Annotated in this window: 62 protein-coding genes, 1 tRNA gene and 1 pseudogene (1 of these 64 running past the window's edge); 25 read left to right on the top strand and 39 right to left on the bottom strand. The window is 44.3% G+C overall.

Annotated elements, in window-relative coordinates; genetic code table 11:
- On the top strand, positions 1-182 hold the 3' end of the coding sequence (locus AB2J24_RS18080) for a hypothetical protein (protein WP_367386519.1). 241 nt of this gene lie to the left of the window's left edge; 182 of the gene's 423 nt are visible here — the last part of the coding sequence; the start codon falls outside the window, past its left edge; its stop codon occupies positions 180-182.
- 127 nt (positions 183-309) lie between these two features.
- On the opposite strand, the gene leuC is transcribed toward AB2J24_RS18080, so the two are convergent.
- Positions 310-1,716 carry a 3-isopropylmalate dehydratase large subunit gene (leuC, locus tag AB2J24_RS18075; protein ID WP_367386518.1) on the bottom strand — a complete coding sequence of 469 codons (1,407 nt, stop codon included), beginning with the start codon at positions 1,714-1,716 and terminating at the stop codon, positions 310-312.
- 353 nt (positions 1,717-2,069) lie between these two features.
- On the opposite strand from leuC, the gene AB2J24_RS18070 reads away from it, so the two are divergent.
- The 4 genes from AB2J24_RS18070 to AB2J24_RS18055 all read left to right on the top strand — a co-directional run bounded on the left by AB2J24_RS18070 (position 2,070) and on the right by AB2J24_RS18055 (position 7,386).
- Positions 2,070-2,774 carry a phosphoadenylyl-sulfate reductase gene (locus tag AB2J24_RS18070; RefSeq protein ID WP_367386517.1) on the top strand — a complete coding sequence of 235 codons (705 nt, stop codon included), beginning with the start codon at positions 2,070-2,072 and terminating at the stop codon, positions 2,772-2,774.
- 39 nt (positions 2,775-2,813) lie between these two features.
- Positions 2,814-3,731: a sulfate adenylyltransferase subunit CysD gene (cysD, locus tag AB2J24_RS18065; RefSeq protein ID WP_367386516.1), complete on the top strand. Its 918-nt coding sequence runs from the start codon at positions 2,814-2,816 to the stop codon at positions 3,729-3,731.
- On the top strand, positions 3,731-5,218 hold the full coding sequence (cysN, locus tag AB2J24_RS18060) for a sulfate adenylyltransferase subunit CysN (protein WP_367386515.1): 1,488 nt from the start codon (positions 3,731-3,733) through the stop codon (positions 5,216-5,218). Before cysD ends, cysN begins: the two co-directional genes overlap by 1 nt.
- Positions 5,219-5,415: 197 nt before the next feature.
- Complete coding sequence (locus AB2J24_RS18055; RefSeq protein ID WP_367386514.1) at positions 5,416-7,386, top strand: bifunctional 2',3'-cyclic-nucleotide 2'-phosphodiesterase/3'-nucleotidase; 1,971 nt, start codon at positions 5,416-5,418, stop codon at positions 7,384-7,386.
- Between the two features lie 86 nt (positions 7,387-7,472).
- Here AB2J24_RS18055 and AB2J24_RS18050 read toward each other — a convergent pair whose 3' ends face one another.
- The 3 genes from AB2J24_RS18050 to AB2J24_RS18040 are packed head-to-tail and all read right to left on the bottom strand — an operon-like array spanning position 7,473 to position 9,410.
- Positions 7,473-8,180: an HAD family hydrolase gene (locus AB2J24_RS18050; protein ID WP_367386513.1), complete on the bottom strand. Its 708-nt coding sequence runs from the start codon at positions 8,178-8,180 to the stop codon at positions 7,473-7,475.
- Positions 8,177-8,548 (bottom strand): VOC family protein, encoded by a 372-nt coding sequence (locus AB2J24_RS18045; RefSeq protein ID WP_367386512.1) that lies wholly within the window; start codon positions 8,546-8,548, stop codon positions 8,177-8,179. Before AB2J24_RS18045 ends, AB2J24_RS18050 begins: the two co-directional genes overlap by 4 nt.
- Positions 8,538-9,410, bottom strand: a complete 873-nt coding sequence (locus AB2J24_RS18040) for a LysR family transcriptional regulator (protein ID WP_367386511.1) — start codon at positions 9,408-9,410, stop codon at positions 8,538-8,540. Before AB2J24_RS18040 ends, AB2J24_RS18045 begins: the two co-directional genes overlap by 11 nt.
- A 93-nt stretch (positions 9,411-9,503) precedes the next feature.
- Between AB2J24_RS18040 and AB2J24_RS18035 the strand changes: the two genes are divergently transcribed.
- Entirely contained in the window at positions 9,504-10,268 is a 765-nt protein-coding gene (locus tag AB2J24_RS18035; RefSeq protein WP_367386510.1) for a sulfite exporter TauE/SafE family protein, read from the top strand.
- A 10-nt stretch (positions 10,269-10,278) separates the two neighbouring features.
- On the opposite strand, the gene AB2J24_RS18030 is transcribed toward AB2J24_RS18035, so the two are convergent.
- Entirely contained in the window at positions 10,279-10,452 is a 174-nt protein-coding gene (locus AB2J24_RS18030) for a hypothetical protein (protein ID WP_367386509.1), read from the bottom strand.
- 90 nt (positions 10,453-10,542) lie between these two features.
- The gene (locus AB2J24_RS18025) at positions 10,543-10,896 is read right to left on the bottom strand and encodes a VOC family protein (protein WP_367386508.1); all 354 of its coding nucleotides are present in this window, start codon (positions 10,894-10,896) and stop codon (positions 10,543-10,545) included.
- Between the two features lie 104 nt (positions 10,897-11,000).
- Between AB2J24_RS18025 and AB2J24_RS18020 the strand changes: the two genes are divergently transcribed.
- A complete protein-coding gene (locus tag AB2J24_RS18020) occupies positions 11,001-11,510 on the top strand; it encodes a GNAT family N-acetyltransferase (RefSeq protein WP_367386507.1) in 510 nt (169 codons plus the stop codon).
- Positions 11,511-11,583: 73 nt separating this feature from the next.
- Here AB2J24_RS18020 and rplS read toward each other — a convergent pair whose 3' ends face one another.
- From rplS to ffh, 9 genes are all read right to left on the bottom strand, one after another.
- Positions 11,584-12,120 carry a 50S ribosomal protein L19 gene (gene rplS / locus AB2J24_RS18015; protein WP_162653260.1) on the bottom strand — a complete coding sequence of 179 codons (537 nt, stop codon included), beginning with the start codon at positions 12,118-12,120 and terminating at the stop codon, positions 11,584-11,586.
- A 223-nt stretch (positions 12,121-12,343) separates the two neighbouring features.
- On the bottom strand, positions 12,344-13,045 hold the full coding sequence (gene trmD, locus AB2J24_RS18010; RefSeq protein ID WP_367386505.1) for a tRNA (guanosine(37)-N1)-methyltransferase TrmD: 702 nt from the start codon (positions 13,043-13,045) through the stop codon (positions 12,344-12,346).
- The gene (gene rimM, locus AB2J24_RS18005; RefSeq protein WP_162653262.1) at positions 13,045-13,605 is read right to left on the bottom strand and encodes a ribosome maturation factor RimM; all 561 of its coding nucleotides are present in this window, start codon (positions 13,603-13,605) and stop codon (positions 13,045-13,047) included. Before rimM ends, trmD begins: the two co-directional genes overlap by 1 nt.
- A gap of 14 nt (positions 13,606-13,619) precedes the next feature.
- Positions 13,620-14,246, bottom strand: a complete 627-nt coding sequence (locus AB2J24_RS18000; RefSeq protein WP_367386504.1) for a LysE family translocator — start codon at positions 14,244-14,246, stop codon at positions 13,620-13,622.
- A 107-nt stretch (positions 14,247-14,353) separates the two neighbouring features.
- Positions 14,354-14,785 (bottom strand): 30S ribosomal protein S16, encoded by a 432-nt coding sequence (gene rpsP, locus AB2J24_RS17995; protein WP_162653264.1) that lies wholly within the window; start codon positions 14,783-14,785, stop codon positions 14,354-14,356.
- 69 nt (positions 14,786-14,854) lie between these two features.
- Positions 14,855-15,145: a chorismate mutase gene (locus AB2J24_RS17990; RefSeq protein ID WP_162653265.1), complete on the bottom strand. Its 291-nt coding sequence runs from the start codon at positions 15,143-15,145 to the stop codon at positions 14,855-14,857.
- A complete protein-coding gene (locus AB2J24_RS17985; protein WP_162653266.1) occupies positions 15,142-15,687 on the bottom strand; it encodes a GNAT family N-acetyltransferase in 546 nt (181 codons plus the stop codon). The genes AB2J24_RS17990 and AB2J24_RS17985 overlap by 4 nt, the downstream gene beginning before the upstream one ends.
- Positions 15,687-16,244 carry a GNAT family N-acetyltransferase gene (locus AB2J24_RS17980; RefSeq protein WP_162653267.1) on the bottom strand — a complete coding sequence of 186 codons (558 nt, stop codon included), beginning with the start codon at positions 16,242-16,244 and terminating at the stop codon, positions 15,687-15,689. The genes AB2J24_RS17985 and AB2J24_RS17980 overlap by 1 nt, the downstream gene beginning before the upstream one ends.
- A 2-nt stretch (positions 16,245-16,246) precedes the next feature.
- Positions 16,247-17,794, bottom strand: coding sequence for a signal recognition particle protein (gene ffh / locus AB2J24_RS17975; RefSeq protein ID WP_162653268.1), 1,548 nt, complete (start codon positions 17,792-17,794; stop codon positions 16,247-16,249).
- A gap of 321 nt (positions 17,795-18,115) precedes the next feature.
- On the opposite strand from ffh, the gene AB2J24_RS17970 reads away from it, so the two are divergent.
- Positions 18,116-19,105, top strand: a complete 990-nt coding sequence (locus AB2J24_RS17970; protein ID WP_367386503.1) for an MBL fold metallo-hydrolase — start codon at positions 18,116-18,118, stop codon at positions 19,103-19,105.
- Between the two features lie 14 nt (positions 19,106-19,119).
- On the opposite strand, the gene AB2J24_RS17965 is transcribed toward AB2J24_RS17970, so the two are convergent.
- Positions 19,120-19,629, bottom strand: a complete 510-nt coding sequence (locus AB2J24_RS17965) for a hypothetical protein (protein WP_162653270.1) — start codon at positions 19,627-19,629, stop codon at positions 19,120-19,122.
- A gap of 146 nt (positions 19,630-19,775) precedes the next feature.
- Between AB2J24_RS17965 and dapF the strand changes: the two genes are divergently transcribed.
- The gene (dapF, locus tag AB2J24_RS17960; RefSeq protein WP_367386502.1) at positions 19,776-20,654 is read left to right on the top strand and encodes a diaminopimelate epimerase; all 879 of its coding nucleotides are present in this window, start codon (positions 19,776-19,778) and stop codon (positions 20,652-20,654) included.
- Positions 20,655-20,717: 63 nt separating this feature from the next.
- Here the strand turns inward: dapF and AB2J24_RS17955 are convergent, their stop codons facing one another.
- Complete coding sequence (locus tag AB2J24_RS17955) at positions 20,718-21,311, bottom strand: SH3 domain-containing protein (protein ID WP_367386501.1); 594 nt, start codon at positions 21,309-21,311, stop codon at positions 20,718-20,720.
- Between the two features lie 103 nt (positions 21,312-21,414).
- On the opposite strand from AB2J24_RS17955, the gene mtaB reads away from it, so the two are divergent.
- The 3 genes and pseudogenes from mtaB (at position 21,415) to AB2J24_RS17940 (ending at position 25,374) form a co-directional block, all read left to right on the top strand.
- On the top strand, positions 21,415-22,734 hold the full coding sequence (mtaB, locus tag AB2J24_RS17950) for a tRNA (N(6)-L-threonylcarbamoyladenosine(37)-C(2))-methylthiotransferase MtaB (RefSeq protein ID WP_367386500.1): 1,320 nt from the start codon (positions 21,415-21,417) through the stop codon (positions 22,732-22,734).
- Positions 22,735-23,454: 720 nt separating this feature from the next.
- A pseudogene (gene ftsY / locus AB2J24_RS17945) lies at positions 23,455-24,579 on the top strand (signal recognition particle-docking protein FtsY); the annotation flags it as partial.
- Positions 24,580-24,744: 165 nt separating this feature from the next.
- Positions 24,745-25,374 (top strand): septation protein A, encoded by a 630-nt coding sequence (locus AB2J24_RS17940; protein ID WP_367386499.1) that lies wholly within the window; start codon positions 24,745-24,747, stop codon positions 25,372-25,374.
- On the opposite strand, the gene AB2J24_RS17935 is transcribed toward AB2J24_RS17940, so the two are convergent.
- From AB2J24_RS17935 to ccmA, 5 genes are all read right to left on the bottom strand, one after another.
- On the bottom strand, positions 25,338-25,949 hold the full coding sequence (locus tag AB2J24_RS17935; RefSeq protein ID WP_420883670.1) for a DsbE family thiol:disulfide interchange protein: 612 nt from the start codon (positions 25,947-25,949) through the stop codon (positions 25,338-25,340). The genes AB2J24_RS17940 and AB2J24_RS17935 overlap by 37 nt on opposite strands.
- Positions 25,950-25,958: 9 nt before the next feature.
- Positions 25,959-26,114, bottom strand: coding sequence for a heme exporter protein CcmD (gene ccmD, locus AB2J24_RS17930; protein WP_162653276.1), 156 nt, complete (start codon positions 26,112-26,114; stop codon positions 25,959-25,961).
- Between the two features lie 24 nt (positions 26,115-26,138).
- Entirely contained in the window at positions 26,139-26,867 is a 729-nt protein-coding gene (locus AB2J24_RS17925) for a heme ABC transporter permease (protein ID WP_162653689.1), read from the bottom strand.
- A gap of 80 nt (positions 26,868-26,947) precedes the next feature.
- Complete coding sequence (gene ccmB / locus AB2J24_RS17920) at positions 26,948-27,604, bottom strand: heme exporter protein CcmB (protein ID WP_367386498.1); 657 nt, start codon at positions 27,602-27,604, stop codon at positions 26,948-26,950.
- Positions 27,604-28,236, bottom strand: a complete 633-nt coding sequence (gene ccmA, locus AB2J24_RS17915) for a heme ABC exporter ATP-binding protein CcmA (protein WP_162653278.1) — start codon at positions 28,234-28,236, stop codon at positions 27,604-27,606. Before ccmA ends, ccmB begins: the two co-directional genes overlap by 1 nt.
- Positions 28,237-28,536: 300 nt before the next feature.
- On the opposite strand from ccmA, the gene acnA reads away from it, so the two are divergent.
- The 4 genes from acnA (at position 28,537) to AB2J24_RS17895 (ending at position 33,437) form a co-directional block, all read left to right on the top strand.
- Positions 28,537-31,227 carry an aconitate hydratase AcnA gene (gene acnA / locus AB2J24_RS17910; protein ID WP_162653279.1) on the top strand — a complete coding sequence of 897 codons (2,691 nt, stop codon included), beginning with the start codon at positions 28,537-28,539 and terminating at the stop codon, positions 31,225-31,227.
- 196 nt (positions 31,228-31,423) lie between these two features.
- Positions 31,424-32,179 carry a DUF1223 domain-containing protein gene (locus AB2J24_RS17905; protein ID WP_367386497.1) on the top strand — a complete coding sequence of 252 codons (756 nt, stop codon included), beginning with the start codon at positions 31,424-31,426 and terminating at the stop codon, positions 32,177-32,179.
- 300 nt (positions 32,180-32,479) lie between these two features.
- Positions 32,480-33,016: an NADPH-dependent FMN reductase gene (locus AB2J24_RS17900; RefSeq protein WP_367386496.1), complete on the top strand. Its 537-nt coding sequence runs from the start codon at positions 32,480-32,482 to the stop codon at positions 33,014-33,016.
- Positions 33,017-33,062: 46 nt separating this feature from the next.
- Positions 33,063-33,437 carry a DUF2794 domain-containing protein gene (locus tag AB2J24_RS17895; protein ID WP_162653281.1) on the top strand — a complete coding sequence of 125 codons (375 nt, stop codon included), beginning with the start codon at positions 33,063-33,065 and terminating at the stop codon, positions 33,435-33,437.
- Positions 33,438-33,441: 4 nt separating this feature from the next.
- Here the strand turns inward: AB2J24_RS17895 and AB2J24_RS17890 are convergent, their stop codons facing one another.
- The 5 genes from AB2J24_RS17890 to AB2J24_RS17870 all read right to left on the bottom strand — a co-directional run bounded on the left by AB2J24_RS17890 (position 33,442) and on the right by AB2J24_RS17870 (position 38,716).
- Positions 33,442-33,855: a universal stress protein gene (locus AB2J24_RS17890; RefSeq protein ID WP_162653282.1), complete on the bottom strand. Its 414-nt coding sequence runs from the start codon at positions 33,853-33,855 to the stop codon at positions 33,442-33,444.
- A 70-nt stretch (positions 33,856-33,925) separates the two neighbouring features.
- Positions 33,926-34,480 (bottom strand): GNAT family N-acetyltransferase, encoded by a 555-nt coding sequence (locus AB2J24_RS17885; RefSeq protein ID WP_162653283.1) that lies wholly within the window; start codon positions 34,478-34,480, stop codon positions 33,926-33,928.
- A 63-nt stretch (positions 34,481-34,543) separates the two neighbouring features.
- On the bottom strand, positions 34,544-35,278 hold the full coding sequence (locus AB2J24_RS17880) for a Bax inhibitor-1/YccA family protein (protein ID WP_162653284.1): 735 nt from the start codon (positions 35,276-35,278) through the stop codon (positions 34,544-34,546).
- Positions 35,279-35,442: 164 nt separating this feature from the next.
- The gene (locus AB2J24_RS17875) at positions 35,443-37,941 is read right to left on the bottom strand and encodes an ABC transporter permease (protein WP_367386571.1); all 2,499 of its coding nucleotides are present in this window, start codon (positions 37,939-37,941) and stop codon (positions 35,443-35,445) included.
- A 76-nt stretch (positions 37,942-38,017) separates the two neighbouring features.
- Entirely contained in the window at positions 38,018-38,716 is a 699-nt protein-coding gene (locus AB2J24_RS17870) for an ABC transporter ATP-binding protein (protein WP_162653285.1), read from the bottom strand.
- 87 nt (positions 38,717-38,803) lie between these two features.
- Between AB2J24_RS17870 and AB2J24_RS17865 the strand changes: the two genes are divergently transcribed.
- Entirely contained in the window at positions 38,804-39,442 is a 639-nt protein-coding gene (locus AB2J24_RS17865; protein ID WP_367386495.1) for an arylesterase, read from the top strand.
- 105 nt (positions 39,443-39,547) lie between these two features.
- Positions 39,548-40,144, top strand: coding sequence for an RNA 2',3'-cyclic phosphodiesterase (thpR, locus tag AB2J24_RS17860; RefSeq protein ID WP_162653287.1), 597 nt, complete (start codon positions 39,548-39,550; stop codon positions 40,142-40,144).
- On the opposite strand, the gene AB2J24_RS17855 is transcribed toward thpR, so the two are convergent.
- Positions 40,090-40,548 carry a low molecular weight protein-tyrosine-phosphatase gene (locus AB2J24_RS17855; protein ID WP_367386494.1) on the bottom strand — a complete coding sequence of 153 codons (459 nt, stop codon included), beginning with the start codon at positions 40,546-40,548 and terminating at the stop codon, positions 40,090-40,092. The two genes, thpR and AB2J24_RS17855, sit on opposite strands and share 55 nt — an antisense overlap.
- A 72-nt stretch (positions 40,549-40,620) precedes the next feature.
- Between AB2J24_RS17855 and AB2J24_RS17850 the strand changes: the two genes are divergently transcribed.
- Positions 40,621-41,028, top strand: a complete 408-nt coding sequence (locus AB2J24_RS17850) for a YkvA family protein (protein ID WP_162653289.1) — start codon at positions 40,621-40,623, stop codon at positions 41,026-41,028.
- On the opposite strand, the gene AB2J24_RS17845 is transcribed toward AB2J24_RS17850, so the two are convergent.
- Complete coding sequence (locus tag AB2J24_RS17845) at positions 41,025-41,600, bottom strand: sigma-70 family RNA polymerase sigma factor (RefSeq protein ID WP_162653290.1); 576 nt, start codon at positions 41,598-41,600, stop codon at positions 41,025-41,027. The two genes, AB2J24_RS17850 and AB2J24_RS17845, sit on opposite strands and share 4 nt — an antisense overlap.
- Before the next feature lie 310 nt (positions 41,601-41,910).
- Between AB2J24_RS17845 and AB2J24_RS17840 the strand changes: the two genes are divergently transcribed.
- From AB2J24_RS17840 to AB2J24_RS17830, 3 genes are all read left to right on the top strand, one after another.
- On the top strand, positions 41,911-42,432 hold the full coding sequence (locus AB2J24_RS17840; protein ID WP_162653291.1) for an invasion associated locus B family protein: 522 nt from the start codon (positions 41,911-41,913) through the stop codon (positions 42,430-42,432).
- A gap of 142 nt (positions 42,433-42,574) precedes the next feature.
- Positions 42,575-43,813 carry a 23S rRNA (adenine(2503)-C(2))-methyltransferase RlmN gene (gene rlmN, locus AB2J24_RS17835; protein ID WP_367386493.1) on the top strand — a complete coding sequence of 413 codons (1,239 nt, stop codon included), beginning with the start codon at positions 42,575-42,577 and terminating at the stop codon, positions 43,811-43,813.
- Between the two features lie 18 nt (positions 43,814-43,831).
- Positions 43,832-44,263, top strand: coding sequence for a hypothetical protein (locus AB2J24_RS17830; RefSeq protein WP_367386492.1), 432 nt, complete (start codon positions 43,832-43,834; stop codon positions 44,261-44,263).
- A 114-nt stretch (positions 44,264-44,377) separates the two neighbouring features.
- Here the strand turns inward: AB2J24_RS17830 and AB2J24_RS17825 are convergent, their stop codons facing one another.
- The 3 genes from AB2J24_RS17825 to AB2J24_RS17815 all read right to left on the bottom strand — a co-directional run bounded on the left by AB2J24_RS17825 (position 44,378) and on the right by AB2J24_RS17815 (position 47,175).
- Complete coding sequence (locus AB2J24_RS17825) at positions 44,378-45,694, bottom strand: ammonium transporter (protein ID WP_367386491.1); 1,317 nt, start codon at positions 45,692-45,694, stop codon at positions 44,378-44,380.
- 22 nt (positions 45,695-45,716) lie between these two features.
- On the bottom strand, positions 45,717-46,055 hold the full coding sequence (locus AB2J24_RS17820) for a P-II family nitrogen regulator (protein ID WP_174244228.1): 339 nt from the start codon (positions 46,053-46,055) through the stop codon (positions 45,717-45,719).
- A gap of 238 nt (positions 46,056-46,293) precedes the next feature.
- Positions 46,294-47,175, bottom strand: coding sequence for an acyl-CoA thioesterase (locus tag AB2J24_RS17815; protein ID WP_162653295.1), 882 nt, complete (start codon positions 47,173-47,175; stop codon positions 46,294-46,296).
- 93 nt (positions 47,176-47,268) lie between these two features.
- Between AB2J24_RS17815 and AB2J24_RS17810 the strand changes: the two genes are divergently transcribed.
- Positions 47,269-48,507 (top strand): ubiquinone biosynthesis hydroxylase, encoded by a 1,239-nt coding sequence (locus tag AB2J24_RS17810; protein ID WP_367386490.1) that lies wholly within the window; start codon positions 47,269-47,271, stop codon positions 48,505-48,507.
- 23 nt (positions 48,508-48,530) lie between these two features.
- On the opposite strand, the gene AB2J24_RS17805 is transcribed toward AB2J24_RS17810, so the two are convergent.
- The 7 genes from AB2J24_RS17805 to uxaC form a co-directional block, all read right to left on the bottom strand.
- Positions 48,531-48,728, bottom strand: a complete 198-nt coding sequence (locus AB2J24_RS17805; RefSeq protein WP_367386489.1) for a Trm112 family protein — start codon at positions 48,726-48,728, stop codon at positions 48,531-48,533.
- Positions 48,729-48,736: 8 nt separating this feature from the next.
- Positions 48,737-49,402, bottom strand: coding sequence for an LON peptidase substrate-binding domain-containing protein (locus AB2J24_RS17800; RefSeq protein ID WP_162653298.1), 666 nt, complete (start codon positions 49,400-49,402; stop codon positions 48,737-48,739).
- 87 nt (positions 49,403-49,489) lie between these two features.
- Positions 49,490-50,503 carry a tetratricopeptide repeat protein gene (locus AB2J24_RS17795; RefSeq protein ID WP_367386488.1) on the bottom strand — a complete coding sequence of 338 codons (1,014 nt, stop codon included), beginning with the start codon at positions 50,501-50,503 and terminating at the stop codon, positions 49,490-49,492.
- 105 nt (positions 50,504-50,608) lie between these two features.
- Positions 50,609-51,106 (bottom strand): prolyl-tRNA synthetase associated domain-containing protein, encoded by a 498-nt coding sequence (locus AB2J24_RS17790; RefSeq protein ID WP_162653300.1) that lies wholly within the window; start codon positions 51,104-51,106, stop codon positions 50,609-50,611.
- Between the two features lie 14 nt (positions 51,107-51,120).
- Positions 51,121-52,038: a sugar kinase gene (locus tag AB2J24_RS17785; protein ID WP_367386487.1), complete on the bottom strand. Its 918-nt coding sequence runs from the start codon at positions 52,036-52,038 to the stop codon at positions 51,121-51,123.
- Positions 52,039-52,055: 17 nt separating this feature from the next.
- Positions 52,056-53,498, bottom strand: a complete 1,443-nt coding sequence (locus AB2J24_RS17780) for a mannitol dehydrogenase family protein (protein WP_367386486.1) — start codon at positions 53,496-53,498, stop codon at positions 52,056-52,058.
- Between the two features lie 20 nt (positions 53,499-53,518).
- The gene (gene uxaC / locus AB2J24_RS17775; protein ID WP_367386485.1) at positions 53,519-54,925 is read right to left on the bottom strand and encodes a glucuronate isomerase; all 1,407 of its coding nucleotides are present in this window, start codon (positions 54,923-54,925) and stop codon (positions 53,519-53,521) included.
- Positions 54,926-55,354: 429 nt separating this feature from the next.
- On the opposite strand from uxaC, the gene AB2J24_RS17770 reads away from it, so the two are divergent.
- Both AB2J24_RS17770 and AB2J24_RS17765 read left to right on the top strand, forming a co-directional pair.
- Positions 55,355-55,429 (top strand) — tRNA-Gly (locus AB2J24_RS17770).
- Between the two features lie 377 nt (positions 55,430-55,806).
- On the top strand, positions 55,807-56,154 hold the full coding sequence (locus AB2J24_RS17765) for a hypothetical protein (RefSeq protein WP_367386484.1): 348 nt from the start codon (positions 55,807-55,809) through the stop codon (positions 56,152-56,154).
- Positions 56,155-56,255: the final 101 nt, after the last annotated feature.

The following is a 56,255-nucleotide window of genomic DNA, read 5'->3' as shown; positions in this document are numbered from 1 at the left end:
TTCAAGCAAATGAATATGAAGTGCAGCTTGATTTGATGGATGATCAAGCAGAGGTGCTACTCGCCTCCATCCGCATCTTGAAGTTCATTGACAAAAACAACGACGAAAGCGAACCATATCAGATCGGATATATGCACATAAATGGTTCGCAAGCGGTGGGCATCACCTGCGAAGGACCTTAGAGACAGCGTAAAACTGACCTAAACATCTCTCATCCAGCTTAATACAAACAAAAACCGGACAGGTTTCCCCATCCGGTTTAAACATTTTACTGATCTTAAATCAGAAAAATATGAAGCTTCCCGCCTGTTAGGCGTTGCGGATATCCACAAAATGACCATTGATCGCAGCAGCGGCAGCCATTGCAGGAGATACAAGATGTGTTCTGCCTTTAAAGCCCTGACGACCTTCAAAGTTTCTGTTTGATGTTGATGCGCAGCGCTCTTCAGGTTTCAAGCGATCATCGTTCATGGCAAGGCACATAGAGCAGCCCGGTTCGCGCCATTCAAAACCAGCTTCAATGAAGATTTTGTCCAAGCCTTCTTTTTCGGCCATCGCTTTAACCAACCCAGAACCCGGCACGATCATGGCATTTACACCGTCAGCGACTTTCTTGCCTTCAACAACTTTCGCAACCTCACGAAAATCTTCGATACGACCATTTGTGCAAGAGCCGATAAAGACACGATCAATCTTAATGTCGGTAATTGGCGTCCCTGGCTTAAGTCCCATATATTCAAGCGCACGCCATTTAGACTTACGTTTATTCTCATCTTCGATATCATCAGGGTTTGGTACAACGCCTTCAATCGAAATCACATCTTCCGGTGAAGAACCCCAAGAAACGATCGGTGGCAAATCTGCTGCATTGAGCACGATTGTCTTATCGTAATGAGCGCCTTCGTCAGAGGCGAGTTTTTTCCAATATTCGAGCGCATTGTCCCAATCAGTGCCCTGCGGTGCACGTGGTTTGCCTTTGAAATATTCGTATGTTTTCTCGTCCGGTGCAATCAGGCCAGCGCGTGCGCCGCCTTCAATTGTCATGTTGCAGACAGTCATACGGCCTTCCATCGAAAGCGCACCGATTGCTTCACCAGCAAATTCGATCACATAACCGGTACCACCAGCCGTACCAATTTCACCGATGATCGCAAGGATGATATCTTTTGCTGTCACACCTTCTGGCAATTGACCATCAACACGCACAAGCATGTTTTTAGCCTTTTTCTGGATAAGTGTTTGCGTTGCAAGTACGTGCTCAACTTCTGATGTGCCAATACCATGAGCCAACGCACCAAACGCACCATGTGTTGAGGTGTGACTATCACCACAAACAATTGTCGTGCCCGGAAGCGTAAAGCCTTGCTCTGGACCAACAACATGCACGATACCCTGGCGCACATCGCTTTCATTGAAATATTCAACACCAAATTCTGAAGAATTACTTGCCAAAGCTTCCACCTGAATGCGGCTCTCTTCGTTCTTGATACCTTCATAACGATCTTTGGTCGTTGGCACATTGTGATCCACAACAGCGAGTGTTTTCCCCGGTGCACGGACTTTGCGTCCTGTCATGCGCAAACCTTCAAAAGCTTGCGGGCTTGTTACTTCATGCACAAGGTGGCGATCAATGTACAAAAGACATGTGCCATCTTCCTGTGTGTCTACAACGTGATCATCCCAAATTTTATCATACATAGTACGAGGTGCAGTCATATCGATATTCCTTAGTGATTTTATAAAAGTGTGTCGTGGTTGCTTAAGCCACAACAAACCCGCGCCCAGCGCTGGTAACAGCTAGCAAAAAGCGAGATGGCAAGCGTTTATGATCCGTTAGGAGCACAACTTGGTATGTCGCATCTATTGATAAATCTATCATGGAGTTTCAATAGCAACGTTTACCGTCAGAGGCAATTGGCAACACCCATCAAATTGAAAATTTGAATGAGTCTCATTTTTTAGCAAAACAATACATTTTACTCTCTAGAAATAGATTTTCTTTTCTTTAGCGCGCATTTTTAAGACCTATTATGGAGCCAAATTTGTTTCACTCATGGGTCCAAAGCAAAATGCAACACGATATAGCTCGAGAAAATAATCGAAAACTAAACTCATTAAATCTCATTGAACGTCTCAATTTCATCTCGAAAACAACGCCACATTCTGTTTTTACAACAAGTCTGGGTAAAGAAGATCAACTGATCACTCATCTTATTGCAGAAAACAAAATTGATTTGAGAATCATAACGCTTCAAACAGGGCGCTTGCATCCGAAAACACTCTCGCTCATCGATGAGACCAAGCACCGTTATTCAGTAGACATTGAGGAATATCACCCTGACAGAAGACTTGTGGATGAGTATAAAGCACAATTCGGATTAAACGGGTTTTATGAAAGTATTGAAGCCCGCCACAAATGCTGCGAAATTCGCAAACTCAACCCACTAGCCATCGCTCTAAGCGATGCCGATGGTTGGGTAACAGGACTGAGACGTTCGCAATCAGACAATCGAGATCAAGTACCATTTTGCGAATGGTCTCCTCAATACGAGTTATTTAAATTTAATCCATTGGCTGATCTTGATGCCGATGCGCTTGAAGATTTGATCATTAAAAATAATATTCCAATCAATGCGTTACATGCCCGCGGCTATCCGTCCATCGGATGTGAACCTTGCACAAGAGCAATCAAGCCCGACGAACATTCCCGCGCCGGCCGCTGGTGGTGGGAGCAAAACAATGCCCGCGAATGCGGCCTACATGCTTCCAAATAGTTACGTAAAACCTCTCCCAATCAAAAAGTTTGAAAACAAATGTCCGAAAACAAACAAAAACTCCCGCTCGATCCACACCTAAAAGCTCTTGAAAATGAAGCAATTTATATCTTCCGCGAAGTGATTGCGGAGTTTGAAAATCCTGTCATGCTCTATTCCGTGGGCAAAGACTCCTCTGTTCTGCTGCACCTAGCTCGAAAAGCATTTTTTCCAGACAAAATTCCATTTCCACTGCTGCATATTGATACTGGGTGGAAATTTACAGAGATGATCAAGTTTAGAGATCAAGTTGTCGCCAAATACGACCTTAACTTAATCACTTATACAAACCCTCGTGGTTCGGCGGAGAATATCACGCCATTTAACAATCCACGCTACACAGACATTATGAAAACCGAAGCACTGCGCACCGCTTTAGACCAAGGTGGCTATGATGCTGCGTTTGGCGGTGCAAGGCGAGATGAAGAAACATCCAGAGCAAAAGAACGCATTTACTCATTTAGAACGTCCAACCATCAATGGGATCCGCGCAATCAAAGAGCGGAACTCTGGTCTATATATAATGGCGACATTTTCAAAGGCGAAAGCATTCGTGCATTCCCATTATCCAATTGGACAGAAGCTGATATCTGGAGCTACATCAAAGCCGAAAACATACCAATCGTTCCGCTATATTTTGCCAAGGACCGTCCATTTGTAGAACGAAATGGCATGATGGTTTTAGCACAAGATGATCGACTGGAACTGCTTCCTGATGAACTTGTCCAGCAAACAAGCCTTCGGTTTAGAACATTGGGTTGCTTTCCGCTGACCGGCGCAATCCGATCGACAGCAAACAATCTTGATGAAATTATTGATGAGATTGCATCCGCAACTGTTTCTGAACGTCAAGGCAGGGCCATCGACAAAGATAAATCGAGCTCAATGGAAATGAAAAAACGAGAGGGGTATTTCTAATGAATAATCTAAACCCAATGCCAATTCAAAAAACTGAAACTGTTGCGGCTTCTGAAATCACACGTGACACAACTCCTTTGCGTTTTATTACCTGTGGCAGCGTGGATGATGGTAAATCAACCCTTATCGGACGCCTTTTATGGGACACAAAAACTGTTTTCGACGACCAAATTGAAGCCACTTCCAAAAACAGTGGTAACGATCAACTGGACTTACCTGACTTCGCCAATCTGCTAGATGGTTTACAGGCAGAACGTGAACAAGGCATAACCATTGATGTTGCCTACAGATACTTCTCGACACAAAAAAGATCCTTCATTGTGGCCGATACACCCGGACATAAACAATATACAAGAAACATGGCAACAGGTGCATCAAATGCAGACCTAGCTGTGTTGCTCGTTGATGCTCGTGCTGGCATTCTTGAGCAAACTCGACGCCATGCAACAATCGTTTCACTTATGGGTATTCGCCAAATTGTGTTGGTCGCAAACAAAATCGACCTTGTTGATTATCAGGAAAGTTCCTTCAACTCTGCCGTCACTCAGTTTACGAACTTTGCCAAGGAGTTTAATTTCCAGTCTATTACGACGATTCCCGTTTCTGCCATAAATGGTGAAAATGTCGCCTCGCAAGCACAACATAAAATGCCTTGGTACAATGGGCCAACACTTCTTGAAACACTTGAACTGGCAACAAAACCTGCCGCAAGCTCTGTAGGGTTTCGCCTCCCGGTTCAACGAGTCTGCCGTCCAGATGAGAGTTTTCGTGGATATCAAGGAACAGTAGCCGGTGGAGCTATTAAACCCGGAGATAGCGTTACGATCCTGCCAAGTGGCGAGACGGCAAATGTGAAAAAGATAATTACGTTTGATCTTGTACGAAACGCAGGCGTTTCTGGCGATGCAATAACACTAGAATTGGACCGTCAGATAGATATCTCTCGCGGAGATATGATCACATCACATGACGCTAAACCACATGTCTCGGACACTTTCGATGCGCATCTCATTGTTCTTAGCAATAAAGGTCTACAGACTCAAAAGCGCTACTGGCTAAAAACAGGCAGTCGCCGCCAACATGTTTTCATCGATCCAAAAACAAGCCTCAATTTGGAAACAGGTGAATGGGAAGAAAATGACAATCTGTCCGTCAATACGATTGCCGATATTCAACTTAAATTTGAAGCAGTTGCAATTTTTGACACATACCGCCAAAATCGCATAACTGGTTCATTCATTCTCATCGATCCCGACACCAATGAGACGGTTGCCGCGGGAATGATTAACGCCGTTGCAAGCCATGTTGTTCCGTTCAAAAATCCAGATAGCGAAACATTAACACTCTTTTCCCTACCTCAGCAACTTGTTGAAAAGTTTATTAAAACTGACTTTTACAAAGAGAATTCAATTCACATTCAATCAACTGAAATATCAGAATTTGAGATGAAGACATTACTAAAAAAGCAAAACAAACAGCGGAAGTGAGGTAAGGAGCAACTCCAAAAATCAAGAAATTCTCTATATTGCGAAGATAGCCAAGTATAATTTCGAGTCTTATTATAAGATCGACTCTTGGCGTGTTTTTGCAATAGTATCACTCAAGCGTCACATGGTAACTTTACTGTGCAGCTTAACTATCTCGATATGTCTCGAGCCTAAATTTTGATTCCAGGAGCTGAAATATGATCAAACAAACACATCTCAATCGTCGCAATTTTCTCGCAGGTGCATCTGCCACCGCACTTGTTGCTCTTCACCCGTTTTCAGCACAGGCAAACGCTAACCAGGCCCACTTGCGCATCATGGAAACAACCGACTTGCATGTGCATGTATTTCCCTATGATTATTATGGTGATCGGCCATCAGATACTGTTGGTCTGGCGCGTACCGCTGCGTTGATTAATGACATCCGGGCAGAATCTAGCAATTCATTGCTTGTCGATAACGGCGACTTTTTGCAAGGCAACCCGATGGGCGATTACATCGCCTATGAACGCGGCATGAAGGAAGGCGACATGCACCCAATCATCACAGCCATGAATGCGCTTGGCTATGAAGCCTCGACGCTTGGCAATCATGAATTCAATTATGGTTTGGATTTCTTGATGAAATCGCTCGCAGGAGCAGATTTCCCTGTCGTGTCGGCAAATATCGCCAAAGAAATGGGGGCAAATCCGCGTGAAGATAAAACACTGCTCAAGCCGTACACAATCTTGGACAAGATGGTCAAAGATGGCAGCGGACAGGAACATGCAATTAAAATCGGCCTTATCGGCTTTGTACCACCTCAAGTTATGAATTGGGATCGCCAACATCTTGAAGGCAATGTTAAAGCACGCGATATCATTGAAGCGGCCAAAGCCTATGTGCCCGAGATGAAAGAAAAGGGCGCAGATATCATCATAGCACTATCACATTCCGGCATCGGATCTGCCCAACATGCAGACGGCATGGAAAATGCGTCTGTGCCATTGGCACAAGTCGATGGTATTGATGCCCTTATGACGGGTCACAGCCACTTGGTGTTCCCGGGTGAAAAATTTGCGGGATTTGATGCGGTTGACGCTGAAAAAGGTCTCATACATGGCAAACCAGCGGCAATGGGCGGCTTCTGGGGTTCGCACCTTGGTGTGATTGATCTGATGCTCGAAAAATCCGGCAATGAATGGCAGGTTGTGACATCAGCAACTGAAGCGCGTCCGATTTATAAATCTGGCGAAAAGCGCAAGAAAATCCCATTGGTTGAAAGCGATGCAGCTGTTCTTGCGAGCGTTCAAACAGAGCATGACGCAACTTTGGATTATGTTCGTCGCTCGGTTGGTCAAACGGACGCGCCACTTCATTCTTATTTTGCCCTTGTTGCCGATGATCCATCTGTTCAGATCGTAAGCCAGGCCCAAACTTGGTATATCACCGAAATGATGAAGGGCACACAATGGGAAGGTTTGCCAATCCTTTCCGCCGCTGCACCGTTTAAAGCAGGTGGCCGCGGAGGACCGGATTACTACACCGATGTTGCCAAGGGTGATGTTGCGATTAAAAACGTCTCCGATCTCTACCTCTACCCGAACACGGTTCGTGCGGTTGAAGTGACTGGCGCACAGGTTAAGGATTGGCTGGAGCGTTCTGCTGGCATGTTCAATCAGGTTGAAACAGGAAAAGCGGATCAGGTTCTGCTAAACCCATCATTCCCGTCTTACAACTTTGATGTGATTGATGGTGTGACATATAAAATTGATATCTCACAACCATCAAAATATGGCCCAAAGGGTAAGTTAACCAACCCTGATGCAAACCGTATTGTCGATCTGGAGTTCAACGGTGCGCCGCTTGATATGAATGCAAAATTCATCATTGCGACAAACAACTATCGTGCATCCGGTGGCGGCAACTTCCCCGGCGCATCTGGCGACACCATCATCTTTGAAGGACCAGATACAAACCGCGATGTGATCGTACGATACATTGTCGACAAAGGCACAATTAATCCAAGTGCAGATGGAAACTGGACATTCAAACAATTGCCAGAGACATCCGTTCTGTTTGACACAGGTCCAAAAGCCAAAGATCACATCAGTGATGTAAAAAGCGTCAAAATTGAAGAGGCCGGCGACGGCCCTGACGGTTTTGCACGTTATCGCATCGCATTTTAAAATCAGCATCGAGGCTAAATATCTACGTTCAGCTGATGAGCATTAACATAGGCCGCTACATTGTAGCGGCCTTTTATTCATCATGCTCACGATAAAGTTTCGTAATTTTGAGCTATAATCGGAAGTAATTCAGATAAATGTGAAATTTCATGCGCAGGGCTGGCATAACCGTTTAATGTTTTACGCTCGGAATTAAACCATACCGATCTAAATCCTGCTTCACTTGCACCTTTCACATCATCATTGAACGAATCTCCTATATGCAAAATGTGGCTCGGATCAGCGATATCTAACTTCTCTTTAAGTTTAGAAAATGCACCTACATGCGGCTTCTTGTAATCAAGGTCTTTGCCGATCATAATTTCATCAAAGTAATGGTCAAATCCAAGGCGCTTGGGATCAGAATTGCCATTGGATAGAACTGCTACCTTTATACTTTTTGGAATGTTTGATAACAACTCCTCCGCACCCTGCATAAACATCGTTTTGCGAAAGCGCTCTTCAATAAACAGCTCAAATAACGTTTCTGTAAAACCTGTATCAAGCCGCTTTGATCTTAAAGCATTCTCAAATGACAACTTCCTGATTTCGAGAAAATCGTTTCTGTCGCCGTCATAGTCCGCCGCTGTTTTGGCTGCGATTGCGACAAGTTCTGTGGTTGAAATATGAACTACAAATTCGGATGCAATGGCCTGAGACACCTTCTTCAAAGAGTTTTCAAGCACCGCATCAAAGTCTATCAGCGTATGATCAATATCAAATGAAATGGCTGCGATGGGTAAGCGTAACGTCATATCTTAAAATCAATGTGGATATGGTTGCCATCAGGGTCCCAAACATTATATTGCCGAATACCTGCAGCAGGCGGCTCGCCGCAACGATAGCTTTCCTCGCGCTCTTCCAACAATGCACGAAATGCTGTTTCATCATCAGCGGCAAACGCAAAATGCTCAAGGCGCAAATTCACCTCGGAACCAACTAAATCCTCACCACCGGAAACAAGGTGAATGACGGGATATTCACCCGCATAGAGCCAGGCACCATCAAACGGAAAATCAGGCCGCCAACCGGATTTAAGGCCCAAAATATCCTCATACCAAGCCACCATCCCTTCAAGATTTTCGGTCCGAACATTAACATGATCAAGACGTTTAATTGCCATTAAAGTCTCCTGCATTTGATTGAATTATTTGACTATGGATGATTGATGAGAGGACATCAATATCAGAATTATATTCAGATTTTCGATAAAGCGATAAAACAACATTCTTGAGGGATGGAAGGTCACGAATATCTGATGCAATACGCAATGGAACAGGCACAGATATTTGTGGTAATACTGTCAGTGCCAAATCTGCCAACACCAAAGAATGAACACCAATTGGATGTGAACTTAAATGAGCAAGGTAGCCCTTACGATTAACCCGATCCAGTGCTTCGAACGCATATCGGCGAAGATCACGTCCATCCGTTAAAAAAACAAGCGGAACATCATCAGCCTCATCCAGCTTAAAACCAGGTCCGCTGACCCAAGCAAGCGGGACATTTTCTACAAAATCTCTACTTGCGCGCTTGCCCTGATCCATCATGAAAGCGACGTCAATTTCACCTGCATCTAACTTAGCAAGCAATGCATCACTTCGATCACTATGAACATGCAGCTGAACCGCCGGATTAATGCTGGTAAATTCTCGTATCGCTTCTGAGACAACAGACATAGCCAAAGTGACCGTAGTTCCAATTCGAATTGTACGAACAGACTTAGTTTTACGAATAGATTGAACCGCTTCGGCATTGAGAGTTAATATCCTGCGCGCATAAGAAACAAAGGCATGCCCTTCAGGCGTGAGTTTCATATTTTGACCGCGTCCGCGTTCAAACAACTTACAACCCAACTCATCTTCTAGTTTTTTGATATGTAAACTCACCGCCGACTGAACGGTATTGCGTTGCTTGGCAACACGCGAGAAATTTAATGTATCAGCAGCGACCAGAAAACTTTTCATCGCATTAATATCAGGCATATAAATCTCTTTAAACGATTTTAAAAAGCTATTTAATTCGTTTTACTGATTTTTGTAAACTCCCTATAGGAAACTAACAGGAAGAAGAACAGCATGGATCTACCATTAAGCTTCTATATAGTTGCCGGGATTGCTATTATTGTCACCGGCATATCCAAAAGTGGATTTGCCGGCGGTTTAGGTGTTATGAATGTACCACTCTTAAGCCTTTTCATCACGCCGCAACTGGCGCTTGCTATACTTGTTCCAATCTTACTCGCCATGGATCTCTTTATCGTATGGCATTATAGAAGGACATGGAATAAAGCTATTGTTCTGGCAATTATTCCCGGGGCTATATTCGGCATCATACTTGGAACCATGACATTTCAGTTCATGGATGGGGACTTCATAAAATTTGCCATCGGAATTCTGTCTTTAACCTTTGTCATGCAATTTTTCTTTACAAGAAAAAAATCTGAGGACGCAAAACCGCTTGGAAGAATACTTCCCTTTATCCTTGGATCTGCCTCTGGTTTTGCAGGATTTATCGCCCACGCAGCCGGCCCACCGGTGAAAGGATTATTACTACAACAGAGATTAGAAAAATCAGAATTTGTTGGCACAAATGGATATTTTGTATTTGGTGTAAATATTATGAAACTCTTTGCTTATGTTGGCCTTGGACAAATGTCGTTGGAAAGCATGAAAGTTAGCCTAACTTTATCACCCATCATACTTGTTGGTATCGGCTTAGGAACGTACCTACATAAAATTATCGACCCCAAATTGTTCATCAAGGTTGTTTATGTGTTACTTACGGTTGTTGGCCTAAAACTTCTTTGGGATAGTGTCCCGAACTTAAGCTTCGCACTCTGAACTGCTTCAGTTATGACAAGGTTTTTGCACCAGTAGGGGTTTCGAATACAGCTTTGAATGCCGGCTGGCCTTCGGCAATCTTTATTCGTTCATCGTTAAATGTCACATCAAGAAAATTACTAACTTCGACGGCGTCGGGATGAGTGATCTCAAATGATTTCAGAGTACAGCCACGTTTTTCCATTCGACTTGCAGGATGTATACCATCCGGCCATTGAATCAGTTGAGGAAAAGCGCCGTTTGAAACTAAACGACCGTCGTTGCGAACAGTGATCTACCATTTCAAATCACCCCGAGTCATATTGATAATCTCGCCATGCTTCTTGCTAAAGTCAGCAGTAATATCTCTCGAGCCCACAATCCATGCACCTATTTTCGGCGTTCCATCAAAGCGATCTAGATTAAACCAGCGAGGACGATCGGGCTGTGGTCCGTCAGGATCAATCGCGATCACCTCCAAAAACTCCATATCACCTAACGAAAGCAAAAGATTATGCGTACCCATAAAAGGATGTTCACCGCCGATTGGCATATCAATGCCCAAATGTTCACTCACATAACCGGCACCTTCATCAAGTGTCCGAGCAATTATTGCAATGTGATCAAAAACCAATTTTGGCAAAGTCATTAATTTCTCCATAGATCAAAAACTGTGTACCATGCTAAAATACGCCATGAAAATGCATAAACGAAAACTACTAATTAATCAGCCAGAACAAAATTGGAATTTAGGTGCAAATAAGACAAGCTAAAAACTCAGATGCGGCTGCAATTGCAGTGCTCTCAACCGAAGTATGGATCAACACTTATCTGCGGAATGGTATCAATGAGACCTTTGCAAATTATGCGCTCAAAGAGTTCACCAAGGAAAAGTTTGAGATGGTATTGATGAGTACGAACGAAACAATTCTTGTCTCAGAAAATTCCAACGGAATTGACGGTTTTATCAGATTAAGTGCAGATAAAACATGTACGAGTATCAGCGCTTCACCATGCGAGATAACAACACTTTATGTTCAGCCACGCCATCAAAGCAAGCATGTGGGGTTACATCTTCTAAAAGCTGGAATTGAGCATTGTCTGGAACAAGGCCATGCGCAGCCGTGGCTTGCTGTTAACACCGAAAATGAACGAGCTGTAAAGTTCTATCTCAGGAATGGATTTATAAAAGACGGGCAAACTTACTTTGAGATAGAAGATGGGAAATACCTCAACGAAATACTCGTCTTTTCACCCCATTAATAGAACAGCCCTAAAACAAAAAAGCGCCGGCAATTTGCCAGCGCTTCTCAAAAATCTGATTTTGAAGATTAGTCTATTCTTCAGTTTTTGCTTCCGCTGCCGCAGCTTCTTCAGCTGCTTTTGCTGCAGCTGCATCTTCAGCTGCTTTCTCCGCTGCAAGAGCTTGAGCTGCTGCAACTTTTTCAGCTTCGATACGCGCTTTTTCAGCCACAATAGCTGCACGCTCATCATCGTTAAGTTTACGAGTGCGTACGCCTGTATTTTCAACGATACGCGCAGATTTACCACGACGACCGCGAAGATAATAAAGCTTCGCACGACGAACTTTACCACGACGAACAACAATGACTTCTTCAACAAGTGGAGAATAGATTGGGAACACACGTTCCACACCCTCACCGTAAGAAATCTTACGAACAGTGAAATTCTCGTTCAAACCAGCACCTGCACGTGCGATACAAACGCCTTCATAAGCCTGTAGGCGTGTACGCGTACCCTCAGTCACACGCACCATAACACGAACAGTGTCACCTGGTGAAAATTCTGGAAGAGTACGTTTTGCTTCAATCTTTGCTTTTTGTTCAGCGTCGAGCTGCTCGATGATATGCATCGGTATAACCTTTCGTTCTTTTTGCGGTCAGAGCGCTAACTCTCGCTTAAGGTCTTCTTGCCTTAAAGCTATGCTTTTTCAAGCAGCAGCGGGTTCACCAAGCATTATCTTTAGTGGTTGCGGCCATTTGATTTTTTAAGGCCTGCGCTCGTTTATTCTTCGAGTTGGCGGTGCATTACAGCATTAAAGGGCTTTTGTCATCCCATAATTTGGAATTTCCGCTCTATTTTTGGTCTTTTTTATCATTGATGCGAGTTAAGAGATCAGGACGACGCTTTGTCGTTAATTCCATAGACCTTTTATGCCGCCAATCAGCAATCAGTTTGTGATTACCAGATAACAAAACCTCAGGGATCATTTGCCCTTCAAACTCTTGCGGACGCGTATAATGCGGATGCTCCAGAAGGTTATTTTCAAAACTCTCATAAGTGCCAGATTCTACGTTTCCCATTACGCCCGGCAATAATCGCGTGATCGCATCTAAAAGGGTCAATGCGGCAGGTTCACCACCTGACAAGATGTAATCGCCAATTGAAACTTCCTCTAATTCACGACCATCAATTACACGCTGATCAACACCTTCAAATCGGCCACAAACAATCACCACACCTTCACCAGAAGACAGCTCTCGAACACGCTGCTGCGTCAATGTTTCCCCTCGAGGAGACATCAGCAAACGCGGTCGATTATCATCAGGCAATGCATCAATAGCACGGGCCAGAACATCAGCCTTCAGCACCATTCCTGCCCCGCCGCCAGAAGGCGTATCATCTACAGTGTGATGTTTATCAAGTGCATAATTTCGAATGTTAATTGCCTCAATATTAAGATCCCCTCGTTCAATTGCTCGGCCAGCCATCGAGTATTCAAGATGTCCCGGGAACATATCTGGATAGAGCGTAAGAATTGAGGCATTAAAACCCATTAATCGCCGCCCTCATCGAAATCGTCTTCGTCGTCTTCACTTGTATCATCTAAAAGACCCGCAGCTTCTGGATCAATGACAACACGACCTGCTTTAATATCCACCTCAGGCACAGCATCAGTGGTAAATGGAATAAGAACGGGCTTTTGACCTTTAGCACGAATTTCAATTAAATCACCGCCACCAAAATCAAAAATAGCTTGGATTGTGCCCCAATTTTTGCCGTCTGCATCCAAAACATCCAGACCTTCGAGATCCGTATAGTAGAACTCGTCATCCTCAAGATCATCATCAGACAAATTTGCGCGATCCACAAACAAATCAATACCGTTCAAACCTTCGGCGGCCGTGCGATCATTAATGCCCAAAAAACGCACGACTACGACGGTTTTATGTTTGCGAATATCAAGCACCTCAAAACGGCGACCAAGTGCATCAAACAACACACCATAATCCGCCAAAGCTACCGGATTTTGCGTATGCGATTTTACACGAACTTCACCACGCACGCCCTGCGCACGGCCAATCGTTCCAAGCAAAATTGGGTTTTTAAGTTCCACGCTTTCTATCTTTCTTATCTCTGTTGCAACGCGATGCTAAGTCCAAGACTGCAAAACACGCCACCTAAGAATCTATTTTGCCATTTTACGACATGTGGATTTTTGCGTAAATAACTGCCCAAACCGCCTGCTGTATAGGCATAAACCAAATTGCTCAGGGCGCATATTACAATCAGTATGACGCTCAAAATAAAAACCTGCATGGCAACAGAACCATTTTCCGGCTTTATAAATTGTGGTAAAAATGCCAGAAAAAACAGTGCTGTTTTTGGGTTAAGTATTTCAGAGATCACCCCTTGATGGAATGCAGCGCGCAACCCAATTTCAATCTTCTCGCCACCAATCTGTAACTTTGATTTACCAAATATTGCTTTGAGACCAATGTAAATCAGATAGGCAGCACCTAACAACTTCACAATTGTGAATGCCGTAACTGACGCCATAATAATGGCAGATATTCCAAATACAGCAAAAACAGTATGAGCAAAATCACCCACCGCAATACCCAAGCTTGTTGAAAGTGCAACTTTCATACCCGACGTAGATGCCCTTGCCGCAATCAATAACGTCGCCGGCCCTGGAATGAAGGCAAATCCAGACACAACAATTAAATAAGTAATGAGGGTAGCTGTATCAATCATTATTCACTCCAAATTCAGGTTCGCTATTGCAATAGCCCATATTACAAAAACAACAAAGGGTGGTTTGCAATAAACCACCCCTCATTAAATCTTTAAAAGCGAAATGCTTATTCAGATGCTGCTTCTTCAGCTGGTGCTTCGGCAGCCGCAGCAGCTGCTGCCTTTGCTTCTTCTTCAGCAGCCTTTGCAGCTTCGGCTGCTTCTTCAGCTTTTGCAGCGGCTTCATCAAGACGCTCTTGAGCTTTTGTGCCCAATTTTGCTTTATTTGGATTGTTGCGTGGTGCACGTTCTAGAATGCCAGCTTCTGATAGGAAACGAAGAACACGGTCTGTTGGCTGTGCACCTTGGCCAAGCCAATGTTTGATACGGTCCTCTTTAAGACCAACACGGTTTTCATCATCTTTACCAAGCATTGGATTCCAATGACCAACCTGCTCGATGAAACGACCATCACGTGGTGAGCGCACATCTGCGACTACGATGTGATAATAAGGACGCTTTTTTGAGCCACCGCGGGCCAAACGTAGTTTAGTTGCCATTTTTATTTCCTTTTCTAAATGACGCCATGCGTGGATTTGTCCACACACTAAAAGTTAGTTATGCGTGAATTACCCACGCGCTTTTTTGTGGTGCTGAATGACTTCCTTGATAATAAATTCAAGAAATTTTTCAGCGAAATCGGGGTCAAGGTTCGAGCGTTCTGCCAAACGTCTTAGCCTCTCGATCTGTTCACCCTCTCTTTTCGGATCAGAAGGAGGGAATTCGTGTTGTGCTTTCAACTGACCAACTTGTTTGGTCACGCGAAAACGTTCTGCGAGAATATGCACAAGAGCAGCATCAAAATTATCAATTGATGCTCGAAGCTCCAGAAGCTCATCCATAGGAGTTTGTTCACTCATGCATAACGCTCCATAAATTCTTTGGGTGGCAAGTGTCGCCAAATATCTATTGTCTTGTCGTTCACGACAACATTTTGTTGCTCATTAAACGCGCCAAGCTTTTCAGCGACTTTCTGCGATGCATGATTGAGCGGATTAATTTGACTGATAGCTGTCGTCCAACCAAGTTTTGTATATGAAAACCTTAACGCCGCCGTTGCAGCTTCAGTCGCATAGCCTTTGCCTTGCGCCTGTTTCATAAATGCATAAGCAATCTCATTGTCTGGAAAACCATGGGGCCGCCAAGGACCACAAAAACCAATGCTCTGGCCTGTGGCTTTTTCCTCAACATTAAACATACCAAACCCACGTAAGACCCAATGGCCAAGAATGCCAGTTAACACGCGCCATGAAGAATATTCAGGCATAACCCCGCCAACAAATTTAGCTGTCTCTTCGTCCGCATAAACTGCGGACAGCATGTCGAAATCACGCTCCTCAAGGCCACGCAAAATAAGACGCTCTGTCTCAACAACTGGAATATCGAGTGAAACTGCCACCATTATGAATGCCCCTGCCCACCATAAGCTGCAAGAAATTCTTCCGGTGGCAAATGACGCCATATATTTGATACGAAATCAGTAACAGAAACATCTTTTTGCTCCATATGTGCACCAAGCTTCTTAGCAACACCCTCTGAGGCAATGTTTCCCTTATCAATCAGACTAACAGCAGACTGCCAACCAAGATCCAGATAGGCATATTTTAAAGCACCAATCGCTGCTTCCGACGCATACCCCTTACGTTGGTGCTGGGGTAAAATAATCCAGCCAACTTCGCGCTCAGGCCACCCTTCAGGAAAATGCAACCCAGCATTACCAACCAGCTCACCAGTTTCTTTCGATTCCACAGCCATCATACCGCAGCCACGCATTGACCAACCGCCATTAGCACCAGACATGGCCCGCCAAATCTCTGTTCGTTGTCGGGTCCCGCCAACATATTTAGTCTGTTCTGCATCTGCCCAAAAATCGACGAAATTATCCAGATCATCCTCACGCCAAGCACGCAGGATAAGACGTTCCGTCTCGATTGTTGGAATAGTGAAGGTGGTCGCCATGGTTACTTCTTACCCTTTGGCAAGCCCGGTAGCCCAGGCAGGCCACCGCCACCAAGACCGGGCAAACCACCTTTACCGCCGCCTAAACCAGCGGCTTGAGCCTGCTTTTGCAACGCTTCAAGTTGTTTTGGGTCCATATTGGAAAGGTCCGGCATGCCGCCCATTCCTGGCATACCGCCGGGCATGCCACCACCCATGCCCATTTTACCACCAAGAGCACCAAGCGCCTGCTTCATCATTCCGCCGCCTTTTTTGCCGCCCATGGCTTTCATCATGTCGCCCATACCGCGATGCATCTTAAGCAATTTGTTGATTTCAGCAGCAGACGTGCCAGAACCAGCAGCAATACGTTTCTTACGGCTATTTTTCAAAAGCTCTGGATTGGTTCGTTCTTTTTTTGTCATGGATGAAATAATGGCAAGTTGGCGATTAAACACACTGTCATCCATACCAGCAGATGCCATTTTATCTTTCATCTTGCCCATGCCCGGCATCATACCCATGATACCGCCCATGCCACCCATAGATTTCATCTGGTTAAGCTGGTCGGCAAGATCATTCATATCGAACTTGCCAGCCTTCATGCGCTTGGCCATAGCCTCGGCTTTTTCGGCATCAATGGTTTCGGCTGCTTTTTCAACCAGCGAAACAATATCGCCCATACCTAAAATGCGATCGGCAATCCGTTTTGGATGGAACTCTTCAAGAGCATCCATCTTCTCGCCAACACCAATAAGCTTGATAGGTTTACCTGTCACAGCACGCATAGAAAGCGCGGCGCCACCGCGACCGTCACCATCCATTCGCGTTAAAACAAGACCAGTGATGCCCACTCGCTCATCAAAATTGCGTGCAAGGTTAACCGCATCCTGACCAGTGAGAGAATCGGCAACAAGAAGAATTTCATGTGGGTTGGACTTGGCTTTAATATCAGCCATTTCCTGCATCAAAGGCTCATCAATGCTTGTCCGGCCAGCTGTATCAAGAATGACGACATCATGGCCACCAAGTTTTGCGGCTTGCACTGCACGAGCGGCGATATCTGTCGGAGATTGTCCTTCAATAACCGGAAGCGTGTCTACTTCTGTTTGCACACCAAGCTGACGAAGCTGCTCTTGTGCAGCCGGACGGCGCGTATCGAGCGATGCCATCAGAACTTTTTTGCGATCACGTGTTGTTAAACGTGCAGCTATCTTGCCCGATGTCGTTGTTTTACCAGACCCTTGCAAACCCACCATCATAATCACGACAGGTGCAGCCGCATTCAAATCAATCGAAACACCTTCAGAACCCAGCATCTCGACAAGCTCGTCATGCACGATCTTAACGACCATTTGACCAGGTTTGATAGATTTCAGAATTTCAGCGCCAACAGATTTTTCGCGAACTTTTTCGATAAAATCTTTCACAACATCAAGCGCAACATCGGCCTCAAGCAACGCACGGCGCACCTCGCGCAATGCTGCAGAAACGTCTTTATCCGATAGTGCACCACGGCCAGTAAGACCATTTAAAATGGAGCCTAGTCGATCCTGAAGATTGTCAAACATATCAAAATTCCTATTTTTCCAAACCTATTTTGGAAAATCGTCATTCAAACCAAAATTTACAACCCCAAAACCGGCCCAATGAACGCGGCCCAAACCAAAAACACATCCGAGGGCGCATCGCGCTGTCGGATGTTGACCTTTGGGCGCTCTTTATACCTTTGCGGGTCCCAATAGGCGGCTCGGAGTTGTAACTCTTCGCTTGAATATAGGCCGCTTAAATAGAAGTTTGATAAAAAAGTCAAGAAATACCGTCCAACTCGCCCTTTTAAAACGTATGAAATAACATCATAAAGAATGCTCAAAAGAGAAAGATAACATTTCATGCCAAAAAACCCTTATTATTCAGGGCCGAGAAGTAATCACTTCGATGGCACATATTTCTTTAACCCCGATGGCGCAGCGCCATTAGGGTTTCGACACCTACTGAAATGGCGTTTTGGCGACAAGACAAATCAACCATGGCCGGAACATGCGGAAAGCCCCTATAAAAATGCAAAACCCGACGCAAAATTGCCGGAAGATACGTTACGGCTCACGATGGTTGGGCATGCAAGCTTTTTCATCCAAATGGGTGGGTTAAATATCTTAACTGATCCAGTTTGGTCAGAGCGCACAAGTCCATTTTCTTTTATGGGTCCAAAACGTCGTAACAAACCTGGTATCGATTTTGATGATTTGCCTCAAATCGATATCGTTCTCATCACGCACAATCACTATGACCACATGGATCTAGCGACTTTAAAACGCCTACATGAAGCGCACGCACCACTGCTCGTCACACCACTTGGCAATGATACCATCATTCACAATAAAATCCAGGATATGAACATTAAGACAGGAGACTGGGATGATGTCATTGAATTCGAAGAGACCAAATTTCACTTCGAGCCCTGCCATCATTGGTCAGCTCGCGGTACACGGGATCGCCGCATGGCGCTTTGGGCAGCTTTTGTGATTGAGCATGCCAAAACCAAAATATATCACATCGGGGATACTGGATTTCATGATGGGATCAACTATCGCGCAGCATCGGAAAAACATGGCGCGTTCGACCTAGCCATATTGCCTATTGGCGCTTATGAGCCACGCTGGTTTATGAAAGATCAGCACCAAAACCCGTTTGAAGCAGCAAAAGGCTTTAAACTTTGCAATGCCAAACGCGCCGCTGGCCATCACTTTGGCACATTTAACCTCACCAATGAAAGCATTGAGCAACCAGTGAAACATCTAAAGGAAGCACTGGAACTGGAAAACATAGACAATGATCTTTTCCGCCCTATGCGACCGGGGGAAGTTTGGGATATTTTATAAATAAAACAATCAACCTAACGCGTGCTGTAAAGTCCGGCATCATCTAGAACAACTGGCGAAACCGTCTCACGGCTTACTTCACTTTGCGCCCGAAGATCCTCATCCACCTTATCAAGCCACATTTGCAATTGTTGTTGAAGCAACTTTGCCTCTTCCCCGTCAGGGTCTTCAATTGCTGATGTAAGCTGACTAAACGTTAAACCAAGTTCATCGAGATCGAGGTTACGAGAAATTTCTTCCAAACGCTCTGAACCAGACGGTTGCAATTTTAAATCTTCAAACGCCTGCCTCACTTCCACACCGAAATCGGCGTCCATATTCTTGGTATCGAGGCCAAGCGCTTCGCCCACACGATTATACAACCCCACCTTCATCTCGGTTGGCGTGACATTATGAATGCTGAAGAGGTCTTTCGGAACTTGAATTGAATCAATAACCGATTGTGACTTTCCAGTTGCTTGCTGTTCGGCAGCTTTTGCCCATTCAGAAAGCAACATTGATGCTGATTGAAGCGGTGTAATCATAATATTATCGCGTTTTTTGCTCTGGCAGAAAACATAGCAATCTAACGCTATGCGAAACTTGCGCCATAAATTTACGTCACATGAAAAAAATATTTGGAGAACATCGCGAGCTGACATATATGTCGGTTAGAACAGGATCTCAGATAATGACCAACCAAGTTCCATTTGCGCGTATGAACGGCGCCGGCAATGAAATTCTCGTTGTTGATATGCGGGGGCAATCAGCCCCTGTAACGCCAGAGGCTGCCGTAAAGCTAGCCAGTCAAACCGAGACCAAGTTCGATCAGATTATGGCTATTCACGATCCACGTGTAAACGGCACAGATAACTATATTATGATCCTCAATAATGACGGTTCAGAAGCTCAAGCCTGCGGCAATGGCACCCGCTGTGTAGTTTCAGCACTTACCGCTGAAACTGATCGGGATACATTCACCTTTCAAACCCTTGCTGGCACTTTAAATGCACGCGAAATTCGTGAGAACTATATCTGTGTTGATATGGGTAAACCTGTCTTCGATTGGGATAAAATTCCACTTGCAGAGGAATTTGCCGATACAACAAAAATAGAACTGCAAATCGGCCCTATTGATGCACCCGTCTTACACTCACCATCGGCCATGTCGATGGGTAATCCTCATGCGGTCTTTTGGGTGAAAAATGATGTTTGGTCTTATGATCTGGAACTTTTCGGCCCACTTTTAGAAAATCACCCGATTTTTCCAGAAAAGGCAAATATCTCGATCGCACAAGTGTCCGCTGAAAATGAATTGACAATGCGCACATGGGAACGCGGTGTGGGACTAACTCAAGCTTGTGGCTCAGCTGCGTGCGCTGGCGCTGTAAGCGCCGCCCGCACGGAGCGCACAGATCGCAATGTTCTTGTCCATATGCCCGGTGGTGACCTTTCCCTCGAATGGAAAGATAACAATCACATATTCATGACTGGCCCCACAGAATGGGAATGGTCAGGCATGCTTGATCCGCAAACAGGTGATTGGGTGCGAGACGAAAGTGATAAATAATATGGCAGATCAATCTGCTACATTACGGATACTAATGTTCTTCATACTTAGTAGACAAATAAGTTAGAATGGCTTGCCACATTCGTTTGCAATACCGGGTACTTTAAAGCCAACTGAGCAAAGCGTACCGCCCCAAACATACCCCTTTAAGCCTTCGCTATATTCTACCAAAAACCAGTCATAACCTTGATAATTATTACCCGCATTCTCCCGGATAAAAACGGGTTCACCCTCAGGTAATTTATCAATTTTTGTACCGTTTAAATCTGCAGCCTGCCGCACAGTCGACCCATGAGACATGCCGTCAGCACCCTCCATAAGCCCATCATCAACATGCTTCGTGCAGGGAATAACTTGACCACTTGCCAGTTCAATCTGCGCACTATCGGGAGAAACAGCAACCCGCACGCCATCTTTGCTATAATAATTAATTGCACCGTGACTATCGGTTAGCGGCAACTGATCAGCCAAATCACCATAAGTTTCTAGCGCAAGCTTTTCACCATAAACATGGAGTACTTCGCCCAACCTATAACCATCGCGATCAAGAATAGTACCTGCGGGAACATCGCAGGTAAAATCTGGCGGAGGAGAGGCCAATGCCGCTGAACTTGCGCACGCTAGAACGATAGTTGCGGCAATGAATTTGACGTTCATAGTATTATACTCCTCAGAATTTGTTCAGCGCAAGATAAGCGAATTTGATGGGAATTGGCAAGCATGACTGGCAATTTGGGGTAACTTACGCCATATAGCGAATATGCCCGATAATGAAACACTAAAAACTCTCACATTTGGCTGCCGCCTCAACACTTATGAAACCGAAGTAATGAAGCGTGAGGCTGATAAAGCGGGACTTGAAAATGCCGTACTGGTTAACACCTGTGCGGTAACGGGCGAAGCTGTGCGCCAAGCTAAGCAGGCCATTCGCAAAGCACGACGAGAAAACCCAGATGCACGCATCATCGTATCTGGTTGTGCAGCACAAACCGAAGCAGAAACGTTTGGCAACATGGACGAGGTTGATCTTGTTATCGGCAATGATGACAAACTCAAGGCTCAATCTTATCGCGCGCTACCCGAATTTGGGATTAATAATTTTGAAAAAGTGCGCGTCAACGACATTTTCGAAGTCAGCGAAAACGCCCCACAAATGGTTGATGCTATCGAGGGTCACACACGCGCATTTGTACAAGTTCAAAACGGTTGCGATCACCGCTGTACATTTTGCATAATTCCCTATGGTCGCGGAAACTCCCGTTCGGTTCCAATGGGAGCGGTTGTAGATCAAGTTAAAGAACTGCGGAATAATGGCTATCGCGAAATTGTTCTTACGGGCGTTGACGCCACAAGTTATGGCGCTGACTTACCGGGAAAACCTTCTCTTGGAATGCTTGCCAAATCAATCTTAAAACAAGTGCCAGACCTAGAGCGTTTGCGTCTTTCATCTATCGACTCAATTGAAGCCGATGATGATTTATTTGATTTGCTTGCCAATGAAAAACGTTTCATGCCGCATCTTCATTTATCACTACAACATGGTGATGACATGATTTTGAAACGCATGAAACGACGCCATTTACGAGAAGATGCCATCGAATTTTGCAATAAGGTGCGTGCTTTACGCCCCGATGTCAGTTTCGGTGCAGATATTATCGCAGGCTTCCCCACCGAAACGGATGACATGTTTAATCAAAGCCTGAGCTTGATTGATGAATGTGACATCGCGCTATTACACGTGTTCCCATTTAGTCCGCGCGAAGGGACACCCGCTGCGCGCATGCCCCAGCTTGATCGCACTTTGATAAAACAGCGCGCGGCCAAATTGCGAGTAAAGGGTGAAAGCGCTTATCAACGACATTTGAACAAAATGGCTCATCGGGGTGGAGAGCTTAAAGTATTGATTGAAAAATCAGGCATAGGGCGCACTGACAATTTTACACTTGTCGAATTTTTGGGTGAAAATCCAATCAAAGACAAGACTTTAACAACAGGCGCGATTGTCAAAGCAAAAATTGAAGGCCACAATGGCAAACAATTGCAGGCAAGATTGTCAGCAGCGAATTTAGGCGGGGCATAATCCATGGCAATGGGCTTTATCAAAAAAGTCTTCTCTTTTGGCAAAAAACAAGTCGAGGAAAAACCACTCGATAAATCGCCAGAAAATAAAATCGAAGAAGCAGTTCAAACACATGAAGTCATCAAGGTTAAGGCATCAGCGCAACCAGAGGCACCTTCTGTTAAAGAAAACACAGAAATTGTAATTGAAGAACCAATTGCAAACGTAGCTTCAGAGCCAGAGGACAACGACTCATCTGGTATTTTAGACTCTGAGTTACCGCCTAGCAAAGCAGAAACAATAGATGTTTACGAAGACATTTCAGATGTAAGTTCAACATCTGGCGAAGCTATTGAGCCTGAAGAAACCGCCACGCCCGATGCCGATGCCGATGCCGATGCCGATGCCGATGCCGATGCCGATGCCGATGCCGATGCCGATGCCGATGCCGATGCCGATGCCGATGCCGAACAATCATCAATCAAAAGTACAAAGCAATCTTCCAAAAAACCAACAAAAGCCGTTTCCACAAATAATTCTGAACAGATCGCCACGGATGTTGAAGAGACAGAGGTTTTAGCGACCGAAAGCCCAAAAACAGAACAAAACGATGATGCCGCCACGGACAGTCTAAAGACGGAACAAACCGACAAAGAATTAGTTGATAGTCCAAAGACTGAGCTAATCGGAGACGAAGTCACCGATGAAGTCCGGCAGATGCCGCCGCAGGAGGCGTCGAGAGGACCAGAGCCAGAGCCAGAGCCAGAGCCAGAGCCAGAGCCAGAGCCAGAGCCAGAGCCAGAGCCAGAGCCAGAGCCAGAGCCAGAGCCAGAGCCAGAGCCAGAGCCAGAGCCAGAGCCAGAGAAAAAAGTCGCAGTTTCTGATAAAGTGTCAATTGTGGAAGAGGTTTCTCCACAGGTTGAACCAACAGAACCCGAAGAAAAAGAAAGTTGGTTTAAGCGCCTGCGCAAAGGGCTTTCACGCACTTCAAGCCAATTGTCCGATCAAATCACGGGCATCTTCTTAAAGCGTAAACTGGATGACGACACGCTGCAAGACTTGGAAGATATACTTATTCAATCTGATCTTGGGTTGGAAACAGCGATGCGTGTTACGGACACACTTGCATCCACGCGGTATGGCAAAGAAGTCAGCACTGAAGATGTAACATCCATCATGGCATCCGAAATTGAAAAAGTTCTTGAGCCCGTAGCACAACCGCTAGAGTTAGATTTGTCTCACAAACCGCATGTGATTCTGGTGGTCGGTGTAAATGGTACTGGTAAGACAACAACAATCGGCAAGTTAACAGCCAAACTAACCGAAGGCGGGTTGAATGTTATGCTTGCAGCTGGCGATACATTTCGCGCCGCCGCTATCGAGCAGCTTAAAATATGGGGTGAGCGTACCAACTCCCCAGTTGTTTCTTCAAAATTAGGCGCAGATGCGGCTGGCCTTGCCTATGATGCATTTGAGCAAGCAAAAGAAGCTGGATCTGATGTGTTAATCATTGATACAGCTGGTCGTTTGCAGAATAAGACAGAGCTTATGGACGAGCTTGAAAAAATCGTACGTGTCTTAAATAAGCATGATCCAGATGCACCGCATACCGTTTTACAAACACTCGATGCCACGACAGGACAAAATGCGCTCAGCCAAGTGGAAATTTTCCGCAATGTTGCGGGTGTAAATGGTCTTGTCATGACCAAGCTTGATGGTACAGCCCGTGGGGGTATTTTAGTCGCAATATCCGCAAAGCATAAACTCCCAGTATATTTCATAGGCGTTGGCGAAGGCGTTGATGATCTTGAACCTTTTGCAGCCAAGGATTTTGCCGAGGCACTTGCGGGACCACGAATAGAATAAAATCATGAAAGTCCAGGGACATAAGAGCGACACAAATGAAGTATATGAGCGTGTTAACTTAACCAGATAGTAATTTACAGTTTCGATCATTATCCTTGCAAACAATCCAAACCAAGCTTATCTGACGTACAAGTATATAGATAATTCGCTTCCAAAAGGTCTTAAATGAGTAACGCTGCCACAAAGCCGAACATAAATCCCTATTTAAAAATGGCTTTAGACCTAGGTCCATTGGTCGTATTTTTCTTTGCAAATTCACAAGGTAAAAAACTAGCGGTCAAATATCCAATTCTTGCAGATTTGGGTGAACCAATTTTTATTGCCACTGCCCTTTTTATGGTCGCAACGTTCATATCCTTGTCCGTTTCATGGGCCTTAACCCGTTCACTTCCAATAATGCCTTTGGTAACAGGGGTTGTTGTCTTGGTTTTCGGCGGTCTTACAATATATTTACATAATGATACGTTCATTAAGTTAAAGCCGACAATCGTGAATACACTCTTTGGCTCGGTGCTGTTGATCGGGCTTATGTTTGGAAAATCGCTTCTAAAATACGCGTTTGAAGCCGCCTTTAAAATCGATGAAGAAGGCTGGCGTAAGCTTACATTCCGCTGGGGTTGTTTCTTTTTTGCCTTAGCTGCAATTAATGAAGTCGTTTGGCGTAATTTTTCAACCGACTTCTGGGTTGCCTTCAAAGTTTGGGGCAACATGCCGCTAACTTTTATCTTCATGATGTTCCAAATGAAACTTTGGAAAGATCACGAATTGCCTGAAGAGGAAGAAGATACAGTATAAACATATTGTGTCGCTTCAATTGCAGGCAGGATCTTTTCCTCAAATCCACGAGCGTCAATAGGGCCTATATGCTTATAAAGAATTATACCGCTTGGCGAGATCAAGAACGTTTCTGGTACGCCATAGACACCCCAGTCGATAGCAGCGGCACCATTGGGGTCTACACCAATGGCAGTATATGGATTACCAAGTTCATTTAGAAACTTGAGTGCATTTTCATTTTTATCTTTATAGTTCAAGCCAACAATCTGAACGCGTTTGTCTTTAGATAATTCCAATAAAAACGGGTGTTCCTGGCGACATGGAACGCACCATGAAGCCCAAACATTGACCAACGTTAACTTGCCAGAAATCGCAGCATCATTGAGTGCAGGCAGGCCGGATCCTTCAAGCGCCTGCATTGAAAGTGATGGCGCTTGTTTACCGATTAACACCGAAGGTAAATCTTGAGCATTTCGACCTGATGTTAATTGCAACAAGAAGAAAGTTGCAAGAGATCCAAATATGATCAACGGCAGAAACAGAGCTACCTTCTGTGCAAATGTCCGAGGCCTTTTTTGCTCGTCTTTACTCACCGAAATGCCTCAACTCTGCTCTGAACGACGTTTAATGCCAGCAGCATCCAGACTCGCGAGTTCGCGACGGCGCGCACGACCATCAAGAATAACCCAAAGCACCATACCAACAACGGTTAGTGCCGTTATTCCGTAAGATGTATAAACAAAAGCTTCGTGGCTCATCAAATCAATTCCCTAAACTGCATCCTAATTTGCTCGCGCTGCCATGCGGCGCATGGAACGGACACGACGACGTAGGATTTCATTTCGCATAGCCATGATGTGAATAGCAAAAAACAACAACGTGAATGCAAGCGCCATCACTAACAATGGATAAAGCAAACTTGGATGAATTGTTGGCCCATCAAGACGTATGACGCTTGCGGGCTGGTGCAACGTGTTCCACCATTCAACAGAAAATTTAATGATCGGAATATTGATCCATCCGACTATAGTAATAATCGCTGTAACTTTTGCAGAGCGACTTGGATCATCCATCGCTCGTGTTAATGCGATCAATCCAAGATACATTAAAAGCAATACAAAAACGGACGTCAGTCGCGCATCCCAAACCCACCAGGCACCCCACATCGGCTTACCCCACAATGAGCCAGTAATCAAAGCCAGAATTGTAAAACTTGCACCAAGTGGCGCAGCAGCTTTGGCAGCCACATCGGCAAGCGGGTGCTTCCAAACAAGTGTGCCGATAGAAGAAATAGCCATGATCGTATAGCACATCATGGATAGCCAAGCAGCAGGCACATGAATAAACATGATCTGTACCGTCTTGCCTTGCTGATAATCTTCCGGTGCTGAAAATGCCATATAAAGTCCAAGCATCATTGTAATGATCGCTACAACCCATAATGTCGGCAAAACTTTGCTCGAAAGATCTAAAAATCTTGTCGGGTTTGCCAGTTGGCTAAACCAGGACATTTTCTTTGTCTTTATCTCGTCTTGTGAACTATTTTGCGTATTCATGTCTGACATTTAAACTCTAGCGTTAAAAACTGCAATCAATCAGTAGACGCGCGAAGTGCCGCAGCGGAAGCTACCGGGCCAATCACCGCAAAAAACAAACTAATTGCACATAATATTAAAAATGGTGGCAAAAACGGGTCGGGCTCCGTAACCGCCGCGTATGCGGCACTGACGCCAAAAATCAACACTGGAATTGTTAGCGGTAAAACAAGCACCGAAACCAACAATCCGCCCCGCGGCAAGCTCACAGCGACAGCTGCGCCCACAGAACCAATAAAGGTGATGGCCGGAGTTCCGACCAGTAATGTAAGCGTGACTGCCCCAATTGCGGTGAGATCCATATTCATAAAAAGCCCCAGCAAAGGTGCCGCGATAACGAGCGGAAGGCCTGTTGCGAACCAATGGGCAAAACATTTGATGAAAACCGTCAGGACCAGAGGCGTTTCTTGCATCATTAAAATATCAAGCGAACCATCATCACGTTCGAGCTGAAACAGACGATCAAGACCAAGAAGGCTCGCAAGCAATGCGCCAATCCAGAGCATCGCAGGCCCTATACGTGCTAGCAGATTTAAATCCGGGCCAATTGCAAAAGGAACGACAGCAATTACGGCAAGAAAAAACAAGACGCCAAGCAGTGCACCCCCGCTCGATTGAAGCCCTAACTTTACATCGCGCCAGAACAGAGACATTAAAACGCTGCCTCTTCGAACTTTGGAGGCATCATCTCAAGTATTTTAGATTGTTTAAAACCAAGCGGTACATGTGTTGCCGCAATAACAATGCCGCCGGATTGAATAAACTTATCAACAAGCTTATCAAATATCTGACTTGATCCTTTATCGAGTGCCGCTGTTGGTTCATCCAACAACCATATTGGTCGGTGCGAGACAAATAGTTTTGTCAATGCAATGCGCCGCCGCTGCCCCTGGGACAAAAAGCCAAATGGTAAATCTAACGTATGGGAAAGACCAAAGGCCTCAACAGCTTCGACCGGAGAGAGGGAGATTTCAGACACACCCATTTGCTCTTGCCAGAAGCGCATATTATCAAGAACAGTCAGCTCTGACTTCATAGCATTTTCATGCCCGATATAGTGACAATATTCGTGGAGCTCTTTTTCGCTCATACGACCAACATCCACACTGAATGACCCAGTTTCAAATGACAAAAGACCAGCAAGACCTCGCAAAAGCGTAGATTTACCAACGCCATTGGGACCGGTGATTGTCAATGCATCACCCTCACCCAATTCGAAGGAGACATCATTAAAAATAAGGTCTTCACCACGCCGAATGGCCAAATTTTCCGCAATAACTCGCATCGTCATCTCACAACCTTATCAAAATTCACATAGCCCAATACAAAATTCATACTGCCCAAAACACCACTGCTTTGAAAAAATCGATTTAAACCCGTATTACCTACTAGCGTACTACCCACAAACTGCTATAAGGCGCTCATAACGCTAACGATCAGCGAAATATCAGCAAATGCCGAATGAGGTTATAAAGACCTTAAGCGGATAGCGGAAGGGTCGTTTCCGCTTTAACTTTATTGAAATGCAATAAGGTTAGCCCGCGCTTCCAGAATTCGGCTTAAATATAAGGGAAGTGGCTAACACATGGCAAAATCACTCGATAGCTTTAATTGTCGCACTACTTTGACTGCAGCAGGCAAAGAATACACCTACTATAATCTTAAAACAGCAGAAGAAAACGGCCTTGCAGGCGTTTCCAACCTTCCATTTTCAATGAAAGTAATCCTCGAAAACCTTCTTCGCAATGAAGATGGTCGGACAGTTACAAAACAAGACATTGAAAATGTAGCAGGTTGGCTCGATAACAAAGGTAAAGGCGGCAACGAAATAGCCTATCGCCCTGCCCGTGTTCTCATGCAAGATTTCACTGGTGTTCCTGCTGTTGTAGATTTGGCTGCAATGCGTGATGCGATGGTGAATCTTGGTGGTGATGCCGAAAAAATTAACCCGCTTGTTCCTGTTGATCTTGTCATCGATCACTCTGTGATTGTCGATAAATTTGGTACGCCAACTGCTTTCGATCAGAATGTTGAACTTGAATATGCGCGTAATGGCGAACGCTATCGCTTCTTGAAATGGGGTCAGCAAGCTTTCCAAAACTTCCGTGTTGTACCTCCCGGAACTGGCATCTGTCACCAAGTAAACGTTGAATATTTGGGTCAGACCGTTTGGACTAAAGAAGAAGACGGAACAACCGTTGCTTATCCTGACACATGTGTTGGTACAGATAGCCACACAACAATGATCAATGGCCTTGGCGTTCTTGGTTGGGGTGTTGGTGGTATTGAGGCCGAAGCGGCTATGCTTGGTCAACCGATCTCAATGTTGCTCCCTGAAGTTATAGGCTTTAAGCTAACTGGCTCAGCTAAAGAAGGTATCACAGCAACAGATATCGTTCTAACGATTGTGCAGATGCTTCGCCAAAAAGGCGTTGTCGGCAAATTTGTTGAATTCTTTGGTGAAGGGCTTAACTCACTTTCATTGGCCGACCGCGCAACAATCGGCAATATGGGTCCAGAATATGGCGCAACTTGCGGCTTCTTCCCAGTTGATGGAGAAACTATCAACTACCTAACATTGTCAGGCCGTGAAGAAGATCGCATCGAACTTGTTGAAGAATATTCCAAAGCACAAGGCATGTGGCGCGATAACGATGGTTCAAACATCGTCTTTACGGATACGATTGAACTGGATCTTGGCGATGTTGTGCCTTCCATGGCTGGACCAAAACGCCCCGAAGGCCGTATTCCTCTTGAAAATATTTCAGAAGGTTTTGCCAAAGCACTTGCAGATGAATACAAAAAACCTGATCAGCTGAGTAACCGTTATGATGTTGAAGGTGAAGACTATGACCTTGGTCACGGTGATGTTGCAATTGCTGCCATCACATCTTGTACCAACACATCGAACCCTTCTGTTTTGATTGCCGCTGGTTTGATGGCTCGTAATGCTGTTGCAAAAGGCATCACATCCAAACCTTGGGTAAAAACATCATTGGCACCAGGTTCTCAAGTCGTGGCTGAATATCTTGAAGCTGCTGGCCTTCAAACTTATCTTGATCAAATCGGCTTTAATCTCGTTGGTTTTGGTTGCACAACATGTATCGGTAACTCCGGTCCATTGAACGCGCCTATCTCCAAAACGATTAACGACAAAGGTCTGATCGCTGCTGGGGTCCTTTCTGGCAACCGTAACTTTGAGGGTCGCGTATCACCGGACGTACAAGCAAACTACCTGGCTTCACCTCCACTTGTTGTTGCGTATGCTCTTGCAGGCTCAGTCCAAAAAGACCTTACGACAGAACCTCTTGGCCAAGACAAAGATGGTAATGATGTTTTCCTCAAAGACATCTGGCCGTCAAATAAAGAAATCCAAGAATTCGTCATGAAGTACGTCACGCGTGAGCTTTTTGCTGCAAAATACGCTGACGTGTTTAAAGGTGACGAAAACTGGCAATCAGTGAAAATTCCAGATGGCAACACATATGCTTGGGATGATAAATCAACTTACGTTCAAAACCCGCCATACTTTGTTGGCATGGGTAAGGAACCCGGTGGCACATCTGACATCAAAGATGCGCGCGTACTTGGCCTTTTGGGCGATAAGATCACAACCGATCACATCTCTCCAGCTGGCTCTATCAAAGCACAGTCACCTGCTGGTGAATATTTGATGGATAATGGTGTTGGCGTTGCAGACTTTAATCAATACGGTACACGTCGTGGTAACCACGAAGTTATGATGCGCGGCACATTCGCCAATATCCGTCTTCGTAACCATATGCTTGGGCCAAACGGTCGTGAAGGTGGTTACACAGTTCACTACCCATCACGCGAAGAGGTTTCAATCTTTGATGCTGCTATGCGTTATAAAGAAGAAGGCCGCCCATTGGTTATCTTCGGTGGTGTTGAATATGGTAATGGTTCATCACGTGACTGGGCAGCCAAAGGTACAAACCTTCTAGGTGTACGCGCAGTTATCACCCAATCATTCGAGCGTATTCACCGTTCTAACCTTGTTGGTATGGGCGTCATCCCATTCTGCCTGGAAGAAGGCACTTCATGGGAAAGCCTAAACCTACAAGGGGATGAAACAGTTTCAATTGAAGGCCTAACGTCGATTGAACCCCGCTCTAAGAAAACAGCCGTTGTCACCTATGCAGATGGTTCAACAAAAGATGTACCACTTATCTGCCGTGTCGATACACTTGATGAAGTTGATTACATCAACAATGGCGGTATCCTGCACACTGTGTTGCGCGATTTAGCATCGTAAACATTGCAACATAAATCGAAAAACCGGGGCAATGCTCCGGTTTTTTTATGCCTATTTCCAATTAAATAGCTCCTCACACCAACGTGATTTCAACTTGACCAGGGTTTTGAGCTATAAAACCTAGAAGCTGCGGGGGGCTGACAGCACATGTACATATGGTGAACCCACTATCGCGTAACCCTAGGCGGAACAATTGATGAAAAATAAACTACATTCTATCGCATTCGCATTTGGCCTAACTATTGCCATTAGCGGAACTATGACTAACGGCTCTCACGCTGGTGAAAAAATTAATAATCCCATTGGTGTTGTAGAACTGTTTACGTCCCAAGGCTGCTCGTCTTGCCCGCCTGCGGACAAAGCGCTCTCAAAACTTATTGAAGAAGGAAAAATCATTGCCCTTTCCTATCACGTTGATTATTGGGACTACCTTGGCTGGAAGGATACGCTTTCCTCAAAAGCGTCTACGACACGCCAGTACCGCTACGCAGACACTTTAAAACGCCGAGGCGTTTACACACCACAGGCCATCATCAATGGACGCGACCACCTAGTAGGCAGTAATTACAAAGGCATTAAGGCACGTGTCTCCACCTTCGATGCAACTGAGCAAGGTTTAGCCATTCCACTTTCAATCTCAGCAAATGGCGATGAACTTAATATTTCCATTGGTACCGGAAGTGGAAAAGCTAATATCGTTGCTGTTTATTTCGACAATGAAAATGTCGTCGACATCAAACGTGGTGAAAATACAGGTGAGAAAATTACCTACCATCACAGCGTAACAGATATCCAGACCATCGGCATGTGGAATGGTTCCGCACAAAATCTTAAACTTCCAGCATCTGTCGTGCAAAAAGCAAAGAAGGGTGGCGCAGCAATCTTGCTTCAAACGATAACCAAAGAAGGCACCCCCGGTTCAATTTTAGGGGCGGCAAGTTATAAAAGCTGATTTCAAAAAAAGACCGACCTTTTTACTAAAGGCCGGCCTTGAGGCGGAGTTGCTTGTGAATAAGGCGGGCAGTTAACAAGAGGTCGGAGGGCTGGGGGGCTGATTGACCAACCTCTCAAAACTGCTTTTATCCAAACAACAACCGGAGTTTGCGTTTCAATTGCGTTCGGGTCGCGGCAATATTGTGACCGAAATGTGGCAAAATATAAAGTATGGTGACTCTTTATTTCACCACCGTGAGGATCGTTAAACTTGTAAATAAATCTTGTAAAGGCGTCTCACAATGATATTTTTTAACTTATGAAGATTCTTGCAATATCTGGCAGTGCCCGCCGGAAATCTACCAATTTGGCGCTTTTGATACAAATCAAAAGTATCGTGCCAGAAGGTGTTTCAATGAACATATCTCATGAGATTGATAGTTTACCTATCTTCTCACCTGACAAGGAAGAGCAGCAAACGCCAAAAAACGTTACAGACTTTATAGACAATGTCTCTAATAGTGATGGAATTATTATCGCAAGCCCAGAATATGTTCGTGCCATTCCTGGTGGGCTAAAAAATGCAATCGATTGGCTCGTTTCGCGCGAAGCCATTATTGCCAAGCCCATCATACTCGTTCATGCATCCCACAGAGGGGACGACATGCTAGCCTCACTCCGCTTGGTATTAAGTACTGTTTCGTCGCGCTTCAATCGCGATATATTTGCAAGGTTTCCTCTCATGTCAAAAACACCTGATGAAATCAGGAAAATACTAACCTCCCCAGAAGCTCAGAAAGAACTTTTCATGCTCATTAACGATTTCACCAACTACATAGATAAATCTGACGCTTGATTTTTGCACCGACTCTGACAAAATACCTATATAGGGGAGAGCATGAATGACAGATGGTGCGTCAGGTATCTTTAACAATTCAAATAGTGTTGTCGATCTTGCATCATACAAGAAGCAAAAAGACCCCTTACCTGTCACATTTCATCGAACTGAGTTAGATCGCATATTACAAGTTTACTCACGAAATGTGGGCACAGGCGCATGGCGTGATTATGCAATCGATCACATGAGGGAGAAGGCAGTTTTTTCGATTTACAAGCAATCAAGTGAAACACCACTTTTTACAATCGAAAAAGATCCAAAACGAGCGCGTAAACAGGGCGCATTTAGCGTCATCAACGCAAATGGACTTGTGCTCAAACGCGGTCACGAATTAGCACAAGTTCTTAAAGTCCTCGATAAAGTCAAAGTCGTTAAGTGAAATATTAGCTTCTATCAACAAGCACTGTACATTGCGAGTGACGAACCACTCTCGCAGCTGTTGAACCAATAAGAAAATCTTGGATACCCGGACTATGTGACGCTACGAGAATTAGGTCAGCCTTCAAATCCTTCGCGCATTCCAAAATCTTAACATGTGGGCGCCCTCTTAAGACGACAACATTAGCTTCAACATTGTTGCTTGTTGCGATTTTCTTAAGCTCCGTCCTCGCATCTTCCAAGCTCTCATCAATTACATCTTGAGGGATTGCATATTCCATATAGCCTGGAATTTCTTCACCCACATATATCATGGTGAGTTGCCCGTCAGAATCACATAGCTGCTGTCCGCGTTTTAAAATATCAAGACCGTGCTCGGTATGAGCTAAATCAAAAGCAACAAGAACTTGTTTATACATCTTTGTTTCCTCACATCGTTATCTTACGTAAGAAATTATACAATAATAGACTTGTCAACCTTGATACAGATCAACCTGAAAACAGATTTCCAGGATAGGCATTCATATCAGGGTCAGAACTTGCTCCTTCGCCAATATCAATTTGCATAATAGTCGTATCAAGCCATTTGCCATGTTTGTAACCCGTAGCCTTCATTGATCCAGCATCATGAAATCCGGCTTTTTTATGCACAGCAATTGAAGCCGCTTCACCTCCTCCAATGATCGCTATCATTTGGCGAAATCCAAGCGCCTCAGATCGCTCGATAAGCGTTACGAGTAACTTGTAACCTACGCCCCTCCCCCTCGCTTCAGGAGCAAGATAGATAGAATCTTCCACTGCCCATCGATATGCAGGACGCGAACGAAACGGTCCTGCATAGGCATAGCCCAAAAACTGATCACCATCCTCAGCAACGAGATAAGGAAAACTATTGGAACTCATGCTTTCAAAACGACGCATCATCTCATCAAGATCAGGCGCGGTTAGCTCGTAAGTAGCCGTACCATGATCAACAGCCTCTCCATAAACAGTCGTGATTTTAGGAACATCTTCAATTACAGCATCGCGAATAATGAAACTCATATTATCAACTCCAACAAAAAAGGCGGCTCAAAAGCCGCCTTTTAAATAAACTTTTAAAAGCTTCTATTCTCTATTACCTAGGAATTGCAACAAGAACATGAACATATTAATGAAGTTTAGATAAAGGCTCAAAGCACCCATGATTGCCTTACGGCCCATTGTTGCTTCGCCATCACCTTCATAATACATCTCCTTAATGCGCTGCGTGTCATATGCAGTCAAACCTGCAAAGATCAACACACCCAAGGCTGATACAGCAAATTGCAATGCACTTGATTGTAAAAAGATGTTTACAATCGAAGCAAGAATAAGACCAAATACACCCATGATCAGGAATGAACCCATGCCTGAAAGGTCTTTCTTAGTCGTATAACCATAGAGCGATAGCGCTCCGAAAGAAGCGGCTGTCACAAAGAACGTTTGGATGATCGAAGCACCTGTAAACACCAAAAAGATGTAGGAGATCGACACGCCCATGATCGCAGCAAACGCCCAGAAGGTTGTTTGCGCAGCAGATACACTCATTTTATTCAAGCGTGCTCCAAGGAAAAATACAAAACCAAGTGGCGCAAACATAATAACCCATTTCAATGGGCTGTTGTATAATGCTTGAAAAACCGCTGGGTTAGACAGTGCAATCTGTGATGTCGCATATGATGCAAGACCGGTAATACCCAAGCCAATGCCCATGTAATTGTAAACACTCAGCATATAGCTGCGCAGACCCTGATCTACATAGTCTGCTTCCTGCGTTGATGCAGTCGCCGTATTAAGACGCGAGTTTCTATATTCAGCCATTTGTTCCTCTTTAAAAAATAGCCATCAGTGAGGCCAATCCCCACTGAAAGTTTTACTTACCTCTAATATGGTACTTTTTTATGAAACAACAAGTTTTTTGTCAAAGAATCCGATTGATATTACCAATATGATTAATAGTAAAAAACTATTGATATGAAAAAATATCACAATTCTCGTAAAATTGGCGCTGCTTTTTGTCCCAACACACGCCAAGTTCCTATTAATCCGATGCCAACAGTGAGCACAAGCGCGGCAATAAGGGTTGCAATGGCAACATCTGGTAGGAAGCTATATGGCAGCGACATAATTTGGCTGGTAACATACCAAGCCGCGATACCACCTGATGCCAAAGCAAAAATGGCTGTTGAAAGACCAAGAATCACATATTCAAAACTAAAGGCTTTAATAAGTGTGCCGCGCGTCGCACCCAGTGTTTTCAAAACAACAGAATCGTGCCGCCTTGCACGGTTTCCAGCAGCTAAGGCCCCTGCAAGCACCAACACTGACGCGATTAATGCAACCGCCGCCGCGGCACGAATAGCCAATGCAATCTGACCAACCAGGCGTTCTGCAATTTCCAATGCATCTTTCACCCGAACACTCGTAACCGTTGGGAAATTTCGCGTAATAGCATTTAATACCTCTCCCTCTTTCTGAGCCGAGGCTTCCCCATCAAGCAACGTTGCCAACCATGAATGAGGCGCACCAGCAAATGTATTTGGCGAAAACACCATCACAAAATTGATCGATAACGATTCCCATTCCACAACACGGAAATTGGCAATTCTGGCGGTTATCGTTCGACCGAGTACATTAACCGTAACAGTATCACCTATTTCGAGACCAATTTCACCGGCCTCTTCTGCGGTAAAGGATACCAATGGTTCACCTGCATAGTCCTTATCCCACCACTCACCTTCAGAAAGCACAGAACCTTCCGGTTGGATCGGAGAATAGGTAATTCCACGATCCCCACGCGTAACCCACCTTGCCTCTGGTGGAATAGTCATTTCGCGAATATCAGTGCCGTTCAATTCCAGAATACGCCCCCGTAACATCGGAACTTTTACAAGTTTCCCATCAGGAGCAACATCAGCGATAACTTGATCAAAAGCCTCAATCTCATCTGACTGAATATCCACAAAGAAAAAATTCGGCGCACGCTCAGGTAAATTGCCTGCAAGCTCACGACGCAAATTCCCATCAATCAATGCAAGAGCTACAAGTAACGTAAGCCCGAGGCCAAGCGACATAACTACGGATGAAGTAAGTGCACCAGGGCGATGGATATTACCAAGCGCCAATCGCAAGGGCGTTGACCTAACCTGTGGGCTACGTTTGGCAAGCCACTGAACCAATATAGACACAAAGCGCAAAACAACAAACGAGAATACCACCGCGCCTAGGAAAATGATCGTGATCTGATCATTATCGGACGTCGAGATAACCAACCAACTTAAAAGCAACGCCAGAGCAATGGCCAATATAGAATAGATTGGTTTTGGCCAACCCGTTTGCCCCAAACTCCATTGACGGAACAATGCAGTTGCCGGAACATTTCCAGCATTGCCAAGTGGCAACACGGCAAATGTCAATGCGGATATCAGACCAAAGGCCGCAGCAAGCAGCAATACATCCAAATAAACTGATGCGGAGACAGTGATAGAAAGGGCTGCAGATAAAAGCGATGATGTGACAAAAGGAATAGCCGCACCAACAACAATACCAATTGCAACACCAATCAGCGCAATTAAAAATACTTGCACGAGGTAGATAATAAATACAAACCGCGCAGATGCGCCCAAGCATTTAAAAGTTGCAATCACACCTCGTTTTGAATCCAAAAATGCTCGCACTGCATTTGCAACACCGACACCGCCAACAACCAAAACGGTCAACCCAACAAGTGTCAGAAATTGTGAAAACCGTTCAATGTTAGCAGTCAATGCGGGCGCCGCATTACGGCTTGTTCTCACAGACCAACCAGCATCGGGGTGTTCTGTTTTTGCCAACTCACGAACATTTTGAAGGTCCGAAAGCGTTGGCTCACCCTTCATATCAATTCGATATGAATGTTCCACCAAACTGCCAACACGAATAAGCCCCGCAGCATCCAATGCTTTATCAGACACCATCATGCGCGGCGCAAAACCAAAGCCTTCAGACAGTGCATCAGGCTCCGCCAAAATTGTTGCCCGAATCTCAACGGCGATATCGCCTAACAACAACTGATCACCGACTTCTACATTTAATCGATCAAGCATAATGGGCGCAACTATAGCGCCAAAAACACCATCAATTTCAGCAAAAGCCTTGGTTGTTTCAAGAGCAGGCTCAGTTTCAAGCTCACCAAACATCGGATAGGCTTTATCTACCGAACGGAGTTCTACTAAAGTCTGGTCAGAAGCATCGGGCATTCTTGCCATAGAACGCAATCCTGAGCCTATTGTTAGATCACCCAGCGAATTTAAGAACGCCAGTTCATCATCATTGGCAACCCGATTATTCAACTCAAAGCGAACATCAGCACCAAGTATGGATTGACCTTCTGCCGTAATAGATTGATTGATTGAACGCGAAACAGAATTTACACCCGATATAGCAGCGGCACCCAATGCGACACAAGCTAGGAAAATGTAAAACCCGCCTAACCCTCCACGCATTTCGCGAAACGCAAAACGGATCGCAAGTTGAATTTTCTGAAACGGCCCAAGGTTTTGAAATGATGTTTCCAACGATTTAAGCCTCAACTAGGTTTTTATCAGATGAAGCTTCAATCTCACCTGAACGAACAGCAATTTGACGATCGCATTTTTCAGCAAGAGAAGGATCATGCGTTACCAAAACCAATGTCATGTTCCGTTCTGCTTGTTTGGCAAATAGCAGATCTGTGATCTGTGTGCCGGTATCACCATCAAGATTACCGGTCGGTTCGTCCGCAATAAGTAACTTCGGCGATGGTGCCAACGCTCTTGCAATCGCAACACGCTGTTGCTCACCACCGGATAGTTCTGATGGATAATGGGTCATGCGCTCACCAAGACCAACGGAAATTAATTCTTGTTCAGCCTTTTTAAACGCTTGCTTTTCGCCGGCAAGCTCTAACGGAACAGCTACATTTTCAAGCGCTGTCATATTAGGAATGAGATGGAATGATTGGAATACAATGCCAATATTTCTACCACGGAAGGCCGCGGCCTCATCTTCGCTCATATTGTGAATTGCCGAACCTGCAATATTTACTTCGCCACTATCGAGCCGTTCAAGTCCCGCCAAAACCATCAGCAATGTTGACTTGCCCGAACCAGATGGCCCGACGATGCCCGCACTTTCACCAGCATTCAATGTCAGGCTCATTTTCTTAAGCACATGAACAGATGAAGCTTCACTCCCAAGAGTAAGATCAGCATTTTTTAATTCGATGAGAGTTTGCGACACGGTTTTTACATCCTATATAGAGACAGGGAGCACTCCCAGAGCGCTATAGCATTGATAATAAGTACGATCCTAGATAGGAATTGGACTATGAGATTCAAAGATAAGTTTACAATACTTTACAATTTACTTGTAATATTGCTGTTTACCAGCTTGCCAGCAAAAGCTGAACCAATAAATATCGTTGCATTTGGCGATAGTTTAATGGCCGGTTATCAACTGCCACAAGGTGAGGCATATCCGCTAAAATTAGCTGATGCTTTGACTGCAAAAGGATATGATATCATCATGTCCAATGCATCCGTTTCTGGTGATACAACATCGGGCGGGTTGTCACGGCTTGATTGGTCTATCCCCGATGGCACGGATGCTGTTATCCTAGGACTTGGTGCAAATGATGCGCTTAGAGGCCTGCCTGCTGATATCACACGTAAAAACATTGACAAGATGATAGCCCGTTTGAAAGAACGCAATATCGAAGTTCTTCTGATGGGTATGCTTGCCCCGCCAAACATGGGCAGCGATTACGAAGCGGCATTTAATCCGATCTACCCCGAAATCGCGGAAAAGTACCAAGTAAATCGCTATCCATTTTTCTTAGATGGCGTTGCAGGTGTCGAAGCACTTAATATCGAGGATGGCATTCATCCAAACCCTAAAGGTATTGCCTTGCTTGTTGAAAGAACGCTTCCATCCGTTGAGGGTTTTCTAAGATCAATCACTGATTAAGTCTATCTTGTGACAAGATACAATCTATGGCTTGCGTATTAAGGCACTCCATGATTCTCTACCAAATAGTTGTTTGATTCTTTCTTTGTCGTAAGGAGTTAGGCTATGCCGAGATTGTTTGTTGCTCTGCAAATTCCGCATGAAGTGGCTCTAAGCCTTTCCCTTTTACGTGGCGGACTTATGGGGGCTCGATGGATAGATGTCGAAAACTATCATCTCACACTCCGCTTTATCGGCGATGTCGATGGTCGAACCGGAGATGAATTGTTAAGCGAGTTAGATCGTATAAGTTCTCCTGAATTTGACTTAGGACTCTCCGGCGTTAATGCCTTTGGTTCGAAACGAAAAGTTCGATCCCTCTGGGCAGGTACAAATAATCCACCAGAAATATTTGATCTACAGGCTGCGATCGAACGCATATGTGCAAGGATAGGCATAGCACCGGACTCTCGAAAATTCACACCGCATGTAACTCTTGCAAGGCTTCGCAGAGCAGACCCCGTTCAAATCAGCGAGTATTTAGGCGGACGTGCAAATTTTAAATCAAATTCATTTAAAGTTGCAAAATTCGTTGTTATGTCTTCTCGCAGCTCTAAAGGTGGCGGTCCTTATGTTGTTGAAGAAAGCTACCTACTAAATCCGACATACTATGATTTCAGTTTGCCTAGCGAAGACATACAAGCCTCCAGAAGCATATTATAAACAACCTCAAATCCATCTCCTAGGTCATAATAAGGATCTGGAATATCTGTGTTCTCACCCAAACTGTAATCCATAAACAGGTGGATTTTGTGATGATGGTGATCTGGCGCGCGCGCTTTTGTGTTCCTCAAATTATCGTTGTCCATAACAAACAGGAGATCAAAATAATCAAAATCCAGTTCGTTTAGTGGCCTTGATACTTGCTTTGAAATATCAATTCCCTTCTGTGCCATTTTGGCAATCGCGCGTCCATCTGGCGGATCACCTTCATGCCACGCGCCAGTTCCTGCCGAATCAACAACAATCTGATCTGGCAAATTTTCGTTGGAAATCAAGTTCCTAAACAGCCCCTCCGCCATCGGTGAACGACAAATATTTCCCATACAAATAAACAGCACTTTCATTCAAATTCCTCGTCATCAGTTAAAGCCATCGTAGCTATTGAAAAACCCTCCCCTCAATACCAAGTCTAATTTATGGAGAAAAAAACCATCAGCAACAAGGAAATTGAAGCAATCCTTAAGCCAGCTAGCGATGACCAGCAATCGCGGCAAGAAGCAAAAGTACGCACAAAATTTTGGCCTACATTAAGAAAGGCCATAGCCCAATTTCCCTTTGCTGAAGATATAGTTGCAGCGTATTATTGCGCACTTGATAAGCAAACGCCAAGCCATGTTAAAGGTGTATTACTCGCTGCACTTGCCTATTTTATTTTGCCTATCGACCTTATTCCAGATTTCATTGCGGGGATTGGTTTTGGAGACGATTTAGCTGTAGTTACAACAGCATTATCTATGCTGCAAAACCACATCACAGATGGACAAAGAGCAGCTGCGAAAAAAGCACTTGCCAAGTTCAAAACAGACAACGAAGAAGTACACTAGTCTGATACTTCCGTAACGCCATCATCTTCCAGGGTCTCTTTAAGTTTTTGAAATGCAACACGAATTCTTGATTTTACCGTTCCCAAAGGCAAACCGGATTTTTCTGAAATTTGACTATGGGAAAGTCCTAAAAAGAATGACATTCTAATAATGTCGGCATGTTTATCATGCAAAAGAGCTAATGCTCTTCGAACATTGCTATCGCGTTGATCTTCTTCCAGAACCTCATCCGGCGGCGTAGGTTCGGATGGGATAAAAATAGGATCGTGAATATCGATCAAAGCAGATTTATCACGCCGCAGAAGGTCAATACGCCGATTTCTAGCCACACGAAAAAGCCAAGTTGATAATGATGATTTACTCGAATCAAATAAATGCGCCTTATGCCACAAAACCGACATTACATCTTGTGACATGTCTTCTGCTTGCTCTGGATTAGCACCCAGTTGAAGAAAGTAGGATTTAATTCGTGGAGAAAAATAATTAAATAGTTCCGCAAACGCTTTCTGATCACGATCAGTGGCGATAGCTCGAGTAAGTTCTGCAAACCGTGCGTGCAGATTTTTGCTCATTAATTATTATCCTAAAACGCAATTACTTTATTCGTGATTAGGCCCTATCAGACAATGTCTTATTTGACCCTGATCGATACTGGACAAATTATTGCCTAATTATTGCACTATGAGAAGTGCCAAACGACTCTAATCATTTGAAATCACATGAAAACCACAAATATTTAAAATTTGGCGAAAATGTTGACGGTTTAGTAACCACACCAAGGCAATATAAGCTTCGGCGACATTTTATGAGCACCAAAATTTGTTTGAATTTATAACAAATGATTTGAATTCAAAGACGCGTATAATTGGAGAAACTTTCATCATGTTCGGCAAGAAGATTGCATTAGCTTTATTATTGACATCTGCTACGACGGTAACAGCTTTTGCTCAAGCCCCTGCTATTATTAATGAATTTAATGATTGGGGTGCATATTCGTATCAGTCATCACAGGGTAAATTATGTTATGTATTGACGCCGCACAAGACAGCAGCTCCATTATCAGAAAATGGTAAAACGCTTTCTCATGGTCAAAATTATATTTTAGTAGCTCAGCGTAAAGGGCAAACCACGACTTATGAACCGCAAGTCATGATGAGTTACAAAATGAAGGAAGGCTCTAAAGTCGCAATGACAATTGGCGATAAGAGTTATACATTCTATACACGAGGAAAAGTTGCACACCTAGAAAATGTTGCACAAGAAGCTGCTGTTGTAGGCGCACTTCGAGCAGGCAGCACTGCATCTATTCAAGTGATCTCATCTCGCAATGGTGCTCAACGTGATTACAGCTTCTCCTTGTCCGGCATATCGGCAGCCCTAAAGAACATTGCCGACTGCAAATAGACTTTGTTAAGGTTTATAACGCTTCATATAAAACAATCAATTTTCATTAACAAAGTGACGAATGTCACTTTTGGTGTTATTGGCTTGTCAAAATCCTCAAATGAGGCCTTCATATAAGGCCAGAACAAGGAATGACGAGATCATGGCAATTTCAATTGATCTTCAAGATAAAGACAAACGTCGCAATCTGGCAGAGCGCACGAATACGTTTCAAAACAACAAACCAAGTCTTATAGGTTTGTCGCGCGATGAATTGAAAGAAAAGCTCGCCAGCATTGGCATTGCAGATAAACAATTGCGCATGCGCGCAACGCAGATTTGGCATTGGCTTTATATTCGAGGCGTCTCAGATTTTTCCGATATGCAAAATGTCTCGAAAGATCTGCGCGGGTTATTGGCAGAGAACTTTGATATTTCACGCCCGGAAATTATTGAAGAACAAATCTCAAATGATGGCACACGAAAATGGTTGATGCGCTTTCCATCCGGCGGTGCAGGCAAACCTGTTGAAGTCGAGACTGTTTACATCCCCGAAGATGATCGCGGTACTCTTTGTATTTCCAGCCAAGTCGGTTGCACACTCACATGCACCTTCTGCCATACAGGCACACAAAAGCTTGTCCGTAATTTAACATCTGGTGAAATTCTAGCTCAGTTGCTTGTGGCAAAGGATCGATTAGGAGACTTCCCAAATAAAGACACGCCGGTGGGCGGTTTTATACCAACCGGAGAACGGAAAGTATCCAACATTGTTATGATGGGAATGGGTGAGCCGCTTTATAACTTTGAGAATGTTAAAAAGGCGCTCTTGATTGCTATCGACGGTGAAGGTATCGCGCTCTCAAGACGACGCGTTACCCTCTCAACATCCGGCGTGGTGCCAGAAATATATCGCACGGGTGAAGAAATCGGTGTCATGCTGGCAATATCGCTCCATGCGACACGCGATGAACTGCGTGACGAGTTAGTACCTATCAATAAAAAATACCCGATAAAGGACCTTATGGAAGCTTGCCGCACATATAAGGGCGCAAATAATGCGAGGCGTATTACATTTGAATATGTAATGCTAAAAGGGGTAAATGACAGTTTACAGGACGCAAAAGAACTCGTCATGCTTTTGAAAAACATCCCTGCTAAAATTAATCTTATTCCATTCAACCCTTGGCCCGGCTCACAATATGAATGTTCCGACTGGGAGCAAATTGAAAAGTTTGCTGATTTCATCAATCAAGCCGGTTATGCCTCCCCAATCCGCACGCCTCGTGGACGTGATATCCTAGCTGCATGCGGCCAGTTGAAATCAGAATCCGAACGCCTACGTAAAACAGAACGCGCTGCACTTGAAGCCATGATGATTTCTGGCCATGGCGAAGCCTAACTTTTTCGAGATTACATTTTGAGCCAGTTAATACGAATATTTCTAAGATTTGTTACTATCACATTCGGCTTCACAGCAGCCTGCATCGCAGCTGCGACCGCTTATGCTTTTTTATCAGGCTTGATTAGACAAGATGATTTTGAAACATATGGAAGCGTTGAACTTGGAATATCGCTTACGATTATGTTGACCGGCCTTAGCGCAAAATTCGCACAGATCGCATTTACTCCGGCATTCATCGTTATTCTGATTTTTGAAATTAAGGCGATCCGCGACTGGATTGTCTATCTCGTTTCAGCAGCCATAATAAGTATTGTTGCTCTTTTTGCTTTTGGAACAGAAATTATCGATTTTAACAGGGCCGCAATTTACACAGTTAGTGCGATAATAGGTGGGTTTATTTATTGGTTATTTGTCGGCCAACGTGCTGGCAAGTGGCGCGATCGCTAATCTCAAAAACATATGATCTTAATATACAAAAGGGGCCCATTTGAGTAGGCCCCTTTATATTGAAGAAGGTTCGCGATAGATTAGGAAGGAGGCAAACCTTCTTTTGAGGAAGGCTTATCTATTTGAGAATTCAGGATAAGCTTCGATACCAACTTCAGCTTTATCCATACCCATCATCTCGTCTTCATCAGATGCGCGAATACCGACAGTTTTTTTCAAAACATACCAAACGGCTGCTGATGTAATTACCGTAAATGCACCCATCGCAGCAATACCCATAACCTGTGTACCATAGCTTGCATCTGAATTTGTGGCAGGAACAATCAGAGTTCCCCAAATACCTGCAAGCAAGTGAACAGGGATAGCGCCGACAACATCATCAATTTTTAACTTATCAAGCATTGGCACTGCAAAGACCACAATCGCACCGCCGACGGCGCCGATCAAAATTGATGCGCCACCTGATGGCGCAAGTGGCTCGGCTGTGATTGAAACCAGACCAGCAAGCGCACCGTTAAGTGCCATCGTTACATCGATCTTCTTATACATTAGCTGAGTTAAGATCACTGTTGCGACCACACCACCCGTAGCGGCCAAATTCGTATTGGCAAAAATACGTGACACATCAGATGCATCGGCAATTGTACCCATAGCAAGCTGAGACGCACCATTGAAGCCGAACCAACCAAGCCAAAGAATAAATGTACCCAATGTTGCAAGTGGAATGGAGGAACCTGGCATTGGAACCGTGCGACCGTCAACATATTTGCCCTTACGCGCACCCAGAATAATTGCACCAGTTAGAGCTGCCCAACCGCCGACTGAGTGGACGATTGTTGAACCCGCAAAATCGGAAAATCCAGCTCCTGATAACCAACCAGCGCCCCATGTCCAAGCACCAGTTATTGGATATAAAATACCCGTAAGGATCGCTGTGAAGATCATAAATGGCCAAACTTTAATACGTTCGGCAACAGCCCCAGAAACAATAGATGCTGTCGTTGCAACAAATACCATCTGGAAGAACCAGTCAGAAGCTGTTGAATAACCAGTTTCAAGCGCATTGCCGCCAACTGGGTCAAATCCATATGAGAATGCAACGGATCCGAAGTACCCACCATCAACACCGACATACATTACATTATAGCCAATAGCCCAATACATAATACCGGCGATTGAATAGAGTGCGATGTTTTTCAGACATTGCATTGAAACATTTTTAGATCGAACAAGACCTGCTTCTAGCATAGCAAAACCAGCTGCCATGAACATGACCAAGAAGCCACCCACAAGGAAAAGTAGCGTATTGAAGATGTAGGCAGTCTCTGCTTTCGTGGCAAACTCAGATTCCTGGGCAAGAACAGGCGTTGCACTTAAAGCCAACCCTGTCAGCGATGTCGCGATGAACGACTTTGCGTTAAACATTTTCATTATCATAATACTCCTAATTACCTTACAGAGCTTCAGCGTCTGTTTCGCCTGTACGGATACGTACGGCCTGATCAATTGAATATGAGAAGATTTTGCCATCACCGATCTGTCCGGTTTTGGCAGCTGATGTAATTGCTTCAATCGCGCCATCAACCGCATCAGAGGCAACCGCAATTTCGATTTTTAATTTTGGCAAGAAACTAACGGCATACTCGGTGCCGCGATAAATTTCTGTGTGCCCCTTTTGACGTCCGTAACCTTTGACTTCGGTTACAGTTAAACCTTGAATTCCGATGTCTGTAAGAGCTTCACGCACTTCATCTAATTTGAACGGCTTTATTATGGCCATAACGATTTTCATATCGTTTCCCATCCTTTGTTTGAACATGACGTTTTACCGTCCCTCAGTTCTGCGAAGCACAAGCGCCTGCAGCTAAACTAAAGGATTCAAGTTCCGTGCCAGTTTGATGGGTAATTTTTATCTATTTGATTTTGTTAAATAAAATATGAGTTATGTAAAAAAATCACACAAAATGATTATTTTTTATGCAAATTTAATTTGCATATTTTTTAGGCAAATTTGTGCTGGCGATTAAGAATTATGCATGTGACCGTTTTCGAATCAGACCTTCTTGCGCAACAGTCGCAACAAGTGTGCCATCACGTGTGAAAAAAGAACCTTGCGCCATACCGCGGCCACCAGAGCTTATGGGACTATGCATGTCAAACAATATCCAATCATCAAGAATTAATGGATGGTGAAACCACACAGCCTGATCCAAACTTACACTATGCGCAACCCCTTCAAATATGCTCACACCGTGCGGCATAAGTGCGGTATCTATAAATAGAGTATCAGATGCATAAGCTAAAATCGCGGCACTTAAGGCTTGATCCAATGGCTCATTCATTGGTTGCTTTAAACGTAGCCAGATCGATTGCTGAGGCCGCTTTTCACTCTCGCCCATATATCTTTCAAAAGATGTAGGCCTAAAATCAAACGGCCGCTCTTTTGTTGCATAAGCCACGAATCCAGCACAAGATTTAGCATCCTTCGATGATAAAAATGCTTCAAAGTCAATATCTTCCGGCATTGGTACATGGGGCATAACATTTTGATGGCAAAAGCCATCACGCGGTAAATGAAACGACAACTGCATTGTAAACACAAGCAAGTCATTCTGATAAACCTCAACACTTCGCATGGAAAAACTTGCTCCATCCCGCACCCGTGTGACCTGAATCTCAAGCGGCAATTCGGGATTTCCCGCTCTTAAGAAGTAGCTATGGAAAGAATGAACATGTCTTGAAACCGCAACTGTCTTTTGCGCGGCGGCCACAGCTTGAGCTAAAAACTGTCCACCAAATATACGAAGACGACCAAAATCAGGAGAATGCACGACAAACCTGTCTTCGCCCACCTCCGTCAATTCAAGACTGTTTAAAAGCTTGGCAACACTCTCATGCAATTTGCGCGACATTATGCATCCATAAATTCATTTCGAAGTTAAATGGCTTTACGCTATAGTTATGCCATTAATCAATTGCAGTGTGACTGATTAGGGGTTTAGAAAATGACAAAACATCAGGTAGATATATTAATCGCGGGCGCTGGATATGTTGGCTTGGCAACTGCGGTTGCTATTAAAAAGGCCGCCACCCACCTTAATATTATGGTTGTTGACGCTGCCCCTAAAAATGTCTGGAAGAACGATCAACGTGCATCAGCAATTGCGGTAGCAGCGGAAAACATGCTTGTTGCATTGGGTGCTTGGGACGACATCAAACCTGACGCGCAACCTATAAATAAAATGATCGTTACGGATTCTGACGTAAATGACCCCATACGACCGATCTTTCTAAATTTCGATGGCGCAGTGGAAGATGGCAACGGTGAAGGACGCCCGTTTGCACATATGATTCCAAACAAATCAATGATCTCGGCACTTCGATCTTTGGCCGATGAACTGGATATCACAATCCGGCAATCCTGCCCGGTAACGGGCTTTGAAAAAAGTGCCGCATCAGTCAATGTGACCCTGAAATCAGGAGATATTGTGACAGCCAAATTGCTTATTGCAGCAGACGGAGCGCGATCCAACATTAGATCGATGGCAAAAATCCGAACCATGAGCTGGCAATATGGGCAATCAGGCATTGTGACAACCGTAGCCCATGAACGCCCACATAACGGACAAGCAGAAGAGCACTTTCTACCGAGCGGACCATTTGCAATATTACCGCTAAAAGGCAATCGATCTTCTTTAGTTTGGACAGAAACAGAAGAAAATGCGGAGAAATTGGTCAATGGCGATGATCTTGTTTTTGAAATGGAACTCGAGCGCCGTTTTGGGCACAGACTTGGTACTATTAAACAAGAGGGGGGGCGACGAGCCTTCCCATTAGGTCTCACGTTAGCGCGCGAATATGTGCAAGATCGAGTGGCGCTTGTTGGCGACGCTGCTCATGGTATCCACCCTATCGCAGGCCAAGGTCTTAATCTTGGTTTCAAAGGCGCTGCTGCTTTGGCACAGACTATTGTGGAAGCAGATCGCCTCGGGATGGATATAGGCGCACTGGATGTTCTTGAGCGCTACCAGCTGTGGCGACGTTTTGATACGGTTCAAATGGGCGTCACAACGGATGTACTCAACCGTATGTTCTCAAATGACATCACCCCGCTACGCCATCTTAGAGACTTTGGCCTTGGCCTTGTGGAGCGGATGCCAAAGCTAAAGTCATATTTCATCGAACAAGCTGCGGGCTTGCAGGGCGAAGAAGGTCCCAAACTACTTAAGGGTCAACCTATTTAGTAAAGTCAATAATTTAACTGAATTTACTCAGTTATCTTCCGTGCTTCTGAGACGAGCATAATCGGAACGCAATCTTTAATTGGAAAAGCTAACATTGCTTTTTCTGAGATGAGCTCTTGGGCTTCTTTATCGTAAGTTAAAGGCCCTTTCGTAAGCGGGCAGACTAAAAGCTGAAGTAATTTTGGATCAATATCGGGCGCTTTTGATACTAAATCGACCATAGCAATCCCTATTGTACTGTCTGCGGAGTTTCATCATCATCCGACGAATACCCCATATCCAAAAGCGCAACTAAAGTTTCCACGCGCGTTTTATAATCAGCTTCAAGAAGCGCTTGCTTTTCGGCAATATCAAACGGAACAAGGCTTGAAAGAATATTGACTAAATCAGGCACTCTCAATTGCTTATAATCATCAGTATCAATTTCAATATCATTGCTTTCTATATAGGTCATAAAATGAGCAAGTAGCTGAGGTCTATATTCGTCAGCCTCAGAGGAAGGTTCGGCCAGGTCTTTTACAAAAGGACAGATTTTTGCCACTCGATAAGGCTTCTTCACAGCCTTTTCTTCTTTTATGCGAAAACGACAAATCCCTGCAACAGAAACCACATACCGACCATCACCAGATTCAGCCAATGAAATTATGCGCCCCAACGTTCCTACATTGCAAAGATCATCCACGGGTTTTGCATCTTCTGTTACATAGTTTGTCTGAACCACCGCGACCAACCTATCTCCGGCAAGCGCATCGTCAAACAGTTCAAGATACCGCGGCTCAAAAATATTTAGTGGCAGGACACTACCTGGTAATAAGAAGGCACCAGATAACGGGAAAAGACGTGCCTCATTTGGCAGGTCTTCTTCGCTCCGATAATGCATATTTCCTACTTGCATGACATATCCTTTTCTTAGAATAACATGATGCCAATATTGAACGAACTAATCAAACACCAAATCGGAAAAACTGCCTGAGAGCTTAGCTTATGAAAATAAGACCGACGACAATTTGCGCCGACCAGATGCGCTTGCAGGGTCGGCAGGACCCCACGCTTCAAAAAAATCGAGTAACACTTTACGTGCGCCATCATCGTTCCACTCGCGATCACGCTTCATGATAGCGATCAACTCGTCGACAGCCCTATCTTTATCGCCCATGGCATTATAAATTTTTGCCAGATCCACACGTGCTTCATGATCATTTTCATCTGCAGCGAGCCTTGCTTGCAGCTCATCAGGATCACCAAGATCAGAAACTTCTTTTGCCATTGAAACACGCTTTATAGCACCGGCGATTGTCGGCTCTGTTTTTGCATCCTCTGGCAGGCGGTCCAACAATTCTGCAGCTTGATCGAGTTTGCGACTTTCGATCATACAGTCAACAATACCAGCAATCGCACGAGGATTACCCTTATCTTCCTGCATAACAATGGAAAATGCCTGTGCAGCTTGCTCTATATCGCCACCGCTCAACGCAGCTTCGCCAGCCTCTAGCATTTGTTCAATGCGTTCCTGCATTTGCGCTTGCGGTGAAGATGCAGCAAGCTTTGTGATCATCTCATTGATCTTGCTTTCAGGTACCATACCCATAAAACCATCAACTGGTTGACCACCGACATATGCTGCCACAGCTGGAATTGATTGAATTCCCATCTGACTGGCAATTTCCGGATATTTCTCAATATCAAGCTTTACAAGCCGAACAGCACCAGCAGCTTTTTTAACAGCGTTTTCAAGTAATGGGGTAAGCTGTTTACATGGCCCACACCAAGGGGCCCAAAAATCCACAATGATAGGCATCTGCGCAGAAGCTTGAACCACATCACGTGCAAAATCATTGGTTGTTGTGTCAATAATAAGTTCACCACTTGGCGCTGGCTGAGATGGCGCAGGGCTAGTTGGTGTCGCCCCCACATTCACGCTACCGCCGCCATAAGAGACCGATCCCTGATATTGGCTACCATCATTATGTGCGTATGGATTATCGTTATCACTCATTATATCTACTCATCTATTTGCGCTACTATCAGCATTGATCATCCAAAATCGTATCAGATCACGCTCTGCGAAGGTATTATCTCATATAATCGACTTGATATAGATTTATTGTGAAATTTTCAAAATTAAAGGGTCATGCCCAAAATGTTTTGCAAAGCGAATAAGATCATCTCTGTGAATTGACGTCGTTGCATCATTCTGCAAGGGGTGACAATTGATAATTTCATGCTCCAGCAAAGGTTTGTCTATAACCATATTTACCCGATGATTAGTATCATTCATGACAGCAAATGCCGTGACAGAACCAGGGATAACACCCAGATACTCTAACAATTTATCAGGCTTGCCAAATGAAACACGGCTCCGCGCGTCAATCAGAGTGTGAATTTTCTTCAAATCCACATCTGCATGCTCTTCTAAAACGACTAAAAAAAAATTGTCTTTTTTATCCTTTAGAAAAAGGTTCTTTGTATGCCCTCCAGGGATATCAGAGCAAAGCGAATTAGATTCCTCAACGGTAAAAACTGGTTCATGATCATAATTTGTATAAGAGATACCCAGATCGTCTAGTATTTCCAGCAAATCATCTTTGGTCTTCTGCATTTATCTTCACTCACCTATTTTGGAATAATAGCACCTTGGTGGGCGATAACATTCAAGGCAATATTATGTCCAGCAAGCAAAGCTTCATCAATTGACTTCCGCTCGAGAATTGCCGCCAAAAATGCACCATTAAAACTATCGCCAGCAGATGTCGTATCTACAATTTTGGTTGCTTTGTTAAATACCGCTTCGCTGGATTGCTGCTGACCACTCAGTATCGCAAGAGGACCACTAGCCCCTCGCTTAACAGCCATTAACGGGGCAGCGTAAGAAGAAAGACGTTCAAGAGCAGCAGCTTCACAATCATCTGCAAATAGGGCCATTTCATCATCGATGGAAGGCAATCCGATATCGCAAAGCTTCCATGCACGCGTAACAACTTGTTGCGCGATCTTTTTATCCGACCAAAGATGCGGGCGGTAGTTGGAATCAAAAGCAAAACGCACACCTTTTTTCCTAGATTCCTCAATCCAATCCAACAGTGACATAACAATATTAACTGGCAAAATGGCAAATGTAATTGCACTTAGGTAAACGACATCCATCCCTTCAAGAGACGTAAAATCAGCATCACCTTGCTCTGTAGAAAACAGTGTGCGAGCTGCGGAATTTTCCCGCCAATAGGAAAATACTCGATCACCCGTATGATCTTTTGAAATGGCGTAAATACCCGGTGAACGACTTTCGTGCTTTGAAACAAAGCTACAATCAATGTTCTCGGCTTCTATATATTCAATCATCACAGAAGAAAAATTATCCTGCCCAAGGCGAGAATTGAAATATACCTGGTGGTCTGGTGATAAACACCGTTTTAAATATATCGCCGTATTCAACGCGTCTCCGGCAAAACCGATACCGGCTTGGCGTCCGCTTTCATCAAGCGACAATTCAATCATTGCTTCACCGATACAGGCAATCTTCAACGGTTTCATGGAATACTTTCTCATTATTAAATTTCAGACATCAAATTTGTAATATCTTCAATTTTCCCAACAATCAAAAGATTGAGAAATTTTATTGTTCTTTCTGAAAATTGGTTACTATCGGCAAGCTTAGTTGGCATAAAATCAGATAGCTCACTTAGATTTTGATAGATTTTAGAAGCACTACTTCCAGCGCTTGATACAGCTTCCGCGATCTCAGTTACCTTCGGATCTTGCAATTCATATTTCGAACCATCTGGCATCTGTCCTAAACAATACCGCATCCAGGCCGCTGTAGCGAGTGCAAAGCAATCAACCGATAGACCTTTGTCCAAACACGAAACCGCAGGTGCAAAAATTCTCTGTGGGAGTTTCTGCGTACCATCCATCGCTATTTGGTAGGTCTGATGAGCTATATTGGGGTTTTCAAATCGCTCAATCAACTGAGAACGATAATCATCAAAATTTATCTCCTCCAACGGGTCCAATGTTCTTGCGGCAGCCTGCATATGCATATCAACCAAAGTTGCAAGTTGTTTGCGTCTCATGACATCGCGCACATAAATACATCCCTGCACATACCCCAAATATGCAAGCATTGAGTGCGCGCCATTTAGCATCCGTAACTTCATGTTCTCATATGGTGCAACATCATCAACAAGAAGTGCACCTGCATCTTCCCATGGCGGACGAGGGCCGCAGAAATTATCTTCAATAACCCATTGCGTAAACGCTTCAGTTTCTACTGGTGTTTTATCCTCTTGACCAAGAATGCCGCTCACTTCAGCAATCAATTCTGGCGTTGTCGCAGGCGTTATGCGGTCCACCATCGTATTCGGGAAACAAGTATTTTCTGCAATCCACACACCAAGCATCGGATCTACACGTCTGGCAAAATCTAAAACACCCACACGCACCATGTCACCATTATCAGGCAAATTATCACAACACAGCACCGTAAATGAGCGCAGCCCCAGATCTCGCCTCAATTTCAACCCCTTGGCCAACATGCCAATAACGCCAACTGGTTGTTCCGGATTAGCCAAATCATTTGCGATACTTGGATGCTGAGGATCAATACCGCTTTTATCCCGCAATATACCATAGGCTTTTTCAGTAACAGTTATGCTGACAATATGCGTACACGGTGAGGAAAAAGCTTCTATGATTGGTGCTGTATCTCGACTTGCCGCAACAACGCCGGAAATTGAACCAATCTTTCGAATATTCGGTTGACCATCTTGATCTCGCAGAACAAGAGAATAAACCCCATCTTGAGCATTCAACGCATCGGCAATGTGCCTACTCTGCAAACTAACACCCAATATACGCCAATCACCACCAGTTTTGGACAAAACATCATCCGTGTAAACCGCCTGATGAGCTCGATGAAAAGCACCAATACCTATATGTACAATACTAACACCATGCCTATCAGGAACGTAGGGGATTTCATCAATATTTGCCATTTATCAACAGACTACTTTCTTCAAAATTTAAAGTTATAGGCGGACTTAGGCAATCGATATGTCAGATCAATAGCAACCTCGATGGCTTCATCAATGTCCAGTATATGTTGTGCAACTTGCCCTGATAAGAAACTAGCATCCACGCGCCGCGCAACATCATGCCGCGCTGGGATTGAAGGGAAGGCACGCGTATCGTCATTAAAGCCGACACTATTGTAAAACCCTGCTGTTTCTGTTGTAAATTGACGAAAGCGCATCATTCCTTCAGGGCTATCATGAAACCACCAAGCTGGGCCAAGTTTTAAACATGGATAAGCCCCAGCAAGGGGAGCAAATTCACGCGCATATACTGTTTCATCTAAAGTGAAGAGGATAATTGAAAGGTTTTTCTCCATCCCGAACTTATTCAACAATGGTTGGAGTGCAGACACATATTCAGTTTGTGCAGGGATATCAAAGCCCTTGTCGCGACCATATTGATCGAATACCCAATTATTGTGATTCCGGTGCGATCCACAATGCAACTGCATGACTAAACCATCATCAATGCTCATAGAGGCCATTTCTGTGAGCATCTGCGCACAGAAAAGATCATGATCCGATGTTGTTCCCTGCTCGCTCATAATTTTCGCAAATAATATTTCAGCCTCTGTCGTGCTTAAGTCCGCGGTTTGAGCCGTTGTAAAACCATGATCTGTCGCTGTCGCACCGAGTGATTTAAAATATGATCGACGAGTGCGATGCGCATTTAAATAACCCTGCCAGCTATATGTATCCTCACCCGTCAGCTCACCAAGTTTTGCAACACTGCTCATAAACTCGCTATGATTCGGGTCAATTGCAGCATCAGGCCGGTAAGTCGGCACAACCAAGCCTTGCCAACCATCCTCAACAATCTTCTTGTGATACTTCAAGTCATCTGTGCAGGCGTCAGTTGTAGCAATAATTTCGATGTTGAATTGATCATATAATGCGCGCGGTCGAAACTCATCCGACCTGATCTTTTCAGATATAAGATCATAGATTTCGTCAGCGGTTTCTGCATCAAGCCGCTTTTCAATTCCGAAAAGTTTTTCAAAGGTATAATCCAACCAGAGCCGTGAAGGTGTTCCACGAAATAAATAATAATGCTTAGCAAAGAGTTTCCAGATCTTACGGCTATCTGTCGTATAGAAGGAATCATCTTTGGGTTCGATGCCGAGATCTGAATATGATAGACCTTGTGAGACCAACATCCGCAAAATATAGTGATCAGGAATGATCAACAACTTCGTGGGATCGGGGAATAAGTCATTTTCTGAAAACCAGGAGGGCTCAGTATGCCCATGAGGGCAGATCAGAGGCAGCTTTTCAATTTGTGAAAAAATTTCACGCGCAATTATCCGCTGTTCGTTATCAATTGGAAATAATCTATCTTCACTCAGCATTTCATTACTCTGCTACATCGAAACTGCATTAATGCGTTCGCCGATCGAATTAACTCGGTCAACTATACTTGACGATGATAGATACCACAGATCATTTTTTTGCACACCCGATCAGAAGTGCGGCATCAATCATCCCACTATATCAAAGTAACATCTTATATATATTCATACATACATGTTTTTTAAAGCCGAGAAGAATGGCCAAATAGACTCCCTCAATTCACCGGATAAACAGATAGATAGCGCAATTCACACAAGAATTGGCACCGAAACTCATATGTACAAAGGTGAAATAAGTGACACATCATAAGATTTTCAAAGAGTTGCGATTTATCTTCATTTTATTGTTGCAATTCATTTCATCTTGCGCCATATAGCGCAGGTCTTCAGTGACACACGTATTCATAATACCTCAGAATACGATGTTGAGCGGGTGTAGCTCAGGGGTAGAGCATAACCTTGCCAAGGTTAGGGTCGAGCGTTCGAATCGCTTCACCCGCTCCAATTTTCTTCAACAATTACAATAACTTATATAATCACTTAATAAACTCACGTACCCCAGTATTTGCTAGCACAGTCTTAGCACAGTCCGGTTTTAGCGATTTTGAGATCAATGATTTCAATGCTTTAGGAAACTGTGTTTTTGAATTTAGCACAGTTCTAGCACAGTCACCTACCCTTACGCTTTTTTGGAGCGGGGTATTTGGGGTGGTTTTGTGCCGTTAAAAAGCAGAACTTCTCGTTGTAAAAATAATTTGAAGCTTAGAGCTAGAGGCCATACTACATCTGCACTATTCTTTGGCACGCGGATAGATAGACAATAAGTAATAATTGTATAATGTAGGTTTGCAGCGATTTGATTTAAACTGAAGGGTAAAATAGTGAAACACGTTGTTTTTGTATTTGGCTTAGTACTTGCATTTTTTATTCAATCTTATGCGGCTTTCTCGCAATCTGCAGAAGAACGAGCGGGCGAATTGAAAAATTGGCGCGAACAATGCAACCATCCAGACCCTGACTTGCGTTTGGCATACTTGGAAGCAGCTCTTGAGACAAATGACGCTTCAATTAATCGAATATGTGTACGCCTGGCTTTAAAAAGTGATAATGCAGATTTGAGAAATCTGGGACTGCGAGCTGCAATTGCGAGCTTTGATCAGATTACGTTCGAGGTAGATATGCCATTGGAATTGTCCTTGCCCCCTATAATTAGGCCATTAAATTTGTAAAACTCTAAGAGATTTGAGGAGTGTACTTATGGCCCGGAAGCGTTATTCGGATGAAGACGTTTTGCGTTTATTACGTGAGATTGAGTTAAATTTAGCAAGTG

Source organism: Lentilitoribacter sp. EG35, from assembly GCF_040784015.1.
Lineage (GTDB): Bacteria > Pseudomonadota > Alphaproteobacteria > Rhizobiales > Rhizobiaceae > Lentilitoribacter.
Note: the sequence above shows the minus strand (reverse complement) of the source record. Positions and strands in the feature narration are given on the sequence as shown.

What these genes read in the sequence shown, in the direction of transcription:
- AB2J24_RS17785 (WP_367386487.1), bottom strand. Translation starts at nt 52,038, where the DNA reads ATGAAACCGTTGAAGATTGCCTGTATCGGTGAAGCAATGATTGAATTG.
- AB2J24_RS17980 (WP_162653267.1), bottom strand. Translation starts at nt 16,244, where the DNA reads ATGGCGACCACCTTCACTATTCCAACAATCGAGACGGAACGTCTTATC.
- AB2J24_RS17820 (WP_174244228.1), bottom strand. Translation starts at nt 46,055, where the DNA reads ATGAAAATCGTTATGGCCATAATAAAGCCGTTCAAATTAGATGAAGTG.
- AB2J24_RS18040 (WP_367386511.1), bottom strand. Translation starts at nt 9,410, where the DNA reads ATGCCTGATATTAATGCGATGAAAAGTTTTCTGGTCGCTGCTGATACA.
- rplS (WP_162653260.1), bottom strand. Translation starts at nt 12,120, where the DNA reads ATGCATATCATCGAGCAGCTCGACGCTGAACAAAAAGCAAAGATTGAA.
- AB2J24_RS18050 (WP_367386513.1), bottom strand. Translation starts at nt 8,180, where the DNA reads ATGACGTTACGCTTACCCATCGCAGCCATTTCATTTGATATTGATCAT.
- AB2J24_RS17855 (WP_367386494.1), bottom strand. Translation starts at nt 40,548, where the DNA reads ATGAAAGTGCTGTTTATTTGTATGGGAAATATTTGTCGTTCACCGATG.
- AB2J24_RS17885 (WP_162653283.1), bottom strand. Translation starts at nt 34,480, where the DNA reads ATGAGTTTCATTATTCGCGATGCTGTAATTGAAGATGTTCCTAAAATC.
- AB2J24_RS17985 (WP_162653266.1), bottom strand. Translation starts at nt 15,687, where the DNA reads ATGGTGGCAGTTTCACTCGATATTCCAGTTGTTGAGACAGAGCGTCTT.
- AB2J24_RS17825 (WP_367386491.1), bottom strand. Translation starts at nt 45,694, where the DNA reads ATGAAAATGTTTAACGCAAAGTCGTTCATCGCGACATCGCTGACAGGG.
- AB2J24_RS17905 (WP_367386497.1), top strand. Translation starts at nt 31,424, where the DNA reads ATGAAAAATAAACTACATTCTATCGCATTCGCATTTGGCCTAACTATT.
- AB2J24_RS17865 (WP_367386495.1), top strand. Translation starts at nt 38,804, where the DNA reads ATGAGATTCAAAGATAAGTTTACAATACTTTACAATTTACTTGTAATA.
- cysD (WP_367386516.1), top strand. Translation starts at nt 2,814, where the DNA reads ATGTCCGAAAACAAACAAAAACTCCCGCTCGATCCACACCTAAAAGCT.
- AB2J24_RS17810 (WP_367386490.1), top strand. Translation starts at nt 47,269, where the DNA reads ATGACAAAACATCAGGTAGATATATTAATCGCGGGCGCTGGATATGTT.
- AB2J24_RS17965 (WP_162653270.1), bottom strand. Translation starts at nt 19,629, where the DNA reads ATGATTACACCGCTTCAATCAGCATCAATGTTGCTTTCTGAATGGGCA.
- trmD (WP_367386505.1), bottom strand. Translation starts at nt 13,045, where the DNA reads ATGGGTTTTAATGCCTCAATTCTTACGCTCTATCCAGATATGTTCCCG.
- rpsP (WP_162653264.1), bottom strand. Translation starts at nt 14,785, where the DNA reads ATGGCAACTAAACTACGTTTGGCCCGCGGTGGCTCAAAAAAGCGTCCT.
- AB2J24_RS17840 (WP_162653291.1), top strand. Translation starts at nt 41,911, where the DNA reads ATGTTCGGCAAGAAGATTGCATTAGCTTTATTATTGACATCTGCTACG.
- AB2J24_RS17850 (WP_162653289.1), top strand. Translation starts at nt 40,621, where the DNA reads ATGGAGAAAAAAACCATCAGCAACAAGGAAATTGAAGCAATCCTTAAG.
- AB2J24_RS17900 (WP_367386496.1), top strand. Translation starts at nt 32,480, where the DNA reads ATGAAGATTCTTGCAATATCTGGCAGTGCCCGCCGGAAATCTACCAAT.
- AB2J24_RS18070 (WP_367386517.1), top strand. Translation starts at nt 2,070, where the DNA reads ATGCAACACGATATAGCTCGAGAAAATAATCGAAAACTAAACTCATTA.
- AB2J24_RS18035 (WP_367386510.1), top strand. Translation starts at nt 9,504, where the DNA reads ATGGATCTACCATTAAGCTTCTATATAGTTGCCGGGATTGCTATTATT.
- ffh (WP_162653268.1), bottom strand. Translation starts at nt 17,794, where the DNA reads ATGTTTGACAATCTTCAGGATCGACTAGGCTCCATTTTAAATGGTCTT.
- AB2J24_RS17895 (WP_162653281.1), top strand. Translation starts at nt 33,063, where the DNA reads ATGACAGATGGTGCGTCAGGTATCTTTAACAATTCAAATAGTGTTGTC.
- uxaC (WP_367386485.1), bottom strand. Translation starts at nt 54,925, where the DNA reads ATGCTGAGTGAAGATAGATTATTTCCAATTGATAACGAACAGCGGATA.
- AB2J24_RS17940 (WP_367386499.1), top strand. Translation starts at nt 24,745, where the DNA reads ATGAGTAACGCTGCCACAAAGCCGAACATAAATCCCTATTTAAAAATG.
- ccmD (WP_162653276.1), bottom strand. Translation starts at nt 26,114, where the DNA reads ATGAGCCACGAAGCTTTTGTTTATACATCTTACGGAATAACGGCACTA.
- dapF (WP_367386502.1), top strand. Translation starts at nt 19,776, where the DNA reads ATGACCAACCAAGTTCCATTTGCGCGTATGAACGGCGCCGGCAATGAA.
- AB2J24_RS17990 (WP_162653265.1), bottom strand. Translation starts at nt 15,145, where the DNA reads ATGAGTGAACAAACTCCTATGGATGAGCTTCTGGAGCTTCGAGCATCA.
- AB2J24_RS17890 (WP_162653282.1), bottom strand. Translation starts at nt 33,855, where the DNA reads ATGTATAAACAAGTTCTTGTTGCTTTTGATTTAGCTCATACCGAGCAC.
- AB2J24_RS18045 (WP_367386512.1), bottom strand. Translation starts at nt 8,548, where the DNA reads ATGGCAATTAAACGTCTTGATCATGTTAATGTTCGGACCGAAAATCTT.
- AB2J24_RS17815 (WP_162653295.1), bottom strand. Translation starts at nt 47,175, where the DNA reads ATGTCGCGCAAATTGCATGAGAGTGTTGCCAAGCTTTTAAACAGTCTT.
- AB2J24_RS17970 (WP_367386503.1), top strand. Translation starts at nt 18,116, where the DNA reads ATGCCAAAAAACCCTTATTATTCAGGGCCGAGAAGTAATCACTTCGAT.
- ccmB (WP_367386498.1), bottom strand. Translation starts at nt 27,604, where the DNA reads ATGTCTCTGTTCTGGCGCGATGTAAAGTTAGGGCTTCAATCGAGCGGG.
- AB2J24_RS17925 (WP_162653689.1), bottom strand. Translation starts at nt 26,867, where the DNA reads ATGTCCTGGTTTAGCCAACTGGCAAACCCGACAAGATTTTTAGATCTT.
- AB2J24_RS17795 (WP_367386488.1), bottom strand. Translation starts at nt 50,503, where the DNA reads ATGAGTGATAACGATAATCCATACGCACATAATGATGGTAGCCAATAT.
- cysN (WP_367386515.1), top strand. Translation starts at nt 3,731, where the DNA reads ATGAATAATCTAAACCCAATGCCAATTCAAAAAACTGAAACTGTTGCG.
- thpR (WP_162653287.1), top strand. Translation starts at nt 39,548, where the DNA reads ATGCCGAGATTGTTTGTTGCTCTGCAAATTCCGCATGAAGTGGCTCTA.
- ccmA (WP_162653278.1), bottom strand. Translation starts at nt 28,236, where the DNA reads ATGCGAGTTATTGCGGAAAATTTGGCCATTCGGCGTGGTGAAGACCTT.
- AB2J24_RS18000 (WP_367386504.1), bottom strand. Translation starts at nt 14,246, where the DNA reads ATGATTGATACAGCTACCCTCATTACTTATTTAATTGTTGTGTCTGGA.
- AB2J24_RS18030 (WP_367386509.1), bottom strand. Translation starts at nt 10,452, where the DNA reads ATGGAAAAACGTGGCTGTACTCTGAAATCATTTGAGATCACTCATCCC.
- AB2J24_RS18025 (WP_367386508.1), bottom strand. Translation starts at nt 10,896, where the DNA reads ATGACTTTGCCAAAATTGGTTTTTGATCACATTGCAATAATTGCTCGG.
- leuC (WP_367386518.1), bottom strand. Translation starts at nt 1,716, where the DNA reads ATGACTGCACCTCGTACTATGTATGATAAAATTTGGGATGATCACGTT.
- AB2J24_RS17845 (WP_162653290.1), bottom strand. Translation starts at nt 41,600, where the DNA reads ATGAGCAAAAATCTGCACGCACGGTTTGCAGAACTTACTCGAGCTATC.
- mtaB (WP_367386500.1), top strand. Translation starts at nt 21,415, where the DNA reads ATGCCCGATAATGAAACACTAAAAACTCTCACATTTGGCTGCCGCCTC.
- AB2J24_RS17955 (WP_367386501.1), bottom strand. Translation starts at nt 21,311, where the DNA reads ATGAACGTCAAATTCATTGCCGCAACTATCGTTCTAGCGTGCGCAAGT.
- AB2J24_RS17780 (WP_367386486.1), bottom strand. Translation starts at nt 53,498, where the DNA reads ATGGCAAATATTGATGAAATCCCCTACGTTCCTGATAGGCATGGTGTT.
- AB2J24_RS17790 (WP_162653300.1), bottom strand. Translation starts at nt 51,106, where the DNA reads ATGCAGAAGACCAAAGATGATTTGCTGGAAATACTAGACGATCTGGGT.
- AB2J24_RS17875 (WP_367386571.1), bottom strand. Translation starts at nt 37,941, where the DNA reads ATGCGTGGAGGGTTAGGCGGGTTTTACATTTTCCTAGCTTGTGTCGCA.
- AB2J24_RS17805 (WP_367386489.1), bottom strand. Translation starts at nt 48,728, where the DNA reads ATGGTCGATTTAGTATCAAAAGCGCCCGATATTGATCCAAAATTACTT.
- acnA (WP_162653279.1), top strand. Translation starts at nt 28,537, where the DNA reads ATGGCAAAATCACTCGATAGCTTTAATTGTCGCACTACTTTGACTGCA.
- AB2J24_RS17880 (WP_162653284.1), bottom strand. Translation starts at nt 35,278, where the DNA reads ATGGCTGAATATAGAAACTCGCGTCTTAATACGGCGACTGCATCAACG.
- AB2J24_RS18055 (WP_367386514.1), top strand. Translation starts at nt 5,416, where the DNA reads ATGATCAAACAAACACATCTCAATCGTCGCAATTTTCTCGCAGGTGCA.
- AB2J24_RS17800 (WP_162653298.1), bottom strand. Translation starts at nt 49,402, where the DNA reads ATGCAAGTAGGAAATATGCATTATCGGAGCGAAGAAGACCTGCCAAAT.
- rlmN (WP_367386493.1), top strand. Translation starts at nt 42,575, where the DNA reads ATGGCAATTTCAATTGATCTTCAAGATAAAGACAAACGTCGCAATCTG.